The 56,849-nt window shown below is 50.4% G+C and carries 58 protein-coding genes and 1 riboswitch (2 of these 59 only partly in view); of the genes, 29 read left to right on the plus strand and 29 right to left on the minus strand.

From position 1 onward, the window contains the following. On the plus strand, nt 1-691 hold the 3' portion of the coding sequence (gene pabB, locus AC3QL0_RS12960; RefSeq protein ID WP_493008856.1) for an aminodeoxychorismate synthase component I. 422 nt of this gene lie to the left of the window's left edge; the window shows 691 of its 1,113 coding nt (coding positions 423-1,113); its start codon lies off the left edge, out of view; it ends in the stop codon at nt 689-691. Nucleotides 692-701: 10 nt separating this feature from the next. After that, nucleotides 702-1,328 (plus strand): aminotransferase class IV, encoded by a 627-nt coding sequence (locus AC3QL0_RS12965; protein ID WP_493008857.1) that lies wholly within the window; start codon nt 702-704, stop codon nt 1,326-1,328. Here the strand turns inward: AC3QL0_RS12965 and AC3QL0_RS12970 are convergent. Further along, nucleotides 1,325-2,116: a tRNA threonylcarbamoyladenosine dehydratase gene (locus AC3QL0_RS12970; protein ID WP_493008858.1), complete on the minus strand. Its 792-nt coding sequence runs from the start codon at nt 2,114-2,116 to the stop codon at nt 1,325-1,327. The two genes, AC3QL0_RS12965 and AC3QL0_RS12970, sit on opposite strands and share 4 nt — an antisense overlap. Nucleotides 2,117-2,334: 218 nt before the next feature. Between AC3QL0_RS12970 and AC3QL0_RS12975 the strand changes: the two genes are divergently transcribed. From AC3QL0_RS12975 to purU, 4 genes are read left to right on the plus strand one after another with little or no spacing between them, the layout of a single operon-like run. Further along, entirely contained in the window at nt 2,335-2,919 is a 585-nt protein-coding gene (locus tag AC3QL0_RS12975) for a gamma-glutamylcyclotransferase (protein WP_493010992.1), read from the plus strand. A gap of 5 nt (nt 2,920-2,924) precedes the next feature. Then, entirely contained in the window at nt 2,925-3,554 is a 630-nt protein-coding gene (pdxH, locus tag AC3QL0_RS12980; protein WP_493008859.1) for a pyridoxamine 5'-phosphate oxidase, read from the plus strand. A 19-nt stretch (nt 3,555-3,573) separates the two neighbouring features. Then, entirely contained in the window at nt 3,574-4,086 is a 513-nt protein-coding gene (locus AC3QL0_RS12985) for a flavin reductase family protein (RefSeq protein ID WP_493008860.1), read from the plus strand. Nucleotides 4,087-4,125: 39 nt separating this feature from the next. Next, a complete protein-coding gene (gene purU / locus AC3QL0_RS12990) occupies nt 4,126-4,977 on the plus strand; it encodes a formyltetrahydrofolate deformylase (protein WP_135861563.1) in 852 nt (283 codons plus the stop codon). Nucleotides 4,978-5,715: 738 nt separating this feature from the next. Here the strand turns inward: purU and AC3QL0_RS12995 are convergent. Beyond that, complete coding sequence (locus tag AC3QL0_RS12995; protein ID WP_493008861.1) at nt 5,716-6,609, minus strand: LysR family transcriptional regulator; 894 nt, start codon at nt 6,607-6,609, stop codon at nt 5,716-5,718. Nucleotides 6,610-6,758: 149 nt separating this feature from the next. Here AC3QL0_RS12995 and AC3QL0_RS13000 point away from each other — a divergent pair, with 149 nt between their 5' ends. The 3 genes from AC3QL0_RS13000 (at nt 6,759) to ribB (ending at nt 10,786) form a co-directional block, all read left to right on the plus strand. Continuing rightward, nucleotides 6,759-8,456 carry a thiamine pyrophosphate-binding protein gene (locus tag AC3QL0_RS13000; protein WP_493008862.1) on the plus strand — a complete coding sequence of 566 codons (1,698 nt, stop codon included), beginning with the start codon at nt 6,759-6,761 and terminating at the stop codon, nt 8,454-8,456. A 17-nt stretch (nt 8,457-8,473) separates the two neighbouring features. Then, the gene (locus AC3QL0_RS13005; RefSeq protein WP_135861560.1) at nt 8,474-9,667 is read left to right on the plus strand and encodes an acyl-CoA dehydrogenase; all 1,194 of its coding nucleotides are present in this window, start codon (nt 8,474-8,476) and stop codon (nt 9,665-9,667) included. A gap of 150 nt (nt 9,668-9,817) precedes the next feature. Further along, a riboswitch (FMN riboswitch) is annotated at nt 9,818-9,987 on the plus strand. A 112-nt stretch (nt 9,988-10,099) separates the two neighbouring features. Then, a complete protein-coding gene (ribB, locus tag AC3QL0_RS13010; protein ID WP_493008863.1) occupies nt 10,100-10,786 on the plus strand; it encodes a 3,4-dihydroxy-2-butanone-4-phosphate synthase in 687 nt (228 codons plus the stop codon). Here ribB and AC3QL0_RS13015 read toward each other — a convergent pair. Further along, nucleotides 10,783-11,442, minus strand: a complete 660-nt coding sequence (locus AC3QL0_RS13015; protein WP_493008864.1) for a TetR/AcrR family transcriptional regulator — start codon at nt 11,440-11,442, stop codon at nt 10,783-10,785. The genes ribB and AC3QL0_RS13015 overlap by 4 nt on opposite strands. Nucleotides 11,443-11,499: 57 nt before the next feature. Between AC3QL0_RS13015 and AC3QL0_RS13020 the strand changes: the two genes are divergently transcribed. Next, nucleotides 11,500-12,720: an arabinose transporter gene (locus tag AC3QL0_RS13020; protein WP_493008865.1), complete on the plus strand. Its 1,221-nt coding sequence runs from the start codon at nt 11,500-11,502 to the stop codon at nt 12,718-12,720. After that, the gene (locus tag AC3QL0_RS13025; protein ID WP_493008866.1) at nt 12,713-13,450 is read left to right on the plus strand and encodes a siderophore-interacting protein; all 738 of its coding nucleotides are present in this window, start codon (nt 12,713-12,715) and stop codon (nt 13,448-13,450) included. The genes AC3QL0_RS13020 and AC3QL0_RS13025 overlap by 8 nt, the downstream gene beginning before the upstream one ends. Before the next feature lie 25 nt (nt 13,451-13,475). Here the strand turns inward: AC3QL0_RS13025 and AC3QL0_RS13030 are convergent, their stop codons facing one another. Further along, nucleotides 13,476-14,390 carry a LysR family transcriptional regulator gene (locus tag AC3QL0_RS13030; RefSeq protein ID WP_430220677.1) on the minus strand — a complete coding sequence of 305 codons (915 nt, stop codon included), beginning with the start codon at nt 14,388-14,390 and terminating at the stop codon, nt 13,476-13,478. Nucleotides 14,391-14,594: 204 nt separating this feature from the next. On the opposite strand from AC3QL0_RS13030, the gene AC3QL0_RS13035 reads away from it, so the two are divergent. From AC3QL0_RS13035 to AC3QL0_RS13075, 9 genes are all read left to right on the plus strand, one after another. After that, a complete protein-coding gene (locus tag AC3QL0_RS13035; RefSeq protein WP_493008867.1) occupies nt 14,595-15,932 on the plus strand; it encodes an aminotransferase family protein in 1,338 nt (445 codons plus the stop codon). 79 nt (nt 15,933-16,011) lie between these two features. Next, complete coding sequence (locus tag AC3QL0_RS13040) at nt 16,012-16,779, plus strand: ABC transporter substrate-binding protein (RefSeq protein ID WP_493008868.1); 768 nt, start codon at nt 16,012-16,014, stop codon at nt 16,777-16,779. A gap of 12 nt (nt 16,780-16,791) precedes the next feature. Beyond that, complete coding sequence (locus AC3QL0_RS13045; protein ID WP_135861661.1) at nt 16,792-17,454, plus strand: amino acid ABC transporter permease; 663 nt, start codon at nt 16,792-16,794, stop codon at nt 17,452-17,454. Between the two features lie 3 nt (nt 17,455-17,457). Continuing rightward, complete coding sequence (locus AC3QL0_RS13050; RefSeq protein ID WP_493008869.1) at nt 17,458-18,216, plus strand: amino acid ABC transporter ATP-binding protein; 759 nt, start codon at nt 17,458-17,460, stop codon at nt 18,214-18,216. Between the two features lie 21 nt (nt 18,217-18,237). Then, the gene (locus tag AC3QL0_RS13055) at nt 18,238-18,933 is read left to right on the plus strand and encodes a CoA transferase subunit A (RefSeq protein WP_493008870.1); all 696 of its coding nucleotides are present in this window, start codon (nt 18,238-18,240) and stop codon (nt 18,931-18,933) included. After that, entirely contained in the window at nt 18,920-19,567 is a 648-nt protein-coding gene (locus tag AC3QL0_RS13060) for a 3-oxoacid CoA-transferase subunit B (RefSeq protein ID WP_493008871.1), read from the plus strand. The genes AC3QL0_RS13055 and AC3QL0_RS13060 overlap by 14 nt, the downstream gene beginning before the upstream one ends. A 16-nt stretch (nt 19,568-19,583) precedes the next feature. Beyond that, entirely contained in the window at nt 19,584-20,891 is a 1,308-nt protein-coding gene (locus AC3QL0_RS13065; protein ID WP_493008872.1) for an ArgE/DapE family deacylase, read from the plus strand. After that, entirely contained in the window at nt 20,888-22,081 is a 1,194-nt protein-coding gene (locus tag AC3QL0_RS13070) for an acetyl-CoA C-acyltransferase (protein WP_493008873.1), read from the plus strand. Before AC3QL0_RS13065 ends, AC3QL0_RS13070 begins: the two co-directional genes overlap by 4 nt. A gap of 91 nt (nt 22,082-22,172) precedes the next feature. Then, nucleotides 22,173-22,988 (plus strand): alpha/beta fold hydrolase, encoded by an 816-nt coding sequence (locus tag AC3QL0_RS13075; RefSeq protein ID WP_493008874.1) that lies wholly within the window; start codon nt 22,173-22,175, stop codon nt 22,986-22,988. Nucleotides 22,989-22,999: 11 nt separating this feature from the next. Here AC3QL0_RS13075 and AC3QL0_RS13080 read toward each other — a convergent pair whose 3' ends face one another. The 6 genes from AC3QL0_RS13080 to mog form a co-directional block, all read right to left on the minus strand. Further along, entirely contained in the window at nt 23,000-24,028 is a 1,029-nt protein-coding gene (locus AC3QL0_RS13080; protein ID WP_493008875.1) for an L-threonylcarbamoyladenylate synthase, read from the minus strand. After that, a complete protein-coding gene (locus AC3QL0_RS13085; RefSeq protein WP_493008876.1) occupies nt 24,021-25,193 on the minus strand; it encodes a 5-(carboxyamino)imidazole ribonucleotide synthase in 1,173 nt (390 codons plus the stop codon). The genes AC3QL0_RS13080 and AC3QL0_RS13085 overlap by 8 nt, the downstream gene beginning before the upstream one ends. Before the next feature lie 23 nt (nt 25,194-25,216). After that, nucleotides 25,217-25,726: a 5-(carboxyamino)imidazole ribonucleotide mutase gene (gene purE / locus AC3QL0_RS13090; protein WP_135861669.1), complete on the minus strand. Its 510-nt coding sequence runs from the start codon at nt 25,724-25,726 to the stop codon at nt 25,217-25,219. Between the two features lie 20 nt (nt 25,727-25,746). Then, nucleotides 25,747-26,628 (minus strand): phosphoribosylaminoimidazolesuccinocarboxamide synthase, encoded by an 882-nt coding sequence (locus AC3QL0_RS13095; RefSeq protein ID WP_493010993.1) that lies wholly within the window; start codon nt 26,626-26,628, stop codon nt 25,747-25,749. 104 nt (nt 26,629-26,732) lie between these two features. Further along, nucleotides 26,733-27,797 carry a class II fructose-bisphosphate aldolase gene (fba, locus tag AC3QL0_RS13100; RefSeq protein WP_493008877.1) on the minus strand — a complete coding sequence of 355 codons (1,065 nt, stop codon included), beginning with the start codon at nt 27,795-27,797 and terminating at the stop codon, nt 26,733-26,735. A gap of 83 nt (nt 27,798-27,880) precedes the next feature. Then, on the minus strand, nt 27,881-28,501 hold the full coding sequence (gene mog / locus AC3QL0_RS13105; RefSeq protein ID WP_493008878.1) for a molybdopterin adenylyltransferase: 621 nt from the start codon (nt 28,499-28,501) through the stop codon (nt 27,881-27,883). Between the two features lie 97 nt (nt 28,502-28,598). On the opposite strand from mog, the gene AC3QL0_RS13110 reads away from it, so the two are divergent. Beyond that, nucleotides 28,599-29,438 (plus strand): NAD-dependent epimerase/dehydratase family protein, encoded by an 840-nt coding sequence (locus AC3QL0_RS13110; RefSeq protein WP_493008879.1) that lies wholly within the window; start codon nt 28,599-28,601, stop codon nt 29,436-29,438. A gap of 18 nt (nt 29,439-29,456) precedes the next feature. Here the strand turns inward: AC3QL0_RS13110 and AC3QL0_RS13115 are convergent, their stop codons facing one another. From AC3QL0_RS13115 to tkt, 3 genes are read right to left on the minus strand one after another with little or no spacing between them, the layout of a single operon-like run. Then, the gene (locus tag AC3QL0_RS13115; RefSeq protein WP_493008880.1) at nt 29,457-30,653 is read right to left on the minus strand and encodes a phosphoglycerate kinase; all 1,197 of its coding nucleotides are present in this window, start codon (nt 30,651-30,653) and stop codon (nt 29,457-29,459) included. Between the two features lie 60 nt (nt 30,654-30,713). After that, entirely contained in the window at nt 30,714-31,730 is a 1,017-nt protein-coding gene (gene gap / locus AC3QL0_RS13120; RefSeq protein WP_493008881.1) for a type I glyceraldehyde-3-phosphate dehydrogenase, read from the minus strand. 16 nt (nt 31,731-31,746) lie between these two features. Beyond that, the gene (gene tkt, locus AC3QL0_RS13125) at nt 31,747-33,792 is read right to left on the minus strand and encodes a transketolase (RefSeq protein ID WP_493010994.1); all 2,046 of its coding nucleotides are present in this window, start codon (nt 33,790-33,792) and stop codon (nt 31,747-31,749) included. A 165-nt stretch (nt 33,793-33,957) separates the two neighbouring features. Here tkt and AC3QL0_RS13130 point away from each other — a divergent pair, with 165 nt between their 5' ends. Continuing rightward, nucleotides 33,958-34,707 carry a 16S rRNA (uracil(1498)-N(3))-methyltransferase gene (locus AC3QL0_RS13130; RefSeq protein ID WP_493008882.1) on the plus strand — a complete coding sequence of 250 codons (750 nt, stop codon included), beginning with the start codon at nt 33,958-33,960 and terminating at the stop codon, nt 34,705-34,707. A gap of 6 nt (nt 34,708-34,713) precedes the next feature. On the opposite strand, the gene AC3QL0_RS13135 is transcribed toward AC3QL0_RS13130, so the two are convergent. The 3 genes from AC3QL0_RS13135 to AC3QL0_RS13145 all read right to left on the minus strand — a co-directional run bounded on the left by AC3QL0_RS13135 (nt 34,714) and on the right by AC3QL0_RS13145 (nt 38,917). After that, nucleotides 34,714-35,196: a barstar family protein gene (locus AC3QL0_RS13135; protein ID WP_493008883.1), complete on the minus strand. Its 483-nt coding sequence runs from the start codon at nt 35,194-35,196 to the stop codon at nt 34,714-34,716. 383 nt (nt 35,197-35,579) lie between these two features. Then, nucleotides 35,580-37,871: an NADP-dependent malic enzyme gene (locus tag AC3QL0_RS13140; protein WP_493008884.1), complete on the minus strand. Its 2,292-nt coding sequence runs from the start codon at nt 37,869-37,871 to the stop codon at nt 35,580-35,582. A gap of 119 nt (nt 37,872-37,990) precedes the next feature. Continuing rightward, nucleotides 37,991-38,917 (minus strand): hypothetical protein, encoded by a 927-nt coding sequence (locus AC3QL0_RS13145; protein WP_493008885.1) that lies wholly within the window; start codon nt 38,915-38,917, stop codon nt 37,991-37,993. A 92-nt stretch (nt 38,918-39,009) separates the two neighbouring features. Between AC3QL0_RS13145 and AC3QL0_RS13150 the strand changes: the two genes are divergently transcribed. Next, the gene (locus AC3QL0_RS13150; RefSeq protein ID WP_493008886.1) at nt 39,010-40,170 is read left to right on the plus strand and encodes a pyridoxal phosphate-dependent aminotransferase; all 1,161 of its coding nucleotides are present in this window, start codon (nt 39,010-39,012) and stop codon (nt 40,168-40,170) included. A 61-nt stretch (nt 40,171-40,231) separates the two neighbouring features. Here the strand turns inward: AC3QL0_RS13150 and AC3QL0_RS13155 are convergent, their stop codons facing one another. Beyond that, nucleotides 40,232-41,065: a lytic transglycosylase domain-containing protein gene (locus tag AC3QL0_RS13155; RefSeq protein ID WP_493008887.1), complete on the minus strand. Its 834-nt coding sequence runs from the start codon at nt 41,063-41,065 to the stop codon at nt 40,232-40,234. Nucleotides 41,066-41,140: 75 nt separating this feature from the next. Here AC3QL0_RS13155 and ubiD point away from each other — a divergent pair, with 75 nt between their 5' ends. Then, entirely contained in the window at nt 41,141-42,685 is a 1,545-nt protein-coding gene (gene ubiD / locus AC3QL0_RS13160; RefSeq protein ID WP_493008888.1) for a 4-hydroxy-3-polyprenylbenzoate decarboxylase, read from the plus strand. A gap of 97 nt (nt 42,686-42,782) precedes the next feature. Here ubiD and AC3QL0_RS13165 read toward each other — a convergent pair whose 3' ends face one another. The 7 genes from AC3QL0_RS13165 to AC3QL0_RS13195 all read right to left on the minus strand — a co-directional run bounded on the left by AC3QL0_RS13165 (nt 42,783) and on the right by AC3QL0_RS13195 (nt 49,190). Further along, a complete protein-coding gene (locus AC3QL0_RS13165) occupies nt 42,783-43,721 on the minus strand; it encodes an NAD(P)-dependent oxidoreductase (RefSeq protein ID WP_493008889.1) in 939 nt (312 codons plus the stop codon). 26 nt (nt 43,722-43,747) lie between these two features. Further along, nucleotides 43,748-45,007, minus strand: coding sequence for a TRAP transporter large permease (locus AC3QL0_RS13170; RefSeq protein ID WP_493008890.1), 1,260 nt, complete (start codon nt 45,005-45,007; stop codon nt 43,748-43,750). Then, nucleotides 45,004-45,543: a TRAP transporter small permease gene (locus tag AC3QL0_RS13175; protein ID WP_493008891.1), complete on the minus strand. Its 540-nt coding sequence runs from the start codon at nt 45,541-45,543 to the stop codon at nt 45,004-45,006. The genes AC3QL0_RS13170 and AC3QL0_RS13175 overlap by 4 nt, the downstream gene beginning before the upstream one ends. After that, a complete protein-coding gene (locus tag AC3QL0_RS13180) occupies nt 45,540-46,511 on the minus strand; it encodes a TRAP transporter substrate-binding protein (RefSeq protein ID WP_493008892.1) in 972 nt (323 codons plus the stop codon). Before AC3QL0_RS13180 ends, AC3QL0_RS13175 begins: the two co-directional genes overlap by 4 nt. Nucleotides 46,512-46,581: 70 nt before the next feature. Beyond that, on the minus strand, nt 46,582-47,580 hold the full coding sequence (locus AC3QL0_RS13185) for a transketolase family protein (RefSeq protein WP_493008893.1): 999 nt from the start codon (nt 47,578-47,580) through the stop codon (nt 46,582-46,584). 1 nt (nt 47,581) lies between these two features. Next, entirely contained in the window at nt 47,582-48,424 is an 843-nt protein-coding gene (locus AC3QL0_RS13190; protein ID WP_493008894.1) for a transketolase, read from the minus strand. Between the two features lie 10 nt (nt 48,425-48,434). After that, a complete protein-coding gene (locus AC3QL0_RS13195) occupies nt 48,435-49,190 on the minus strand; it encodes an SDR family NAD(P)-dependent oxidoreductase (protein ID WP_493008895.1) in 756 nt (251 codons plus the stop codon). Nucleotides 49,191-49,320: 130 nt separating this feature from the next. On the opposite strand from AC3QL0_RS13195, the gene AC3QL0_RS13200 reads away from it, so the two are divergent. Further along, on the plus strand, nt 49,321-50,268 hold the full coding sequence (locus AC3QL0_RS13200; RefSeq protein ID WP_493008896.1) for a LysR substrate-binding domain-containing protein: 948 nt from the start codon (nt 49,321-49,323) through the stop codon (nt 50,266-50,268). Between the two features lie 72 nt (nt 50,269-50,340). On the opposite strand, the gene AC3QL0_RS13205 is transcribed toward AC3QL0_RS13200, so the two are convergent. From AC3QL0_RS13205 to dacB, 5 genes are all read right to left on the minus strand, one after another. Next, nucleotides 50,341-50,727, minus strand: a complete 387-nt coding sequence (locus tag AC3QL0_RS13205) for a hypothetical protein (protein WP_493008897.1) — start codon at nt 50,725-50,727, stop codon at nt 50,341-50,343. Further along, nucleotides 50,720-51,127 (minus strand): phage holin family protein, encoded by a 408-nt coding sequence (locus AC3QL0_RS13210; RefSeq protein ID WP_493008898.1) that lies wholly within the window; start codon nt 51,125-51,127, stop codon nt 50,720-50,722. Before AC3QL0_RS13210 ends, AC3QL0_RS13205 begins: the two co-directional genes overlap by 8 nt. Before the next feature lie 64 nt (nt 51,128-51,191). Then, a complete protein-coding gene (locus AC3QL0_RS13215; protein WP_135861684.1) occupies nt 51,192-51,509 on the minus strand; it encodes an ElaB/YgaM/YqjD family protein in 318 nt (105 codons plus the stop codon). Between the two features lie 157 nt (nt 51,510-51,666). After that, on the minus strand, nt 51,667-52,302 hold the full coding sequence (gene upp, locus AC3QL0_RS13220; RefSeq protein WP_493008899.1) for a uracil phosphoribosyltransferase: 636 nt from the start codon (nt 52,300-52,302) through the stop codon (nt 51,667-51,669). A gap of 88 nt (nt 52,303-52,390) precedes the next feature. Further along, nucleotides 52,391-53,827: a D-alanyl-D-alanine carboxypeptidase/D-alanyl-D-alanine endopeptidase gene (dacB, locus tag AC3QL0_RS13225; RefSeq protein ID WP_493008900.1), complete on the minus strand. Its 1,437-nt coding sequence runs from the start codon at nt 53,825-53,827 to the stop codon at nt 52,391-52,393. Nucleotides 53,828-53,961: 134 nt separating this feature from the next. On the opposite strand from dacB, the gene queA reads away from it, so the two are divergent. The 4 genes from queA to secD form a co-directional block, all read left to right on the plus strand. After that, the gene (gene queA / locus AC3QL0_RS13230; RefSeq protein WP_493008901.1) at nt 53,962-55,029 is read left to right on the plus strand and encodes a tRNA preQ1(34) S-adenosylmethionine ribosyltransferase-isomerase QueA; all 1,068 of its coding nucleotides are present in this window, start codon (nt 53,962-53,964) and stop codon (nt 55,027-55,029) included. Then, entirely contained in the window at nt 55,026-56,162 is a 1,137-nt protein-coding gene (tgt, locus tag AC3QL0_RS13235) for a tRNA guanosine(34) transglycosylase Tgt (protein ID WP_493008902.1), read from the plus strand. Before queA ends, tgt begins: the two co-directional genes overlap by 4 nt. 92 nt (nt 56,163-56,254) lie before the next feature. Further along, on the plus strand, nt 56,255-56,599 hold the full coding sequence (gene yajC / locus AC3QL0_RS13240) for a preprotein translocase subunit YajC (protein ID WP_493008903.1): 345 nt from the start codon (nt 56,255-56,257) through the stop codon (nt 56,597-56,599). A gap of 59 nt (nt 56,600-56,658) precedes the next feature. Beyond that, nucleotides 56,659-56,849: the 5' end (the start) of a protein translocase subunit SecD gene (gene secD, locus AC3QL0_RS13245; RefSeq protein WP_493008904.1), read on the plus strand. 1,684 nt of this gene lie beyond the right edge of the window; only the first 191 of its 1,875 coding nucleotides appear in the window; its start codon is at nt 56,659-56,661; its stop codon lies off the right edge, out of view.

A 56,849-nucleotide genomic window follows, 5' to 3' on the forward strand; every position in this document is an offset into this window, starting at 1 on the left:
CCCCAAACAGGTGTACAGAGCACTGGCGCAGCGTCACCCTACGGCTTATTCGGCATTCATCCAAGACGAAGACCGCCAGATTGCCTCATTTTCTCCGGAGCTATTTGTAGAACGCACAGGCGACTTACTACGCGTACGCCCCATGAAAGGCACTCGCCCACGCTTCTCTGATCCAATTGAAGATCAAGCCTCTGCCCACGCCTTACACCACAGCGAAAAAGACTGTGCGGAAAACGTCATGATTGTGGATTTGCTGCGTAATGACTTAGGAAGATTGGCACGCCCTGGTAGTGTTAAGGTGGAATCGTTACTGAGTGTGGAACAGTACCCCTCAGTGTGGACCATGACGTCCACCATCCAAGCGCTGTGTGATGAGCACGATATTGAGCAACTACTGCTAGCCTTGTTCCCTTGTGGCTCTATTACAGGCGCACCCAAACTGGCTGCAATGACTGCCCTACAAGCGCTAGAACAACGCCAGCGCGGCATTTACTGTGGCAGCATAGGTTGGCTAGCACCCCATGGTGATTTCCGCTTTAACGTGGCAATACGCACGCTGGAATTCCACACTAATCATGAGGCTATTTTTGGTGTAGGCGGAGGCATTGTGCACGATTCCGATCCCGAACTAGAATGGCAAGAACTGCTTTGGAAAGCACGTATTCTGGGCAGCCCTATTCTTACCCAATAAGGACGCAGTCATGAGCATACATCCCACGCTAATTGAAACCATGCGCGTAGAACATGCCCAGATCGCCCTGCTGCAACGGCATCTAGATCGTTTGCAACGCTCCGCTCAGCAACTGAATTACACTTTTTGCCGCGATAACATCACCACACATATAGCGCAGTACGTAGCATCGCTAGACGATGGCGTGTGGCGCTTGCGTCTTACCTTGGATAATGAAGGGCAGCCCATTTTGGAACACTCTGCCCTAGAGCCTGATGTAGAGCCTGTATCTATTATGCTGGCCGATACCCCCTTACCTGAAAGCCCATGGTTAGCCATCAAAAGCAGCCATAGGCCGTGGTACCAAGCCGCCACGCAGACACTACGTCATCAACCACAGCTGTTTGACGTAATCTTCTTCAATCAACAAGATGAGTTATGCGAAGGCAGTCGCAGCAATATTTATGTGCAACGCGATGATGAGTGGCTCACTCCGCCTTTACGCTGTGGGCTATTACCCGGTGTAATGCGTGAAGAATTGCTGCACAGTGGCCAAGCCAAAGAGGTGGTATTAACCCCCGCTGACTTGCAACATGCGCAAGCCATACGGGTATCCAATGCATTACGAGGCTGGCTGAACGCCAAACTGGTGGATTAACCAGCCTGTTTAGCCACAATCCTATTGATGGCTAATTGCGCAGCGGCCAGCCCCATGCTGGCCGTTAATGTCACTGCTGACCCATAACCCGCACACGACAACCCCTGTGGTGCTTCAGTGCTTTCCCCTTGCGTCCACAACTCTGGCATCACTGCGGTTTCTTCAACCCACAAACAGGTCACGCCCATTTTAGGAATGCGTGCCCCCTTTTCTGCTTTGGGTCTGGGAAAACCATGCTGGCGGCGTAATTGATTGCGCAATCTGGCCAACAAGGCATCGTGTGAGGTTTGCGATAAGTCACTGCTACGCAACGCCAACACATCACGCTTCCCACCAGCAGCGCCACACACAATCAAGGGCACCTTGCAACGCTTGGCTTCCACCACCATCGCTAATTTGGCGCTGATCTGATCGGTGCAATCAATCAGTACATCAGGCTGCAACTGCAACAGTTCAGCGATGTTGTCGGCACTGACAAAATCATCCACGATCTCTACCTGAGCCTGTGGGTTAATGTCCGCAATACGCTCGGCCATAGCCAGCGCTTTGGCCTTACCGATGGTGCTACCCAACGCGGGTAACTGACGATTAATGTTGGATTCGGCAATATGGTCCAAATCGATCAGCGTGATTTTCCCTACGCCATGACGCGCAACCGCTTCCGCACACCAACTACCCACCCCGCCAATACCGGCGATCATAATGTGTGCAGCGGCAAAGCCCGCTGTACTGCCTGCACCGTACAAACGGTCCAGAGCACCAAAACGTCGTTCAAAGCTCTCGCTCATTGCTACTATCCTTTGCATTCAAAACAGCGCGCTTGCGTGAATTACCCCACATTTTAACGCGTGGTTTCGCCAGTCGTGGCCGGTTGTTCTACAATACAAGACTATATTCTGTCAATGGAATCTTCTACTAAGCCATTACCGTGAACACCTATCCTGTTTCTGACGTACCCACTCCCGCATCCTTTAAGGTGCTTAGTGACGCTGAACGTAATCAATCCATGCAACATAGCTTGGCACACTGGACTCCCGGCACGGATGTCTGGGTCTATGGCTACGGTTCTTTGATCTGGCGCCCAGAATTTGATTTTCTGGAGCAACGTCATGCCAGATTGCATGGTTACCACCGCTCGTTGTGCCTGTGGTCGCACATCAACCGCGGCACTCCGGAACGCCCGGGGGTGGTGTTTGGTTTGGATAATGGTGGCTCGTGTCGAGGTATGGCCTTTAGGATTGCCGGTCACGAAGTACCCGAAGCCTTTGACGCCTTATGGCGCAGAGAAATGCCTAGCGGTGCCTACATTCCGCGCTGGTTGCCATGCCATACCGAACACGGCATGGTGAATGCGCTGGTGTTTGTGATGAACCGCAGCTATCAAGGCTACGTGCCTCGTATGCCATTAGAGCAGCTTATCCATGTGATTTATGGTGCTCATGGCATTAATGGCCCCTGCATTGAATACGTAATGGAAACAGCCGAGGCCCTAAAAAGGTCTAAAATTGAAGACAAACGACTGCAATCCTTAGTGCAAGCATTGCAAAAAAATTCGTCCCTACTCTCTTCCTCAGCTTTACAGACAGCCTGACGACCATGAAACTTTCTGATTACCGCAACGAATACACCCGATTCACGCTGGACGAAAGCGGGCTGGATCCTAACCCCCGTGTACAGTTTCACCACTGGCTAAAAGAAGCCATGGACGACAATGCTATTGAGCCTACTGCCATGACATTGTCCACGGTGAATGCTGAAGGCCAGCCTACCTCACGCATTGTTTTGCTGAAGAACTACGAAGAAGACGGTCTACGTTTCTTCACAAACTTCGACTCACGTAAAGGCCAAGACTTGGCCCATAACGATCGTGCTTGCTTGATGTTCTTCTGGCCTAGCCTGCACCGCCAAGTACGTTTTGAAGGCCGTGTGCACAAGCTGAGCGCAGAAATTGCTGACGAATACTTCCACAGTCGCCCAGTAGAATCCCGCATCAGCGCACTGGCTTCACCACAAAGCCAACCTGTACGACGCAGCGATCTAGAACAACGTGTGCAAGAACTGCAAAAACAGTATGGTGATCATCCACCACGCCCAGAAAACTGGGGCGGCTACGTGTTAGTGCCTGAGCACATTGAATTTTGGCAAGGTCGTGCCTGCCGTTTGCACGATAGATTTGTGTTTAATCTCACAGAATCTGAGTGGACTGTATCGCGTTTAGCGCCTTGATATGGTAGTGTATGCCGCCATGTCTGAACAGCTTTCTCCCCCTACATTTGATACACCTTTTTTCAAGTCTGCACTAAGCCGCTTTGCTACAGGTGTCACCGTAATTACTACCGAAGGGCTCGCGCCTGAGTGCGAGCCGTGGGGTCTTACGGCCAGTTCATTTAACACGTTATCGCTGGATCCTCCGCTTATCGTTTGGTCGTTGGATAAAAAAGCCCGATCATTGCCACACTTTCTGCATGCACCAAGCTACGTCATTCACGTGCTGGGCGCATCCCAAGAAAAAATGGCCAAACGCTTTGCAATGGGCCCTCAAGCCGAACGTTTTCACGGTCATCCATTAGGTCGTGCACCGGGTGGCACCTTAATGCTGGAAGATCAGGGCTTGTGCGCCTGGTTTGAGTGTCGCAATGTCAGCCAACATGAAACAGGCGATCACTACCTGTTTATTGGTCAAGTAGAACACTGCATGCACACTGATACCGCCCCCCTGATTTATCACGCCAGCAAGTTTGCGTTGACCCCGCGTTAAGCTTTACCAAACAATTTTAATTATCTTCTACACCTCACAATGTCTGACTACATCCTGACCCTTTCCTGTCCTGATCGCACAGGTATCGTCCACGCCGTTACTGGCTGGCTGCTGGAACAACACGGTAACGTGGTTCAAGCCCAGCAATTTGGCGATGCAGAAACCGAGCGTTTCTTTCTGCGCATTCACTTTTCTTTGTCAGGTAAAGAGACCAACGTCACAGAACTGAACGAGGCCTTTTCTCCACTGGCCACCGAGTTCAACATGGATGCTCACATCTATGATGCCAGTCGTAAAGCACGCATCTTGATTTTGGTTAGCCGTCAGGGCCACTGCTTGAACGACTTGTTGTTCCGCACACATAGTGGTCAGTTGCCAGTAGAAATTGCAGCGGTGTTGTCCAACCACCAAGACCACGCTACGTTGGCATCGTCTTACAACATCCCTTTCCACCACCTGCCTGTTACGGCTGAAACCAAGCAAGAACAAGAACAACAAATTCTGCGTTTCGTAGACACTCTGGGCATTGATCTGGTGGTGTTGGCTCGTTACATGCAAATCTTGTCACCCGAACTGTGCCGTGCGTTGTCTGGCCGCGCCATCAACATTCACCACAGCTTCTTGCCTAGCTTCAAAGGCGCACGCCCTTACCACCAAGCACATGCTCGCGGTGTGAAAATTATTGGTGCAACGGCTCACTACGTGACTGAAGATTTGGATGAAGGTCCAATCATTGAACAAGATATCGAACGCGTGAACCACTCCATGAGCGCTCACGAGCTGACCCAAGTGGGTAGTGATGTGGAATCGCTGGTGTTGTCCCGTGCGGTAGCAGCACACGTTCAGCATCGTATTTTGCTGAATGGCCAGCGTACGATTGTGTTCCGTTAAGGCGGTAAGCTGTTGTACAGGGGCAGAGTCTCTTCCCCTAGGTAGCTAGACTGAAGAACCTCTGGTGTTGTTGCGCCAGAGGTTTTTTGTTTTTTGCAGTGCTGGCTAATACAGCCAGTGGTGGGGACTTGATACCGCATTCATCGCATGCGCTGCCAGTGGTGAGTATGAGTAGTGCTGTATTCATCGCACATGTCGGGGAACTGCAGGAATACTTTTTGTGATTTGTACACCAAATCAAAAAAGTTTCCTCTCCGTCCCCCGGTTGATCTGAGTGTAGTGAGATTTACAGCCCTTTCTTTTGCGTTATTGGCGCAGCTTGATCCGATTGGGACACAAGTGTTTAGGTCGTCTGTAATGTCAGCTGCACCATCAGGAAATACAGCTTAGTTGTTTCGATGAACGCAGAAAGTACCTAAATGATCAGCCCACAGAATAAGCAAGCATCCTCAGAAACTGGTAAACATGCCCCTTCATCTGCCACAGAAGTACACATTAGCCTCAACAGCAACCTCATTAAAACCGTGGCAAGCGATGGAGGGAAAACGGAGGAAAGTATTTTTTTATTTGGTGTACAAATTAAAAAATACTTTTCGCAGTGCTAGCTACAGCAACCAGTGATGAGTATGTTGGTGCCACATTCATCGCACACGCTGGGAATTGCAGGAGTACTTTTTGTGATTTGAGACACCAAATCACAAAGATCTCCTCTCCGTCCCCCCGAAATCCTAAATATCGTTAGCCCTTCGCCGGCAATCCCAGTCTACGTTTCAACCAATCCCTGAATGCCACCAACGCTTCCATATTTTCGTTATCCACAGGGTAGCTGAAGAAATACGCCTCACGCCCTGCCAAGGTACCTTCGTGCGCCGTCACCAAACTACCGTTTTGCAATTCGGTCTCAACAAGAAATCTAGGGATTAATCCCACACCCATTCCCGCACGTACCGCCAACAAGGTTAAAGAAAACAGCTCATAACGTGGTCCAGCTTCAGCCAACGGTAAGTGCTCCAGCCCCTGTTCTCGATACCACATGCGCCATGCGTCTGGCCTAGAGATCATGTGCAGATGCGTCATCTTTTGTATCTGCCCTTGGGCATGATCCAAGGTAGCTGGTGTGCACACTGGTACTAGGTCACTTTCCTCAAACAGCTTGATGCCCTGCGTGCGTGGCCACAATTGCGCAGCATGGTAAATAGCCGCATCAAAGGGGTTGTCCGCAAACTGAAAGGGCAATGTGCGTATGGATAAGTTGATCGTGATGTCGGGACGCACTTTGGCAAACTCAGCCAAAATGGGCATCAACCATACTGTTGCCAGTGTGGGCAGTACGGCCAAGTGCAAACTACGCCCCATGGCCGAACGCGTCATCAAACTGAGTGTGTCTTTTTCCAATTGCTCTAAATGCAAGCGCACGCGTGCAGCATATTCTGCCCCCGCATCCGTCAAGGCAATGCGACGTCGTACACGCGTGAGCAATTGCACGCCTAGGCTTTCCTCTAGCCCGGATACCTGTCGGTACACCGCGCTATGCGTGAGCGATAGCTCTTCTGCCGCCCGCGAAAATGATCCCAGTCGTGCCGTGGCTTCAAACGCCTGTAACGCCCCTAAACTTGGTACTCCGTGTCTCATGGTTTACCCGTATCCCATTACAAATGTTGCGCTGCAACTATCTGCTGCACCAAACATTCTCTACTATATTTTTTGGTCGTGCATTTAACACACGATGTTGTGCAATTTTATCAATTGATTTGTGCCACAAACGCACATAACCTGCAACTATGACTACTACTACAAAAACACATATGCAACACTCCCGTTTAGGTGGCCATCTGCTGGTAGACCAGTTGGTCAAACAAGGTGTTGAGCACGTATTCTGCGTGCCAGGTGAAAGTTACCTGGCCGTATTAGACGGCCTGCACGACGCCAAGGTTGATATTACCGTATGCCGCCAAGAAGGAGGCGCAGCCATGATGGCTGACGCTTATGGCAAACTTACGGGCCAACCCGGGATTTGTATGGTCACACGTGGCCCCGGTGCATCCAATGCACTGGCTGGCATACACATTGCTAAACAAGACTCCACCCCACTGATTTTATTTGTAGGCCAAATCGAACGAGGCATGCGCGAGCGCGAAGCCTTCCAAGAAATGGATTACCGCGCTGTGTTTGGTACGCAGTGCAAATGGGCAACTGAAATCGATCAAGTTGATCGTATTCCTGAAATCATTGCTCGTGCGTTTCATATTGCCACCAGCGGACGTCCCGGCCCAGTAGTCATAGCGTTGCCGGAAGACATGTTGGTAGAAACCAGCACCGCCCCTGATGCTCGTATTCCTGAGCCTGTCAGTGGTGGCCTAAGTAGTAGTCAATTGCAGTCACTGGACAGCCTACTGTCTAACGCCAAAAAACCGTTGGCGATTCTGGGTGGTAGCGGATGGACAGCAGAAAGCCGCAACGCTTTCCAAGACTTTGCTGAAAAAAATCATTTGCCGGTTGCCGTACAGTTCAGACGACAAGCGCTGTTTTCAGCCGATCACCCCAACTACATTGGGGATGTGGGCTTGGGCGTGAATCCTAAACTGATTGCCGCCATCAAAGAAGCCGACACGATTTTGCTGTTGGGTGGACGCATGTCCGAGGTGCCTAGCCAAAGCTACACCTTGTTTGATATCCCTACCCCGCATCAAACCCTGATTCACGTGCACCCCGACATCAGTGAGCTAAACCGTACTTACCAAAACACGCTTGGTATTGCACTTAGCCCCAAAGATTTCGTGGCTGCCTTGCCAGAACAGTTAAGCAACAAAGCGGATGCTGAGCGCGTCAAAACGCTACATCAAAGCTATTTGGACTGGAGCAACCCAGACGCCATTCGTAGCCCTGGTAAGTTCCAGATGTCGGATGTAATGCGTCATTTGCGTACAGCTCTGCCCGCTGATGCCATTATGTGCAATGGTGCTGGCAACTATGCAACATGGCTACACCGCTTCCACCGCTTTAACGAATTTGGTACACAGCTAGCACCTACCTCCGGCTCTATGGGCTATGGTTTACCTGCTGCGGTAGCGGCCAAACGTATTAACCCTGAATCCACCGTAGTCTGCTTTGCGGGTGACGGCTGCTTCATGATGCACGGCCAAGAGTTTGCCACAGCCGTGCAATACGACCTGCCTATTATCGTTTTGCTGATTGATAACGGTATGTACGGCACCATCCGTATGCACCAAGAACGTGAGTACCCTGGCCGCGTTTCTGCCACGGTATTGAACAACCCCGACTTCGCCCGTTATGCTGAAGCCTTTGGTGGCTACGGCGAACGGGTAGAAAATAGTGCCGATTTCCCAGCTGCTTTTGAACGAGCACGGGCAAGCGGCAAACCCGCCATTTTGCATTGTTTGCAGGACCCCCAAGCCATTACGCCAAGTATGAGCCTGGACCAGATCCGCGAACATGCGCTTAACACTCAACATCGTTAGAACACTAGGAGAATCACATGTCCAGCAAGCCTTCTTTTCACTGGGAAGACCCTCTCTTGCTATCCACGCAGTTGACGGAAGAAGAGCGTATGGTGCGCGATGCGGCGCATGCGTATGCCCAGGAAAAACTGGCACCTCGCGTGCTGGAAGCTTTCCGCAATGAGCAAACAGATGTATCCATTTTCCGTGAAATGGGTGAGCTGGGCTTGCTGGGACCAACTATTCCTGAAGAATACGGTGGCTCTGGTTTGAACTACGTGTGCTACGGTTTGATCGCTAGGGAAGTGGAATACGTAGACTCCGGTTACCGTTCCATGATGAGCGTACAGTCCTCTTTGGTGATGGTGCCTATCAACGAATTCGGTAGCGAAGAGCAGAAAAAGAAATACCTGCCTAAACTGGCTTCCGGCGAATGGATTGGTTGTTTTGGTTTGACAGAGCCTAACCACGGTTCCGACCCAGGCGGCATGGAAACACGCGCAGTGAAAACTAGCGACGGCTACCTGCTGACCGGCGCCAAAATGTGGATCACTAACTCCCCTATCGCTGATGTATTCGTTGTATGGGCGAAGGTAGTTGGCGGTGAAGACGACGGCAAAATCCGTGGCTTCATCTTGGAAAAAGGCATGAAAGGTTTGTCCGCTCCTGCTATCCACGGCAAAGTTGGTCTGCGTGCTTCCATCACTGGTGAAATCGTCATGGACGAAGTACCAGTATCAGAAGCTCAAATGCTGCCTAAAGTGACTGGTCTACGTGGCCCATTCACTTGCTTGAACTCCGCTCGTTACGGTATTGCTTGGGGTGCTCTGGGTGCTGCAGAAAGCTGCTGGCACACTGCACGTCAGTACACACTAGATCGTAAACAGTTTGGTCGCCCATTGGCTGCTAACCAATTGATCCAGAAAAAACTGGCCGACATGCAAACTGAAATCACACTGGGCTTGCAAGGTTGCTTGCGCTTAGGTCGCATGAAAGACGAAGGTATTGCTGCAGTAGAAATCACCTCCATCATGAAACGTAACTCTTGCGGTAAGTCTTTGGATATCGCACGTTTGGCGCGTGACATGCTGGGTGGTAACGGTATCTCCGACGAGTTCGGCGTTGCCCGCCACTTGGTGAACTTGGAAGTTGTGAACACCTATGAAGGTACACACGACGTTCACGCCCTGATCTTGGGCCGTGCACAAACAGGTCTGCAAGCCTTCTATTAATCAAAAGCAGTGCTGGTCTTTTTTACGTGAAGATCCGCTTTTTTGAAGCACCCTTACCCAAGGGTGCTTTTTTTTGCTTATAACCAAACGCGAGTTGAACACGTTGGCTAGGCTCTATAAAATCGAGTGATTGGTACTTCTGCCAATACTAAGCGTCTTCAGGGCGGGGTGTAACTCCCCACCGGCGGTAGGTAAAGCAACAGCATCGTGCTGATTGGTCTTTACAAGCCCGCGAGCGCCCATGCAGCAATGCATGGGGTCAGCAGATCTGGCACACAAACCAGAGCCGACGGTCATAGTCCGGATGAAAGAAGATGTGTGGTATTACACGACCTCATCACGTAGGCACACGCCTATGCAGTGAGTATTGTGTGTGCTGCTGCATGCCCCGAAAACGTCTTCTCATTATTGTTGTCTACGAGGAGCGTTTATATGTCTCATACCACTTTAGCAGAGCGCGCAGCGCCTGCCCTTGCGAACTTCCCTTCCACAACTGAAGCTGTACACCAACGCGTGCATGCCGCCTTAGAGGCTGTGCGTGCCGGTATTCCTGTTGTCGTCATGGATGACTATGACCGCGAGAACGAAGCTGATCTAATCTTTGCTGCCGAATGCCTGTCCGAAAGCGGCATGGCGCAAATGATCCGCGATGGTAGTGGCATTGTCTGCCTATGTCTGACTGAAGACACTCTGGCTCGTTTAGGCTTACCGCAAATGGTGCCTAACAACGAAAGTCCATACGGTACAGCGTTTACCGTCACCATTGAAGCGCGTGAAGGCGTTACCACTGGCGTGAGTGCTCGCGACCGACTCACTACTATCCAAGCAGCTATCGCCCCAACGGCACAACCCCATGACTTGATCCGCCCGGGCCACGTATTCCCGTTACGAGCCCATCCGGGTGGCGTATTGGCTAGACAGGGCCATACCGAAGGCTCTGTATGTTTGGCTGCCTTAGCTGGCTTACGCCCTATGGGCGTGTTGTGCGAGTTGATGAACCCAGACGGCACCATGATGCGTGGCGATGATGTATTTGACTACGCTGAGCGTAATCAACTGCCCGTACTGGCCATCGCCGATCTAGTGACCTACTGCCAAGACACCGGCTCGGCGTATTAACAGGGGCTAGGCTGTCTGCTCACCAAGTAGCCAGCCAAGGTATCCACAATTGCCTGCTCTACATCGTCCATAGAATGCTGTGGCAATGGCGTAATCACTGCCGCATGAATCAACGCCTCCATCGTCTGTAATACCACCCAGGTGGCTAAATCCAGATTGGTGGGGGCGACTTCATTGCGGTGGTCTTCCAACAATTTCCGTATACGCAAAAAGATGCTTTGATCGGCAGGGCTTTGATCCCGTGGCGCATCAAAAAACGGAAACTCTTTTTCCAGTACCCGATGCAACTCTGGTGACACCTGATGGGCTGCTAACAACGCATGCACAATAGCCCGCAAATGTTCATATAGGCTGCGCGGCTGTGCGGTCGCTAATACGGTTTCAATGGCTGCCTGCATTTCTGCCGCATGCCGTTCATGCAACGCTGTGATCAGTGAATCCTTATTAGGAAAGTACTGATATACCGATCCCACACTGACTCCTGCACGTTCTGCCACCACATTGGTATTGGTGCCGGCATAGCCTCGTTCGGTTAAAACGCGAGCCGTCGCTTCCAAAATTGCTTCTACTAACGCCCTAGAACGGGCTTGACGCGGGACGCGCCGTGGTTGAGGTAAGGCTTCCATATACGCCATCCAAACATGAGTTTTCAACATGAGTAAACATTCATATTATATCAAATATCGAGTAAATGCTCATGTTTGGAGTTTTTCATGTCTGGTCGTTCGAAGGCTACCTCTGCCGCCACGGCGGCATCACCAGTAGCGAATGTTTTTGTGACGTTGCTGCCTATTACCTTGGCAGTGTTTATAGGTTTTCTCACCATCGGGCTACCTTTACCCGTTCTGCCGCTGCACGTGCATGACGGTTTAGAGATGAGCACGTTGGTGGTTGGGATAGTGATAGGCACACAATTTGCTGCCGCTCTACTTTCCCGTGCATGGGCCGGCAATTTAGCCGATACCCGTGGCGCTAAACGCGCTGTTGTCATGGGCTTTCTTCTGGCCTCAAGTTCAGGGATTGCTTACTTAGCCTCCTTAGCTTTCACCCAATCTCCCACCGCCTCAGTGTGGGTGCTGCTCCTAGGGCGTGTGCTACTAGGCTGCGGTGAAAGCTTGGTAGTCACCGGTGCGCTCAGCTGGGGTGTAGGTCTGGTAGGCCCACAAAATGCGGGCAAAGTCATGGCGTGGGTAGGTATTGCCATGTACGGTGCTTACGCTGTGGGTGCCCCTGTTGGCGTCGCCATTAATGATCTACAAGGCTTTGCTGGTATCTCTGTCGTAGCGGCGGTACTGCCCATTATTTCTCTGGCTGTGATTGCCAACCTGCGTGCATTGCCACCTACTGCGAATCGCCGTACCCCTTTCTACAAAGTGCTGGGCGTTGTGTGGGGTGCAGGGATGGGCTTAGCGCTGTCCAGCGTAGGCTTTGGGGTGATTACTGCCTTTATCGCGTTGCTCTTTGCTGCGCATGACTGGGGTAATGCCTCGCTCGCATTCACAGCCTTTGGTTTGGCCTTCATCGCTGCGCGTATTTTCTTTGGCCACTTACCCGACAAACTCGGTGGCGCTCGCGTCGCACTGGTTTGCGTACTCATCGAAGCGTTGGGCCAACTACTGATCTGGGGTGCGGATACCGCCGTCATTGCCTACGTTGGTGCCGCCCTTACCGGCTTTGGTTACTCGCTTGCTTTTCCTGGTTTTGGCGTAGAAGCCGTGCGCCGTGCGCCACCACAAAACCGTGGTGTAGCCATGGGGGCTTATGTGGCTTTCTTAGATATTTCGTTAGGAATTACCGGCCCTGCATTGGGTGCTGTAGCCGGTACATGGGGCGTCGATGCCGTGTATTTGGTAGGTGCTATTGCAGTAGCGTCCTCCTTACTGGTCGCGGTACGCCTGTTAATTTCTGCACCCAAAGGAACACAACATGTCTGAAGTAATACAAAAACCTCGTACCGCCCGCGCCGTAGGCGTGGTGCGTGATGTACATGCTGTCACCCCACTGATGCAACGCATTACCGTTGGCGGCGACGAGATTGCTGAATTTTTAACCGTAGAAGGCGTGACTGAGCCTGCTGCATGGGTGAAAGTTTTCCTACCTTCTGGTGAAGGTAGGGCCTACACCATCCGCCATATAGACCACAAAGCCGGTACTGTGGATCTGGACTTCGTACTGCATGGCACAGAGGCTGACTCTGGTCCTGCATCATTCTGGGCATCCCAAGCCACAGCAGGTGAACATGTGGGTATTGCTGGCCCGCGTAGTGGGGGCTTCTCCCTGCCCTGCGATGCTGAATGGGTACTACTTGCCGGTGATACTACTGCCTTGCCCGGCATACAAAGTATTGCGGCTCAACTTCCACCGGAAATTGATGCCCGCGTCTTTATTGAAGTGCCAGATAAAATGGAACAACAATCCATACCCAGCCCTGCCATCTTGCGTACACAGTGGCTTATCACATCGTCTGAGCCTTGCCAAAATCTGTGTAAAACACTGCTGTCGCAATCGCTACCCGTAGGCCCTGGCTATATCTGGATAGCGGGTGAGTCCACTGCTATACGCACACTGCGACTACATTATCTGCAAGATGTGGAGTTACCTAAGCATCGCGTGAGTGCCAAAGGCTATTGGAAAGCTGGCGAAGGCGACCACAAAGATTCATAACGCCTACGCCCTTTACCATGCAAACTTAGTGCCCCATCTGCGTATATTTAGTTAAGTCAGGCAGATTGTTTTTCAGTAACTCAATCAGCCTGTTTTCAGACCAGTTCTGTTTATATACCAAGCCAAAACGGTATTTAAACGCTGGTCTGAATGGCTTAATAGACAAGCCACCATTGGTATTCATGTCATGCGCCGTCAAGGGGTTAATCAATCCCACCCCCACTCCATTGGCGACCAAACTACAAATACTGGCGATATTGGATTCGGTTTTCCCTGCAATATTCACCCCATGTTGAGCAATCAACAACAGCAACTGATCTGCCGCCAAGTTGGGCTGATTAGGAATCACCAAATGCTGATCTTGTAAGTCTTCCAGCCCTATTTGCTCACGCGATGCCAAAGGGTGATCGGAAGGAATCAAACACACCGCCTCAACATCAAACAGTTCCTCTACCACCAGCGACTGCGTAGACACCGGCAGCGTGACAAAACCGGCATCAAATAAGCCTGACTCAACGCCACGTACAATTTCTGGGCTAGATAAAATGTCAAAGGAAAAGCTGTAGTGCGGATTAATGCGCAGTACGCTGGCGATCAGTTGCGGCACATAGCCAAAGCCCAACGCCGGTGCAGACACCAGACGTAAACGCGACACCCCAAACTCTCGCAACGCCACAATACTGTGCTTCATTTCTTCTAAATTACCAATCAAACGCAGTATCTCGTTATACAGCTCATCGGCCTCAGGTAACGCCACCAAGCGTTTTTTATGCCGCATGAACAACTGTATGCCTATGTTCTCTTCTAACTGTGCTAACGAACGACTCACCCCCGATTGCGTAATGCCCAAATCTTTGGCGGTGCGTGTAGCAGTTCCCGTTTCGTATAACACTTTGAAAATAATCAGAGATTTCAATGAATTTAGATTGATATCAGACATAAAACCTAGTCTCCGAATAGCCGTCATCACCCGCCTATCTCTGCAGCGTTACGGCTCTTTTTATTTGTTAATCTGGCTCCAAAGTTGATGATAAAAAATCATCAAATAATGAAAAAACATTATAATTTACAATAAAAAAACACACACCTATAATCTGCTCAAATACCTCAAATCTTGAACCTTTTCTTTAGTTCAGAGATAACAATGACCACAAATACCGAGACAGACAACAGCCCCCTCTTTTATCAAGCCAATACCCAGTTGCCGCTGGTCAGCCATGCTGACGGCGTGTATCTGTGGGATCAATCCGGCAAACGCTATTTAGATGGTTGCTCGGGCGCAATCACCTGCAACTTGGGGCATAACCACCCCAAAATCAAAGCAGCCATGAAAGCTCAACTGGACAAAGTGGCCTTTAGCTACCGCACCCAGTTTGAAAGCTCCGAAGCCATTGAGTTGGCTTCCATGCTGGCCGACATGACTGATCGCTACCTGAACAAAGTATTCTTTGTAGGTAGCGGTTCCGAAGCCGTAGAAAGTGCCATCAAATTAGCCAGACAATACTTCTTTGCGACCAACCAACCGCAACGTACACGTTTTGTCTCGCTCACGCCTTCCTACCACGGCAGCACATTAGGTGCATTGGGGCTAACCAGCTACTTTCCATTGGAAGAACCGTTCGAACCCATCACCAATACAGCAGTGAAAGTCCCTACTCCGGATTTGTACCGCTATACCGAAGCAACGCTGGAAGAGCACATTGCTGCCGTCTTAGCTGAAACCGAAAAACGCATTGAGGCCGTAGGTGGAGACACTATTGCCGCCATCGTTATCGAAGCAGTAGGCGGTGCCAGCACTGGTGCTCGCATGCTGACTCAGCAATACTTCGACGGCATTCGTGCCCTGTGTGATCGTTATGGTTGCCTGCTGATTTTTGATGAAGTGTTGACAGGTATGGGCCGTACCGGTCAATGGCTGGCCTACCAAAACTGGGATATCAAACCCGACATCGTGTCACTGGCTAAAGGCTTGGGCGCAGGGTACTACCCCATCGCCGCTATTTTGTCTCGCGGTGAGATCGTGAATGCAGTCATGGCATCGGGTGGTTTCCAACACGGTCACACTTATGCGGGTAATCCGATGGCATGTGCTACAGGTGTAGCCATCATGCGCACCATGCTGGAAGACGACATTATTACCAAGTCCAGAGAAACCGGCGCTTACCTAGGTCAGCAGTTGCACCAACTGGCTGAAAAACACTCCATCGTTGGTCATGTACGCGGCATAGGCATGCTGTATGGCATGGAGTTGGTACAAGACCGCAATACTAAAGAACCTTGGCCTGCCGAACTGAATCTCTTTAACAAAGTGACGCAGATCGCTAAACGCAAAGGCTTGTTGATTTACCCACGCCGTACGCTAAACGGCCTTAACGGCGACCACTTCTTGGTCTGCCCACCCCTGACGATTACACCAGCAGAAATAGACACATTAATCCAATTGCTGGACGAGACACTGACAGAGCTGCGTAGCTCTCTCTAAGACCAGGCTTTGCCTTTTGTTATGCCCCCACTCACCGGGGGGCATAACGCCTGGTGTACACAAAAAAAGGAGGACAACCATGATAAAAATTGCCATTGCCACGGCATCCCTAACGCTGGGCCTGCTTGGTCCGGCACATGTTCACGCTGATACGCCTGATCATGGTCTTAAAAACCAAACACTTTCTTTTGCAATGACGGGGGCTTACCCACCCTTCAGTTTTGTGAATGAGCGCGGTGAGCTTACTGGCTTCGACATAGAAATAGGCAATGAAGTTGCCAAAAGACTAGACGCCAAAGCACAACCCCTTACCACCGCGTGGGACGGCATTATTGCCGGACTGATGGCAGATCGTTACGACACTATCATAGGCTCCATGGCCATTACCCCTCAGCGCCTGGAAGCTATCGACTTCTCCGAGCCCTACTACCGTGACGGTGCTCAACTCTTCGTCAAACAAGGTTCAGGCTTACAAAGCATTGAAGACCTTAAAGGCAAAACCATCGGCGTTACCCTAGGCACTACCTTTGAAGACTGGTTGCGTCAGAACGTACCAGAAGTAGAAGTGCGTACCTACAAAGGCGATCCACAAATCATCATGGATGTGATGACTGGACGTTTGTCTGGCTTCGTCACCACACGCCTCACCGGCCTGATGGCCATTAAAGAACGCAACGCCCCCATGGAAATGGCGGGTGACCTTCTGTACCAAGAAGAAGTCGGTATTGCGATCAGAAAAGGCAGACCTGAGCTGCAACAAGCCATCAACACCGCTTTGCAAGACATGCGCGACGACGGCACTTACACCCAAATCAGTGAAAAGTACTTCGGTACAGACATACGCTAAAAAGAGATTCTCATGTTTGACTGGAGCATCATTGCACAGTACCTGCCCGTACTTTCCGAGGCAGCTCTGTTGACCCTCTATTTGTCTATCGTTTCGCTTGTACTAGGCCTGATCTTCGGCCTAGGAGCAGCGTTAGCCAAACTGTCCCACAACCCTATTTTGAATGTGATCGCCAGCTTTTATGTCTGGTTGATTCGTTCTACTCCGCTGTTAATTCAGCTGTTCCTTATTTATTACGGCTTGCCTCAGTTGGGCTTTGACCTATCGCCCTTTACCTCTGGTGTATTAGGCTTGGCATTAAACGTAGGTGCTTATAACGCAGAGACCATTCGTGCAGGGATTCAATCCGTAAACTTCGGCCAAACCGAAGCTGCACTGTCTATTGGTATGTCGCGAGCTAAAGCAATGCGCCGCATTATTTTGCCGCAAGCCATTCGCAACATCATTCCACCACTGGGTAATAACTTCATCATTCTGGTGAAAGATACCTCGCTGGTTTCTACCATTACGTTGGTGGAACTCACCATGAAAACCCAACAGTTGGTGGGCACCACCTACAAGCCTTTCGAACTGTATTTGGGCGCCACCCTGCTGTACGCCATCATGACCACGGCTATCGCCTTGTTGCTGCGCTTGGTTGAGAAACGTCTACACCTGAAAACAAGCCGGAGATAAGCCATGACACAACCTATTATCCGTATTAAAGGTCTGAAGAAAAGCTATGGTGATCTAGAGGTACTGCGCTCTGTAGACTTAGAGATCATGCCCGGTGAAGTGATTGTGGTGATTGGCCCCAGTGGTTCAGGAAAAAGTACCTTATTGCGTACGGTGAACCATCTGGAAGTCCCCACCGGTGGCACGATTTTCCTCAAAGAGACGCTGATCAATGACACCAGCCTTAAAGGCCGTGCCTTTGAACGCCACCTGTGCCATATACGTACCAACTTGGGCATGGTGTTCCAGCACTTCCATCTGTTCCCGCACTTGAGCATCCTGCAAAACATTATTGAAGGCCCCACTCAAGTACTGAAGCGCGATAAACAACAATCTATAGAACAAGCTGTAGAACTGTTGAACAGCGTAGGTTTGGCAGACAAAAAAGACGTCTACCCTGACTTGCTCTCTGGTGGTCAAAAGCAGCGTGTTGCCATTGTGCGCGCACTGGCGATGAACCCCGATGTGATGCTGTTTGATGAACCCACCTCAGCGCTGGACCCTGAGTTGGTAGGCGAGGTGCTAAGCGTGATGGAGTCCTTAGCCACTAAGGGCATGACCATGATGGTGGTCACACACGAAATGGACTTTGCTCGCAAGGTCGCTGATCGCGTCATTTTCATGGATGGCGGCTACATCATCGAGCAAGGTACGCCTGAGCAGATTTTCAATAACCCCCAGCATGAGCGCACCCAGAAATTCCTGGCCAGCATTCACCTCTAGTTTTATCGGTTAGTGAACAGCATGAATAAATGTATTTCTTTGGAATCGGCGATTGCGCAGATTCCTTCCGGCGCCAGCATTATGGTTGGTGGTTTTGGCAGCCCCGGCACCCCGTTTGCGTTGATTAATGAGCTGCTGCGCCAAGGTCAAACCAACCTGACCTTGATCAAAAATGATGCCAATGAAATGGGCTTAGGCATCAGCAAGCTCATTGAGGCAGGCCGCGTACGCAAACTGATCGCGACACACATTGGCTTAAACCGTAATGTGATCGAACAGATGAATGCCGGCACTTTAGAGGTAGAGTTTTATCCACAAGGTATTTTGGCAGAGAAAATCCGTACCGCAGGTGCTGGCAGTTACGGCTTTTTATCAGATATTGGCCTGAACTCCGAAATCACCGCAGCTGATGATGTGTTGTCATGGAAAGGCGATCGCTACAAAATAGAAATGGCTCTGCAAGCCGACTTTGCCTTGATACACGCCGCACGTGCCGACCATGTGGGTAACTTGTCTTACCACGGTTCTGCCATCAACTTTAATCCCTTGATGGCCATGGCTGCAGAGCATGTGATTGCGGAAACCGCAAACTGCTGCCCGCCCGGCGAACTTCCCCCTGCTGCCGTCCAAACCCCCTGCGCTTTCATCAAGAATGTGGTGGTACTAGACGGCTTGTCTACTGAATACGGAGTGATGGCTCATCATGTCAAACACTGATCGCATCATCGCGCGCGCTGCCCGCGAAATTACTCCCGGCAGCATTGTGAACCTAGGCATTGGCTTGCCTGCTCAAGTGGTGAACTACTTACCCGATAATTTAGAAGTGTTGATTCACGCTGAAAACGGCATTCTAGGCGTAGGTCCACAACCGGCTGTGAATGACATCGACCCACAGATGATTGACTCAGCCGGTAACTACGTCACCACCGTGGCTGGCGGTAGTCACTTCGATAGCGCTGTGTCCTTTGCCATGATCAGACGTGGGAAATTAGACCTCACCATGATTGGCGCGTTTGAAGTAGACCAACACGGTAACCTGGCTAACTGGAAAATTCCTGGTAAGTTCTCGCCCGGCATTGGTGGGGCCATGGAGTTGGCTCAAAAAACCCCTCGCATCGTCGTACTCAGCACGCACTGCGATAAATACGGTAATTCCAAAATCCTTAAAGAATGCCGTTTGCCACTGACCGCAGAACGTTGCGTGTCACGCATCATCACCGATAAAGCCGTCATGGATGTCACGCCTGAGGGTTTACTGCTGGTTGAAAAAGCGTCCGACGTCACCCTAGATGAGCTTATTGCCATGACTGAAGCACCGCTCATTCTGCCTGAACACATCGCGGAATTCTAAGCACAAAGGAATCAATGTGAGTCACAACACTACTTTTCCCGCCGTACGCGACATTACGGCGGCGGAGCAGCGCATCCTAAACAGTTGCGATAGCGTCTTTGAAGAGGTACTTGAGTTCACCGAAAACATGGTGAGTCAGTACGGCGTACTGAACCACGAGCAAGGCGTTTTAGATGTAGTTGAGGACAGGCTGACACGCCTAAACCTCGCACCACAACGCGTGCACATGAAGCACCACGCCTTGTGCAGCCACCCATTGTACGCCCCTGTGGATTGGGATCACGACCATAAATACAACTTGGTCTCCCAACTCAACCCCGGTGCAGCAGGTAAATCGTTGGTGCTAAATGGTCACTTAGATGTGGTCAGCGCTGAGCCCTCTGATATGTGGTCACGCCCCCCACACCAACCTTGGCGTCATGAGGGCTGGCTTTATGGTCGTGGCGCAGGTGACATGCAATCAGGCGTAGCTGCCATGATCTATGCGGTGCATGCCATACGACACGCAGGCTTTACGATCACATCGCCGTTAACCATACAGGCAGTGGTAGAAGAAGAATGTTCTGGCAACGGTACCTTAGCCTGCTTAAACCAAGGTTTTGGTGGTGACTTCGCACTGATCCCTGAACCTTTTGGCGCACAGATTTACACAGGCCAAGTGGGTGTACTGTGGTTCAAACTTACCGTCAAAGGTAAACCGGCACACGTGCTGGACACCTCTGCTGGGATCAACGCCATTGAAAAGCTGCAACGCTTGATTCCGTGGCTAAAAGGCTTAGAGACAGAGCTGAACGAGCATCATAGACAAGCCCCTTACGACACGATGGCACAGCCTTTCAACTTGAACATAGGCAAGATGGAAGGTGGCAACTGGGCCTCCAGCGTGCCTTCACATGCACAACTAGAAGCCCGTATAGGCTTCCCGCCCGGGATGTCTGCCAATGAGATCATGCAAAAGGTCAGTGATTGCATTGAAGAGGCCGTCGCTAAAGACCCTGCTTTCGCAGACCAACGCCCTATCCTGCGTTTCCATGGTTTCCGTTCTGAAGGCCACTTGGTAGACATGAAACACGATGGCATACGTGAGCTTTCTGCCGCACACCAAAGCCTGACACATGCTGAGCCAGGCCATTATTTGTCTACGTGTACGACTGACCTGCGCGCCTTCCATTTCTACAGTCGCACCGCTGGTACCTGTTATGGCCCTGTCGCACAAAACATTCATGGTGTGGATGAGTGCGTCAACATCGAATCCATACGTCAAACCCTTAAAACCTATGCACTGTTCATCAGCCGCTGGGGGCAGTTGGAGTCTCGTTCATGAAACCCGTATACCTGAGTTACTACAAACGCTCGGCCTTTAGTCGTGCCAATTCACGTAAACCGGAAGTAGACAGCTTTGCCGAACAACGTGCCGATGTTTTGTTGGCTCACTTGATTGATCATTGTTTGGATGACAATGGCCTCAACAGCGATAGCGTGGACGACCTGAGTATTGGTTGCGCCTTGGGCGTTAAAGAACAATGGAGCTTCGGTGGACGTTACCCCTTGTTGTTAAGCCAGTTGGGTGACCAGTGTGCCAGTCGTAGCATTGACCAACAATGTGGTTCCGGTATTGCGGCGCTACGCGCTAGCGCGCTGAACATTGCATCTGGTGCAGCGGACTTGGCAATTGCTGGCGGCTACGAACACATGACACGTATCCCTATGGGGCCCAGCCTGTTCCAAGAAGGCACACTGACTGTCCCACAGCTCTCTGCTACGATACAAAACAGCAAAGCCTATGACATGACACACGCCATGAACATGGGGCTTACAGCCGAAAATTTGGCCACCTTTGCGGGAATTAGTCGTGAACAAATGGACCGCTTTGCTGTGCGTTCCCATGAGCGTGCCGCACAAGCACAAGCGACTAACTATCTGGCTGGAGAAATCATAGCGCTGCCCGCTATGGAAAACGGTGAAGCCACTGTGTACCTCGACAGTTGCATACGTGCAGGCACCACAGTAGAAGCACTGTCTGAGCTGAAAACCGTGTTCAAAGAAGATGGTGTGATTAGTGCGGGTAACAGTTCACCACTAACTACCGGTGCAGCTTTAGGCTTGTTGGCCTCAGAAACCGCCGTACAGCAATACAACCTCACACCTATGGCCCGTATCGTGGCGTGCGTAGACCGTGGTGTGCGCCCAGAAATGATGGGCCAAAGCGTAGTCCCTGCCGTGCAGCGTTTGCTGCAACAAACAGGTTTCAGCGTGTCAGATATTGATTTCTGGGAAATCAACGAGGCCTTTAGCGTGGTACCGCTGTATGCCATTCAATCGTTAGGCATTGATACCGAACGCGTTAACGTGCATGGTGGTGCCTTGGCTCTGGGGCACCCGCTGGGCGCAACAGGTATACGCTTAGTCGGCACACTGGCGCGCACGTTGCATCAACGGCAAGGTCGCTATGGCATTGCTGCTGCCTGCATAGGTGGCGGACAAGGTATTGCTATGCTAATTGAACGCGTCTGATAAGCCCGCACAGCCTAACGGGGGTACTGAGAGCCATACGTAGTTTTCACGTATACTCAGAAAGTTTTCCTTCGTTAGGCTAGGCTTTACCATGCGTCAACCTGCTGCACATCAAACGCTGCAAATCACCGAAGACGGCAACTTGCTGGACATTGAGTATCAATGGGTAGGAAGCCAAGACCCTCAAGCACCATTGCTGGTGTTTTTACATGAAGGGTTAGGCAGTATTAATCACTGGTCTTTTTGGCCTGAAGAGCTGGCCTCTTTCTTGGGCTGCCGTGGCTTACTGTACTCGCGCCCCGGCTATGGTCAAAGCACACCACGCAATCCTAACGAAGACTTACCCATCAACTACCTGCATCGTGAAGCACAACAGCGCTTGCCTGCGGTGCTGGCTGCTTTAGGCTTAGCACACGAGCGCCCTATTTTTTTTGGTCACAGCGATGGCGGCTCTATCGCCCTACTGAATGCAGCCATGGACAACAGTGCTGCTCGCGCCATCATTTGTGTTGCGCCCCACATCAATGTCGAGCCCTTTATGCACCACGGGTTAGAGCATTGCATTAACTGGTACGACAGTGGCGATCTGCGCCAACGATTGGCTCGTTATCACCAAGATGTAGATGGCACGTTCAAACCATGGAGCCGTGCATGGAGCAGCCCTTACTTCCAGAAAAACTGGAACATAGAACGCGATGTAACGAGTATCCAATGCCCTACACTGCTGATACAAGGCGACGAAGATGAATACTCATCCTTGCATCAAGTGTATGGAGTGCAATGTTTAGTGCCTCATACCGAAGCACTGGTGATGGCGGGCGTCCGGCATAGCCCACATTTTGAACAGCCGGAACGCCTTAAGAAACGCTGCTTGCGCTTCTTACAAGACCACAACTTGCTGGATTAAATCGTAGCGGTTTATTCGAACGCAGCAGCAGCTCTGTTGAGTCTGTCTGCCACAGCCAGCCATTCTGGCGTAGTAGGCAGTTGCTCAATATAGAAAGCATCAAAACCTTGCTCATCCAGCTCACGTAGCAACGCATATAACGCGTGTGCAAAGTGTGCTGGCTGACTAGGTAGCTCTACCCACTGCAACCCAGCCGCTAACGCTGCAGGTGCCTTCCCAAAGCCCAACAACCCTATTTTCTTAGGTACTGTAGCTTCGGTTGCTTTGGCCTGCAACGCAGCACGCGACAAGCTAAACAGTGGCGTGGTTGGTGCATAGTGAGCCTTTAAGCTGCCTGACACGCGTGGAGCATGGTGCTTAGCCCCTATTTGTACCGAACGCCCTAGTGCTGCCTCTATTTGTGCGACGCTAATCCCACCAGGACGCAAGACGGCTACTTCACCCGTCGTTGCAACGCGTGATACATCCACAATGGTGGACTCTATTCCAACCTCGGCAGGGCCACCTTCCAAGATCATCTTAGGCTGCAATACGCAACCTTTGAATTCTTGTTGTACATGGTAAGCCTGCGTAGGCGAAATACGTCCAAAACGGTTTGCGGATGGCGCCGCCACACCACCCTGCCCACCTTTGCACTTGGCAAAGGCAGTCAACAAGGCTTGCGCTACCGGGTGCGATGGACACCGTACCCCTACGCTATCTTGCCCACCAGTAATTTGCAGCGGTACATGATCCGCTTTAGGCAGAATCAAGGTTAATGGACCTGGCCAGAAGCACTCCACCAAGCGCCAACCTTCATCGGGAATTTGTTTGGCCCAGTAGTACAAATCAGCGCCGGGGGCAACGTGCACAATCACCGGATGATTGCTAGGACGCCCCTTGGCTTCGTAGATACTGCCCAGCGCTGCTAGGTTTTCTGCATCTGCCCCTAAACCGTAAACAGTCTCGGTAGGAAATGCGACTAGCTCACCCGCATACAGCAATTCAGCAGCCTGCTGCACAGACTGCGCATCAGACGGGCTGATTACAGTCTCATGCATGGTACACAAAATCCAAAGGCAATGCGGCTTGTGCTGCACGTTGTTGTGCTTCTTCCAGCGTGCTACCTACCACGTTGATATGGCCCATCTTGCGGCCTTTACGGGCTTCTGCTTTGCCATACAAATGCAAACATGCACCCGGCACAGCCAACACACCCGCCCAATCAGGCTCACGGTATGCGCCTTGCTCGTCAAACCACAAGTCACCCAACAAGTTCAACATCACGGAATAACTGTGTGAGGTTGCAGAACCCAGAGGCAAACCAGCCATCACACGTGCTTGTTGTGCAAACTGACTCGTCACACACGCATCCATCGTGAAGTGACCACTGTTATGTGGACGTGGTGCAATCTCGTTAGCAATCAGCGAGCCGTCTTGCAGAATGAAAAACTCCACACAGAACACACCGTAGTAACCCAAGGTTTGTGCAATTTTCGTCGCGGCAGCAATAGCCTCTTGGTACACCGGCAAGTTAGTGGATGCCGCTGTGGAAACCGCCAAGATACCGTCGCGGTGTTCGTTGTGCGAAGGCACAAATGCCGCCACATCACCGTTTAGCGATCGTGCCATCACCACAGAAATTTCATCTTTCAATGGCTGCAAAGCTTCTAGCACACAGGGTACTTCGCCAAATTGAGCAAACGCATTCAGTGCCTCTTCACGGCTGCTCACGCGCGCTTGGCCTTTACCGTCGTAGCCCAAACGAGCTGCTTTCAAAATGCCAGGGAACAATGCTGCATCGGCATTTTGTAAATCTGTTTTGCTTTGTATAGGCGCATAAGGCGCTACAGGCACGCCTGCAGACACGATAAACGCTTTTTCAGTAATACGATCTTGTACAACCGCCACGGCAGACGAAGAAGGTGTCACACGACTGCCTTGCTCCAAGAACTGCAGACTGGCAGCTGGTACGTTTTCAAATTCAGTCGTAATGGCTTTGCACTGTGCCGACAACGCACGCAAACCCTCTTCATCATCGTAAGCGGCACGAATATGTTTGTCCGCTACAGCGCCCGCAGGGCTGTTAAGATCAGGATCCAACACAGCTACTTTGTAGCCCAAGCTTTGGGCCGCATGACAAAACATACGTCCCAATTGACCGCCACCAATCATACCTAGCCAGTCGCCAGGTTGGATCACGGCCTCGTTTGTAACCTTGTTCATATACTGCTCATTTCGCTTAAAAATCAGGCTTGCTCAGGTGGAGGCACCTGCATGTTACGTGCCACTTCAGTTTGGCGCGCACGGAATGCGTTTAACTTCACACGCAACGCATCATCATACATAGCCAAGTTAGCCACCACATGCAATGCGGCATTGGCTGCACCGGCTTCACCAATAGCAAAGGTTGCTACAGGCACGCCTTTAGGCATTTGTACTATAGACAATAGCGAGTCTTCACCACGCAAGTAGCGTGATGGTACCGGCACACCATAGACCGGCACTTCAGTCAGGGCTGCCAACATACCTGGCAAATGTGCAGCACCACCCGCGCCAGCAATAATGGCTTTCATGCCAGTCTCACTGGCTTTACGACCATATTCCACCATATCCAACGGCATACGGTGAGCCGATACCACTAGGGTTTCAAAGGCAATACCAAACTCTTCCAGAATGGCGGCTGCATTTTGCATTACCGGCCAGTCGCTGGAAGACCCCATGACTACCCCTACTGTTACGGGTGCTACTGTGCTCATGTCCTTACTTACTCCGCGTATTACTTAGTCAATTTGTCCAAGGCTTCTTGGTACTTGGCTGCAGTGCGAGCAATCACATCAGCAGGCAAGCGTGGCGCTGGCGGTGTTTTGTCCCAATCTTGGGTTTCCAGCCAATCACGTACAAACTGTTTATCAAAGGAGGCTGGGCTAGTACCAGGTTGGTAGCTGCTCGCATCCCAGAAACGGGAAGAGTCTGGTGTCAGCACTTCATCCATCAAGTGCAACACACCGTCTTCATCCAGACCAAACTCAAATTTTGTGTCGGCAATGATAATGCCGCGCGTTGCTGCGTAGGCAGCAGCTTCTTTGTACAAACGCAATGTGATGTCACGAATTTGCTCAGCCAACGACTGACCTACTTCTGCCACAACGTGTAAGAAGCTGACGTTCTCATCGTGAGAGCCCATTTCTGCTTTAGCAGCAGGTGTAAAAATAGGCTCAGGCAACTGGCTAGCTTGTTGCAAACCGGCTGGCAAAGCGATGCCGCAGATTGCGCCTGTTTTTTGATATTCTTTCCAGCCCGAACCAATGATATAGCCGCGTGCTACGGCCTCTACCATGATAGGTTTTAAACGCTTTACTACTACCGCACGGTCTTTAACCTGAGCTTGCTCATCTGCAGCCACCACGTCAATAGCACGTACAGTTGTAGAGTGATTAGGTACGATGTGCGCCAGCTTCTTCAGCCAAAACTCCGTCATGTTCGTCAGCACAGCCCCTTTACCAGGGATGGGATCATCCATGATCACATCAAAAGCTGACAATCTATCGGAAGCAACCACTAGAAGTTTATCGTCGCCCACCTCGTACATATCACGCACTTTACCGCGTGCTAACAAAGGTAGGGATTTCAGAGTGGATTCGAAAAGCGCCTGTTGCACCATGTTTTCCTTAAAAAAGCGCCTTGCTGCGGGCGAGCAGCAAGTCAGAGGGACCTAACCCCGCAAACAAATCAGGCCATCCGTGGGATGGCCTGTATTAAGCCTTACTGTACCTTTTGGGCCAGTTCGCCCGAGGCATAACGGCGGGCAATTTCATCCAAAGCTATAGGTTTGATTTTGGATGCATTACCTGCAGTACCAAACTGCTCGTAACGAGCTACACAAATTGCTTTAGCAGCTGCACGCGCTGGTTTCAGGTATTCACGTGGATCAAACTTGTCTGGATATGTAAACAAGAAACGGCGGATCGCTGCAGTCATTGCCAAACGGATGTCCGTGTCGATGTTTACTTTACGTACACCGTATTTGATGGCTTCTTGAATTTCCGCTACGGGCACGCCGTAGGTTTCTTTCATGTCGCCGCCGAATTCACGAATTTCAGCCAACAACTCTTGTGGCACGCTGGAACTACCGTGCATGACTAAGTGAGTGTTAGGCAAACGAGCGTGGATTTCTTTCACGCGCTGGATGGACAAGATATCGCCTGTAGGTTCGCGAGTGAACTTGTACGCACCGTGGCTAGTACCAATAGCAATCGCCAATGCATCCAACTGAGTGCGACGAACGAAGTCTGCTGCTTGCTCTGGGCTAGTCAGCAATTCGTCTAGTGTCAACACGCCATCAAAGCCGTGACCGTCTTCTTTGTCGCCTTGCATGGTTTCCAATGAACCCAAGCAACCCAACTCGCCTTCTACCGTAACGCCCAACTTGTGAGCCATTTCTACGACGCGACGAGTCACGTCTACGTTGTATTCGTAGTCAGCAACCGTTTTACCGTCTTCTTCCAAAGAACCGTCCATCATCACGCTGCTGAAGCCCATCTCGATGGCGCCTTTACATACAGCGGGTGACTGGCCGTGATCTTGGTGCATCACCACAGGGATATGCGGGTAACTTTCAACGGCGGAACGAATCAAACCTTGCAGGAATTTTTCGCCTGCATATTTGCGGGCGCCTGCCGAAGCTTGCATGATAACGGGGCTATCAGTCTCAGCTGCCGCTTCCATGATTGCCTGGACCTGCTCCAGATTGTTCACGTTAAATGCGGGAATGCCGTAGCCATTTTCAGCCGCATGATCCAACAGCTGACGCATGGAAACCAAGGCCATGAAGATCTCCTGAGTACTTGAATAAAATAACTAAATCACCCGTAATTTTACGGGTGAAAATGAATTCTTGCTTGTTTTGCGTATTATTGTTTGGGCCTACGTGCCGATTTTGGGCGAAATGCCGACACTATATGCTCATGTGTTTCCACATACGGGCCACCGATAAGATCAATGCAGTAAGGTACGGCCGCAAAAATACCGGGCACCACGACTTTACCTTGATCGTCTCTCAAACCTTCTAGCGTTTCTTTGATAGCTTTAGGCTGACCAGGCAAGTTCAAAATCAATGCCGCATGATCTACCGTTTCGCGCAGCACACCCACTTGGCGTGACAAAATCGCCGTAGGTACAAACTTCAAACTAATCTGGCGCATTTGCTCACCAAACCCCGGCATTTCGCGTGTCGCCACTGCCAAGGTGGCTTCAGGTGTGACATCTCGACGCGCTGGCCCCGTACCCCCCGTGGTCAACACGAGGTCACAACCCAACTCATCGACCAATTCTTTCAATGTGGCCGAGATCGTGTCTGTATCGTCAGGCACTAAACGCGACACGCACTGTGCAGGCTGCACCAACACTGCCTCTAACCATGACTCCAAGGCAGGGATACCTTCGTCTTGGTATTGGCCGCCGGAAGCCCTATCCGAAACCGACACCAGCCCCACCAACAATTCATCTGGATGCGTACGCTGTAATTTTTTCACAAGTCCCTCACAGTACAATGGAACAAACCATTCACTATGCCCAAAAAGCAGCCGTAGTGCAAACGCATAACCCACCGTCAACCCAGGAGTTTTTGCCATGTCAGCCCAGCCACTTACCGGGATTTTATACGCAGGCGCAGGCGACATTGCCAAACGCTGTTATCAACAGCTTAAACACCTCTCCGTTCCGCAGTGGGCCTTACGCCGTAACCCCAATCCAACAGAAACCGGCATACCTGCCATTAAAGCCGACCTCACCCAAGCGAACAGCCTGCAACAGCTACCTGCATGCAGCCATGTGCTGTACACCGCAACACCTAGCGAACGCTCCGAAGCAGGCTATGCCGCCATTTACGAAACCGGCCTAAACAACCTGTTAAACGCGCTAGATCTGGATGCCTTACAACGCTTTGTGTTTGTATCGTCCACCGCCGTCTACGGTGCGAGTGAGTCTTGGATAGATGAACGCAGCCCCACCCATCCTGAACAGTTCAATGGCGTAGCCTTGGTAAAAGCCGAGCAGTTATTGCGCGAACGTTTGGGAGACAAACTGGTAGTCATTCGCTTTAGCGGTATTTACGGCCCAGAACGTCTGCAATGGCTGCAACGATTACGTAAACCGGGTTGGGTAGTCCCCTCTTCGCCAGGTAATTGGGCAAACCGTATACATATTGATGATGTGGTGCAGGCGTGCAGCCTACTGCTACAACACCCACACCCCGAAGCGCTGTATGTGGGCACCGACGACACGCCATTGGAACAGATAGACCTCTACACTCCATTGGCCGAATACCTAGGTATCACGCCGCCACAGCGTGATGATCAGGCTCCCGCTCGAGGCAAGCGTTTTAGTAACCAGCGTTTAAAACAGCTAGGCTGGACACCAAAATGGCCTGACACCCTAGCAGGTTATCAGGCCATTTTGAGCGCGTTATAACACCCAACTACCGTTGGCTTACTCCGCTGCGCGTTCCTGCAATACCGCTACAGCAGGCAAACTTTTACCTTCCAGGAATTCCAGGAAAGCGCCACCACCAGTAGAGATATAGCCAATCTTATCGGCCACATCAAAAGCAGCAATCGCTGCCAAGGTGTCACCACCGCCAGCGATAGAGAAAGCATCTGAGTCAGCAATAGCTTGTGCTAACACTCGTGTGCCGCCAGCAAAATTCGGGAACTCAAACACACCCACAGGGCCGTTCCACACAATAGTGCCTGCTTTACGCAAAACACCTGCTAACTGTTGAGCTGTTTCAGGACCGATGTCCAGAATCAGATCATCGTCTTCTACATCAGTAGCCGCTTTCACAGTAGGTTCAGCGTCGGTAGCAAAGCTTTTGGCACACACCACATCCACAGGAATAGGCACTTCAGCACCACGCTCTTTCATCACAGCAATGACTTGACGCGCTTCGTCTAGTTGGCTTTCTTCTACCAGAGACTTACCTACTTTCAGGCCCTTAGCCAGCATGAATGTGTTGGCAATACCACCACCCACGATCAACTGGTCTACTTTGTTCGCCAAGGCCAACAAAATGGACAGCTTAGTAGAAACTTTGGCACCGCCCACAATCGCCACCAAAGGACGAGCTGGGTCAGTCAACGTACGGCTCAATGCATTCAACTCGGCTTCCAACAACGGACCCGCACATGCGATAGGAGCGTAACGCGCTACACCTTCGGTAGAAGCTTGAGCACGGTGAGCCGCACCAAATGCATCATTCACGTAGATATCGCACAATGCTGCCATTTTACGTGCCAGCGTTTCGTCGTTAGCTTTCTCGCCTACATTGCAGCGGCAGTTTTCCAGCAGCACGATTTGACCCGGAGCAATATCTACCCCTTCGATCCAGTCGCGTTGCAGAGGTACTGAAACGCCCAACAGCTCGCTCAAACGTTCAGCGATAGGAGTCAGTGTGTCGCGAGGCATTATTTCGCCTTCTTTGGGACGGCCCAAATGGCTCATCACCATCACAGCTGCGCCTGCACCCAATGCCATGCGAATGGCTTCCAGCGACGCACGAATGCGTGTGTCTTCAGTAATAGCACCGCCAGCCATCGGTACGTTCATATCGGAACGTATTAGCACGCGTTTGCCTGCCACTTGGCCTTCGGCCACCAGTTGGCTTAATGTTTTAATCGTAGTAATCATGATTGCTTTATCCTAGGCACGACAAAGGCGGGGAGCCCCCGCCTTTTTGAGCCGCTGAATTTATTTGGCGGTCATCATCGCATGAGCCGTATCCAGCATACGCACGGAGAAAGCCCATTCGTTGTCGTACCATGCAGCAACTTTCACCAAGTTACCACCCGATACTTTGGTCAGCATAGAATCCACTGTGCTAGACGCTGTGCTGTGGTTGTAGTCTGTGGACACCAGCGGTTCATCGCTGTAGTCCAGCACACCTTTCAATGCACCTTGGGAGGCTTTTTTCAGGATGCTGTTTACTTCTTCTACGCTAGTAGGACGAGCCGACACAAATGTCAGGTCAACCATAGACACGTTGATGGTTGGAACGCGTACAGCGTAGCCATCCAACTTGCCATTCAACTCTGGCAATACCAAACCTACTGCTGCAGCTGCACCAGTTTTAGTTGGGATCATGCTCATTGTGGCTGCACGTGCACGACGCAAATCTTTGTGCGCAACATCGATCAGCACTTGGTCATTTGTGAAAGCGTGAATAGTAGTCATCAAACCGTTCACGATCCCCAACTCTTGGTTCAAAGGCTGAGCCAATGGTGCCAAGCAGTTAGTGGTGCAAGAAGCGTTAGACACTACAGTGTCAGTGGCTTTCAGCACGTTGTGGTTCACACCGTACACGATCGTCGCGTCTACATCTTTGCCACCAGGAGCAGAGATCAACACTTTCTTAGCACCAGCTTGCAAATGCGCGCTTGCTGCTTCTTTGGTTGTGAAGCGGCCTGTGCAATCCATGACCACGTCTACGTTCAGTTCGCCCCAAGGCAATTTTGTAGGATCACGCTCGGACAACAAACGAATACGATCACCGTTGATGACCAAGTACTCTTTGCCTTCCAGCTCTACCTCGGCGTTGAAACGGCCATGTACCGTATCAAAACGTGTGAGGTGTCTAGCCACTTCATCTTGGCCAGGAGCGTTAATCGCTACGATTTCAATACCGTGTTTCTTACCGTACTCGTAGTGAGCACGCAGTGTCATACGGCCAATACGACCATAGCCATTGATAGCGACGCGAATCGTCATCTTGGATCTCCTAAATTTACAGAATCTTTTCTACAGCTTCGACCAACTTCTCAGTGGTCAGACCAAAGTGCTTGAACAGTACATCAGCCGGCGCAGACGCACCGTAGCTGTCTATACCCAGAACTGCACCATCTAGGCCTACATATTTGTGCCACAAGCCTGTGGAACCCGCTTCAATCGCCACACGAGGCAAACCAGCAGGCAACACGGCATCACGCCACGCTTTATCTTGTGCATCAAAGATATTGGTGCAAGGCATAGAAACCACGCGCACTGGAATACCTTTTTCTGCCAATTCAGTTTGCGCCTTCAACGCCAGCTCTACTTCAGAACCTGTAGCCATGATGATGGCTCGTGCATTAGCCGCATCGCGCAATACATAACCACCGCGCGCAATCGCCGCAACAGTTTGGCTATCACGCTCAATGAAAGGCAGATTTTGACGGGACAACAGCAGCGCACTTGGGCCACCGTCTTTCACATTCAAGCCTACGCTTGCTGGACGGCGAACGGATTCAATCCATGCCACAGCCGTTTCGGTGGTGTCACAAGGACGCCATACGTGCAGGTTAGGGATCAAACGCAAGCTGGAAGCGTGCTCGATAGACTGGTGAGTAGGACCGTCTTCGCCCAAACCGATGGAGTCGTGAGTGAACACATGCACCACGCGCTGTTTCATCAACGCAGCCATACGAATGGCATTACGTGAGTAATCAGAGAATGTCAGGAAGGTACCGCCAAATGGCAAATAACCGCCGTGCAGTGCCATACCGTTCATCACGGCAGCCATACCGAACTCACGCACACCGTAATTGATGTGACGACCGAACTGTATGCCGTCGTCTGTTGCACGCACAGGAGCAACACCAGGCCAGTTAGTCAGGTTAGAACCGGTCAAGTCAGCCGAACCACCCAGCATTTCAGGCAAGCCATCAACCAGACCTTCAATGGCCAACTGGGAGGCTTTACGTGTGGCAACGGTTTGTGCTGCCACTTGAGTTTTGTTCAGTAGCTCTTGAGCCAACTCGTCGAAGTTAGCAGGCAATTCGCTGCGTAGACGACGGGCCAGTTCTTTAGCCAACTCTGGGTGTGCCGCTTGGTATGCAGCAAAACGTTGTTCCCACTCGGATTGAGCGGCAGCACCTTTGCTGCGGCCATCCCAGTATTCGTATACATCTGCTGGGATTTCAAAGGCAGCATGAGGCCAGCCAATGGCTGCACGTGTGGCAGCAATTTCTTCGTCACCAAATGGAGCGCCGTGCGATTTTTCGGAGCCAGCCAGTTTAGGTGAACCTTTACCAATCACTGTCTTACAGCAAATGATGGTTGGGCCGTTGCCTTCTTTAACGTAGGCTTTAGCTGTTTGTACTGCTTTTTCCAGTGCCTCTACGCTGTGACCATCAACGTTTTCTACAACGTTCCAGCCGTAACTGCGGAAGCGCTCTGGTGTGTTATCGCCAAACCAAGATTCCACTTTACCGTCAATGGAAATACCATTGTCGTCGTAGAAAACAATCAGTTTGGACAGTTTCAATGTACCTGCCAACGAGCATGCTTCATGGGAAATACCTTCCATCAAGCAGCCATCGCCCACAAACGCATACGTGTGGTGATCCACAACGTTATGGCCTGGACGGTTGAATTCTTTAGCCAGCAAGGCTTCAGCCAATGCCATACCAACGGCGTTGGAAATACCTTGTCCCAATGGGCCTGTAGTAGTTTCTACACCAGCAGTTTCGCCCACTTCAGGGTGACCTGCAGTACGCGAATGCAACTGACGGAAATTACGCAGCTCTTCCATGGGCAGATCGTAGCCTGTCAGATGCAACAGGGCATAAATCAGCATGGATCCGTGGCCGTTAGACAATACGAAGCGGTCACGATCAAACCAAGCAGGATCAGCTGGGTTATGTTTGAGGTGGCGTGTCCACAGCACTTCGGCAATTTCTGCCATCCCCATAGGCGCACCAGGGTGACCCGATTTAGCTTGTTGCACGGCATCCATCGCCAGTGCACGAATGGCATTCGCCATGGGCGATACGGAGGAAGAGGATAAGTCCATTGGAAACTCTTGAAGGGCAAATGACGCTGTGGCCTGCCCCATCATCAACAGGTAGTTATTAAAGCCATTCATTTTACCACTGCAATGCCCGCTGCACCGCCACCCAAGCACTCCAGAGCTCGGTTATGCTGTAACAAGCATGACTCTTCAAACTCAGCCAAGCATATGAATCTGCCACGTTTTTTTTGTGAAATAGACCTGCAAACAGGCACTACCGTTGAACTTAGCACCGAGCTGGCCCACTATATGCTCCGTGTTTTACGCCTCAAAGACCAATCTAAGGTCTGGCTTTTTAATGGCCAAGGCGGACAATTTTTGGCATCTTTACAACATCAAGGTAAAGGTGTTCTGGCGCACTTGCTGGAATTTCAAGATCTTGAACGCGAGCTTCCGCAACGCATTACTGTTGCCCAAGGCTTGGCCTCTGGCGACAAAATGGATTGGATTGCAGAAAAATGCACTGAGGTGGGCGTCACAGCTCTCGCCCCCATTGCAGCGCGCTACAGCGTTCTACAACTACAAGGCGACAGACTGCAAAAGCGTGTACAGCATTGGCAAAAAGTCGCCCGCTCCGCTAGTGAGCAATGTGGACGTAACCGCGTCATGCACGTATCACCGCCACAACAACTGGCCGCCTTTCTACAGTCTCTCCCTAGCTCTGCTCACACGCGCATTATTTTTTGCGACCCAGATGCTGAGCACGACTTAGACAGCGCCTTGGCTGAAGTCGCCGACTGGCCTGAGGCGCATATAGTATTTTTGATTGGCCCAGAAGGTGGGTGGTCAGAAGAAGAAAAGGCCCAAGCAATCGCTGCTGGGGCCTTGTCTATGCGTTTCGGTGCTCGTATTTTGCGTACCGAAACCGCTGCAATCGCATTGGTGTCAGCAGCCAGCGCCAGAATGGGCTGGCTGTAGTCACTTTCAATCTTCGTAGGTTGGGTCCACGTCACTACCAGAGTATGGCGTGGGCGCTACACCAGGCTCAGCATCGGGGTGCTTGCCCGCGTGAATAACAGTGTAGGCAAACATCTTGTCTTTAGTGCTGACAAAGTCGGCTACATCATTACACACACTCAAAATAGCCTGTGCATGGGTTTCCAGCGCTGGGTCACCTGTGTGCAATTTATCAAACCACAGGTACAGCCCTGTTTTTTGATCCAAAACGGTATCGCACAAACAATCATAGAGCGCATCCAGATCACTACCGAAAAAGTCGGGGTAATCCACTGCCTTCACAATAGCGCGCAGTACTGCTGAACAACTACGAGCGCGATCACAATCTACTTCACCTACTGTGATCTCGGCCGCTTGTGCCATGGTGAAAATTTTACTTTTTTGTGCATCGGTTGCATTAATCAGGCCACCCTGCTGCAACAGCTCTTGCAAATTGAGGCTTTGACTCATTGCGATGCCCTTCTAAAAACGTTGACTTCCTGTCGATCCATAATACCTGCTCAATCTGAACCGATCAGCCTTTTACCTCTGGCTAATCCGAACAATAAATTAGAAACTTGTCTATCGCCAGTACATTCGTCATGACTGAGAAATTTCCGTTGACGGTAAGAGACGTGCAGCGCGCACAGAAACAACCCGTAACGTTTTTATCTTAGGCGATATTTAGACGTAGCGAATGGGTTTTTAATCCATTTAGCAGTCTCTGTGCAAGCGGTCGAAGAATCCGTTTCTTTCCCTCAACACTTCAATTCAGGTATTGCAAAATACCTACAATAGCATACGCACTAAAAAACTGGCCTGCACTCCGTTAGGAGGCAGGCCAGTAGCGAAACTTAGTCGCGTGCCGTGTTGGCATCCACCACCGTCAGCGCCGTCATATTGATAATACGACGCACCGAGGAGCTGGAGGTCATAATGCTGATAGGAGCGTTAGCACCTAGCAAGAATGGGCCTACAGCAACGTTACCACCCGCCTCTGTTTTTAACAGATTGTAAGCAATATTACCTGCATCCACGTTAGGACAAATCAGCAGATTTGCTGCGCCATTCAACGTAGTGTGAGGAAGAATACGCTTACGCAGGCTTTCATCCAACGCGCAATCACCATGCATTTCACCATCAACTTCAAGCTCAGGCGCTTGTTGACGGATCAAATTCAGTGCTTCGCGCATTTTGCTGCCTGATGACGAGCTGCCAGTGCCAAAATTCGAACGGGACAACAATGCTGCTTTAGGTTCGATGTTCAGCTCACGCATACGACGAGCTGCCGCAATAGTTATTTCAGCGATCTGTTCTGCATCTGGGTTGTCATTAACATGTGTATCAGCCAATGCCACGGTACGCTCACGCAACAGCAAGATGTTCATCGCACTGTACGTTTTCGCACCAGGACGTTTACCAATCACTTCATCAATGAACCGCAGGTGGTTAGCATAACTACCCACGGTACCGCAGATCATGCCGTCTGCTTCACCCAGATGCAGCATCATGGCACCAATCAGGGTAAAGCGACGACGCATTTCTACACGTGCCATTTCTTTGGTCACGCCATCACGGCAACGCATTTCCCAATAGGCGGTCCAGTACCGGTTGAATCGATCATCTTGCTCTGGGTTGGTGACATCTACGTCAACACCCAAGCGAATGCGTAGGCCGTAACGCTCAATACGTTGTTGCAACACTGCTGGGCGACCAATCAGAATAGGCGTAGCCAATTTCTCGTCTACGATCACCTGTACAGCACGCAACACACCTTCGTCTTCGCCTTCAGCGAACACAATACGTGATTTGCCACCGTTTTTAACAATCTCTTTAGCTGCACCATACACAGGCTTCATAAAAGCGCCGGAACGGTATACAAACTGCTGCAACTGATAGACGTATGCGTCCAGATCTTCGATAGGACGTGTAGCAACGCCTTCTTCCATACCAGCTTTAGCAACAGCAGGCGCAATACGTGCGATCAAACGAGAGTCAAACGGTTTTGGAATCAAGTACTCAGGACCAAACTCCAGATTCTCGATGTTGTAGGCCGCCGCAACAAGTTCATCTTGCTCTTCACGCGCCAATTGGCAAATAGCGTGTACAGCAGCGATTTCCATGCCACGCGTAATGGTGGTTGCGCCAATATCCAACGCGCCACGGAAAATGTATGGGAAGCACAGAACGTTGTTTACCTGGTTAGGATAGTCAGAACGACCTGTAGCAATCACCACGTCATCACGTACAGCGTGTGCGTCTTCGGGCAGAATTTCTGGGCTAGGGTTAGCCAATGCCAAAATCAATGGGCGCGCAGCCATGCGTGCCACCATTTCTGGTTTCAACACGCCACCCGCGGACAAGCCCAAGAATACATCGGCGTTATCAACCACATCGGCCAATTTACGTGCATCAGTATCTTGTACAAAACGCTCTTTAGTTTCGTCCATCAAAACGGTACGGCCTTTGTAGACCACGCCTTCGATGTCTGTCAGCCAGATGTTTTTCATTGGCAGACCTAGGTCTACCAACAAATCTAAACACGCCAATGCAGCCGCGCCCGCGCCGGACACTACCACTTTCACTTCTTCTAGCTTTTTGTCTACCACTGCCAAACCGTTCAGGAATGCAGCAGCCACACAGATAGCCGTACCGTGCTGATCGTCGTGGAAGACAGGAATCTTCATGCGTTCACGCAGTTTTTTCTCTACGATGAAACACTCTGGCGCTTTGATATCTTCAAGGTTGATACCACCGAAAGTGGGCTCTAAACCAGCAATGATATCTACCAGTTTTTCTGGATCGGTTTCATTGATCTCGATATCAAATACATCAATACCAGCAAAATTCTTGAACAGAACAGCTTTACCTTCCATCACAGGCTTAGATGCCAACGCACCAATATTGCCCAGACCCAGCACAGCAGTACCGTTGGTGATAACACCAACCAAGTTGCCACGACCGGTGTAGCGGAACGCATTTTGTGGGTCAGTGACGATTTCCTCACAAGCGGCTGCAACGCCTGGTGAATACGCCAGCGCCAGATCACGCTGGTTGGATAACTGCTTGGTAGGTGTCACTGACAGTTTGCCAGGGCGACCTTGCTCGTGATATTCGAGCGCTGCCTTGCGAAGATTTTCATCCATAACGTTTAACCACTTATTCTAGAAATTCAAATACTAAATACAGGGCTAACCCTAAAGAGACCCATTCTATCCTCTAGGTCACACGGAACACATGCTGCAGGGCAGCAAAAACAGTAGAACTATAATTTTAGCCCATCCCACTCTTGAGCAGGATGCGTAAAATACCCTTTTGGATCAAAGCATTGCTTCACTTCCATATCTATATCTGCGGCAGCAATCTGTAGGCTTTTTTCACGCAATGAACCGGCTTGCGCATGCTCCCACACCGCCTCTGTGGATAAACAACGTGCATCCAACACCACCCACTCCAACCAACCTAGATCGCCCCCACTGCCTAATAGTAGATGAGCCAAGTTCAAATCTTGATCTGCTTGTACAGGCTGCAAAGCATCTAATCTATAGCGTGCTTCCCACTGCGGTAACGCCAAACACGCTTGCCCGGCTTCACTATTTTGCAGTTGAAACAGCTGAGGCACCATGTGACGCAAACGGGGCGTATTCAACGGTTTGGTGTTGTTCTGCCCAAAAGCCCCCAAACTCGATACCGTGCCATCGTCCATGACTAATGATGCATGAACCACTCCCGACAAGTAAGTATGGCCTGTGCGCCAGCTTTGGCTATGCCTATCTAACAACCACGCTGCAATCGTCCACTCTGCTGGCCACGCCGCTAAACCGCGTAAGCCCGCTTCGCTTAACTCACCCAACAAACAGCCCGGCTGCACAAACCACTGTCCGTTTTCCGGCTGCAGAATTTGAAATTTATTTAAGCGCTTGGGATCTAGCCACAAGGTAGGTAACGTGTCGTCGCTATGCCTGTGTGGCACACCTTCCATTCCCATCATGACCTGATGCACAGCGCAAACATTACGAGCATGGTGCACATCAGCTGGTGTTTCAGGCGTAAAGCACAATTGCCCTTCAGCCAACAATCGCTTCTCACCTTGTGCTTTTTGGCCTAGTTGTAAACAGAACTGATCCCACGCACTGACCTGCTCCACATACCTACGACCTGACAGAAAAGCCCGACGCGATTCAGAATGCATTGTATTTTCCTGCCATATGCTTATGATTAATGGGTTAATCCTGACTCAGCCACCGCGACAATGCGGCCTTTTATACCGAGATTCCCTGCTTTATGTTTCGCCCAGCGCATCGAACCGCACACATTACTCCCTTTCATGCGGTAGAACTGTTCAAAGAAGCCAATGCCTTGATCTCTCAAGGCAAAGATATTATCAGCCTGGGCATAGGTGAACCAGACTTCACCGCCCCTGCCGCTGTAGTACAGGCACTACATGCAGCAAGCGAAGCCGGGCGCAGTCAGTACACACCACCGCTGGGTGAGCCCGCACTGCGGGCCGCCATCAGCCGTTATTACCAAAGCTTTTTTGGCGCTACTCAAGTCACCCCAGATCGTATTGTAGTCACCGCTGGCGCATCTGGCGCACTAACCTTAGCAGCCTTGGCTTTGATCAATCCTGGTGATGAAGTATTAATGCCAGACCCTTCCTACCCAGCCAACCAGAATTTTGTGACGGCTGCAGGTGGTAAAACGATTTTAGTCCCTACAACGGCTGAGCAGCGTTTCCAACTCAATGCAGAACACATACGCCAACACTGGAACGAACGTACCCGTGGTGTGCTCATTGCTTCCCCTAGCAACCCTACCGGTGCAACCATCAGCCGTACAGCGCTGCAAGAACTGATTACCGAAGTACGCGCTCGTAACGGTTTCATCATCATGGATGAAATCTACCTCGGTATTTACTACGAAGAGCAGCCTCTGAGCGCACTAACACTAGACGATGACATCATTATCATCAACAGTTTCTCTAAGTACTTCCATATGACTGGCTGGCGACTGGGTTGGATGATTGTTCCCCCTGCGCTTATCCCTACCATTGATCGTATGGCCGCTAGCTTGGCTATTTGTGCACCCTCTCTAGCTCAACATGCTGCATTAGCGTGCTTCACAGAAGACAGCATGGCGATTTACGAAGAACGCCGTTTGGCCTTCAAAGCGCGTCGCGATTTCCTACTGTCTGCCTTTGAGCAAATTGGTTTAGATGTGCCCGTCAAACCCGACGGAGCCTTCTACATCTATGCCGATATTAAAGCGCACAGTAATGACAGTGAAGACTTCTCCAAGCGCTTGTTACACGAAGCTGGTGTAGCTGCCGTCCCCGGTCGCGACTTTGGCCCCAGCATGGCCCACCACACACTGCGTTTTTCGTACTCTACATCCTTAGAACGTCTGCACGAAGCAGTAGAACGTATGCGCCGTTTCTTAGCCTAAGACGCTAATCAGCATGCCAACAAAAAACGCCACGACATAATCGTGGCGTTTTTGATGAAGCTTAATCACGTATAGGAATGCCAGAGGCTAATGCCATGCGTCGGCGTTCTGCCAACACGCGCGCACCATAACCGCCATCGCTAGGACCTGTAGCCCCCACATAGCACGCCAAGGCTCCTGTTAACGAACCTCTGCGCTTTCTACAGTCGTACAAAATCTGTGTACCCGCGCGAATATTGGCTTCAGGGCTAAAGACTGCCAGCTCTCGCTCCACGTAGTTTTCTAACTTATCACGGTGCACACGAGTCATCACCTGCATCAAACCCTGCGCTCCGGCATGACTCTCTGCAAAGGGGTTGTAGCTAGACTCAATCGCAATCACCGCCAAAATCAGTTGCGGATCCATGCGCTTCTCGGCCCCTACAGTGAAAGCGGTCTGCACCAATGCGCCCGATACGCTGTGCGCTATTTTATATTTGCGGGCAATGTAGCTACGTAAGGCTTGGAACTGAGTTTTTGAGACACCGTTCACATTGGCACCAGCGACCGTACGCTGCAAAGTATCCACAAAACCTTGGTACGCAGAATACTCCACCACCTCATCTTCAATAGGTGGCGGTGGCTCCTCACCCTCTTCGGTGACTTGCTCATTATTGGTGTCCGGCATCATCCACGCGAATTGTGCGAAATTGTCGTTATTCAACACTTCAGGGCGTAGAGCATCTACCATCACCGAGTACAACTGACGGGCTTGATCGCGAATCGACGGCACAACCAGCCCCGCCGCGATAGTCACCAGCACAGCAATACCCAAGTAAATTGCACACATATGTACGAACTCGCTAATGCGATAACGTACTAGGCGTAAGCCTTGATGTGCCCAGTCTGGATTCATACCCGGACTCCTTCATAATCCTGTAGGTATAATCTTAACAACCTTTACCCCAGAAAACCGGAGTATCTCTTCACAGTGAAATACCGCGACTTACGAGATTTCATCGCCCAGCTTGAGCAGCACGGCGAGCTAAAACGCATACAAACACCAGTGTCCACACACTTGGAAATGACAGAAATCGGGGATAGAGTCCTGAACGCAGAAGGCCCCGCACTGCTGTTTGAAAATGCCATGCATCAGGGCAAAAAAGCCACAATGCCGGTGCTCACTAACCTATTTGGTACCCCAAAACGGGTTGCTTGGGGAATGGGAGCTCAAGAGGTTTCCGCCCTACGTGAGGTAGGCGAACTACTGGCCACACTGCGTGAACCCGAAGCCCCCCGCGGCTTACGTGATGCTTTCTCTAAAGTATCCATGCTGAAGTCGGCACTGTGGGACATGGCTCCTAAAATGATACGTAACCCCGCCTGCCAAGAGGTTGTATTGGAAGGCGACGACGTAGACCTGAATACTATTCCCCTGCAGCATTGTTGGCCTGACGATGCAGCGCCACTACTGACCTGGGGCTTGGTAATCACCAAAGGCCCACACGCCAAACGCCAAAACCTAGGCATTTATCGCCAGCAGCTTATTGGCCGTAATAAGCTCATCATGCGTTGGTTGTCACACCGTGGTGGCGCACTAGATTTTCGTGACCATGCCTTAGCCAACCCTGGCAAGCCCTTCCCTATTGCCGTAGCACTTGGGTGTGACCCCGCTACTATTCTGGGTGCAGTAACTCCAGTACCAGATAGCTTGTCTGAGTACCAGTTTGCTGGCCTATTGCGTGGCTCACGTACTGAACTGGCTAAAGCCATCGGTAGCGACCTGTCTGTACCGGCGTATGCTGAGATTGTTCTGGAAGGCCACATTCTGCCTGCCGATCACCCCGATGCACTGCCCGCTGTTGTACCTGAAGGCGCACCTGCACCGCACAACAGCGCCTACGAACAAGCATTAGAAGGCCCTTACGGCGACCACACGGGTTACTACAACGAGCAAGACTGGTTCCCAGTCTTTACCGTAGACCGCATCACCATGCGCCGCAACCCTATTTACCACAGCACTTACACAGGTAAACCACCTGATGAACCTGCGGTGTTGGGCGTCGCGTTAAATGAAGTGTTTGTACCGCTACTTAAACGCCAGTTGCCTGAAATCGTAGACTTCTACCTTCCACCTGAAGGTTGTAGCTACCGTTTAGCGGTCGTATCCATTCGCAAACAATACGCAGGCCATGCCAAACGTGTCATGTTTGGGGTGTGGAGTATTTTGCGTCAGTTCATGTACACCAAGTTCATCGTGGTAGTCGATGAAGACATCAACACCCGTGATTGGAAAGAAGTGATCTGGGCCATGACTACACGTATGGACCCTGTGCGTGACACCGTTCTGGTAGAAAACACCCCCATTGATTACCTAGACTTCGCCTCACCGGTATCCGGGCTAGGCGGCAAAATGGGTATGGACGCCACCAACAAATGGCCAGGCGAAACCAACCGCGAGTGGGGTCGCTCCATCAACATGACGGATGATGTAAAAAAACGTGTGGATGATTTGTGGGCTGATCTGAAGCTGTAATAGCCCACGCCAACTAAAAAAGGGAGTAGTAATCACTACTCCCTTTTTTATTTCTCTAGATTACGGCTCATGCCTGCTTAAACAAACATTCTCAACCTCAATGAGTACTTGTTGCTGTGTTCAGCACTTGGTAGCTACGTATCACCTGACTATCATCAGCACTGGCCAAACCTCTGCCTGAGGTTGCTAAAAACATTTGCTGAGCCGCCGCCGCAATAGGCAACGCTGCGCGTACATCCGTACCCGTTTTCAAGACAATGCCCAGATCCTTTACAAAAATATCCACGGCACTAGTTACCTCGGGATTTTCCTGCAACATTCTGGATCCTCGATCATTAAGCATCCAACTGGCCGCCGATGATCCCTGCATAATTTCCAGCAGCAAGGCTAAATCCACCCCTACCTTATCAGCCAATGCAAAAGCCTCAGCCATCACCGCAATATGCACACCGCATAGCAACTGATTAACTGTTTTAACCATAGCACCCTGCCCTGGTTTATCACCCACATAAAACACGCGCTTTCCCAATACATCAAACACTGGTTTTATGTGATCAAACGCCGCCTTTTCACCTGCAGCCATAATCGTCAAACTTGCGGATTTTGCTCCCGCTACACCACCTGAGACAGGCGCATCGACAAAGCGTCTACCTTGACTGCAGACCCACGCACTAAGCTGCTCCACCTCTTGTGTTGGGCACGTAGCCATTAACACAACCACTGCTTCTCGCTTCAATTGATGCAAGGCATCTTTCTGCTCCAACACCTGCCTAGCCTGTGCCGCGTTCACAACCATTAGCACCAAGGCATCTGCTCCCATACAAGCATCCGACACTGAGGATGCTGCATAACCACCGGCCTGCTCTAGCTCAGCTAAGGCGTCGCAATTCAAGTCTACCCCACGCACTGCCATGTGATGATTCAACAAGTTTTTAGCCATCGGCATCCCCATTGCCCCTAGGCCTACAAATGCAACTACTGTCATCGTGATATTGCTCCAGACGCAAGTCTCCCTGCCCTTGTGTACGTTGTACAAAAAGACATGAGACTTGCTTCAATAATTTAATAAATGGTTAACGCAGGAACGTAAGAGAAAAGAATCAGAACAAATAAAGCCACCGCATAAAACGGCAAGAGCTCTTTAACAATTCGCCCCACACTTTCCTTGGAGATCGCAGCCGAAATAAAGAGCGTCGTTCCTACCGGAGGGGTAAACAAACCTATGCTTAGGTTAATGGTCATCATGATGCCAAGTTGGATTAGATCCATATCAATGCTATTTGCCATGGCAACAAACGTAGGTGCCAACAACAAGATAGCAGCCGGCAGATCCAGAAACATTCCTACGACCAGCATGATGATGTTCATCATCAAGATAACCAGTATTGGCGATTGCAGTACATCTGCCACCCACTGAGCTACCGTCACGGGGATGTTCTCCATTACCAATACAAAGCCCACTAAATTGGATGCCACAATCACCAGCATAACCACACCCGTGGTCACTACAGTGCCTAATAACGCGCTATAGACACGCTTTACGCTTAGATCTCTGTAGATAAAAGCGCTGACTAAAAAGCCATATGCGACCGCCACAACACTTACTTCTGTTGGTGTGGCAATCCCAGCGCGCAGTAAGACCAAGATCAACAGCGGCATAACCAAAGCAGGCAATGCAGCAAACGTAATTTTGGCTACTTTCTTGATACTCAAATCTTGAGTTAAGCGTGGAAAATTGCGTAGGCGACCACTGAAGTAGCACACCAACATAAAACCCACACACAAGAACAAACCGGGTAATAGCCCCGCCACAAATAGTGCGGCAATAGACTCATTTGAAACCGTAGCAAAGATGATTAATGCAATAGAAGGGGGAATCAAACCCGCAATCGTAGATGAAGACGCTATGGCTGCAGCACCAAAAGCTGCTGGATAACCTTCTTTCTTTTGCCAAGGAATCAACATAGTTCCCAAGGCAGAGGCCTCGGCCACAGCAGACCCTGACACCCCTCCAAAAATAGTAGACCCCACTACGCTGACTTGGCCCAAACCACCGTGAAAGCGTCCTACTAAAGCAGTAGCAAACTCGATGAGTTTTTTGCCTAACGTCCCGCCCATCATGATGTTGCCAGACAGGATAAAAAACGGGATAGCCAATAACGGGAAACTTTGAGTAGGCTGAAACAGCTTCACAATAGCGGCTGCGCTCGGCATCCCACCAACGCTAACCACTGCAACCCCAGAGCTAATAATCAGCGCATACCCCACCGGCAACGCTAACACCAGTAACACGGCAAACACTACAAGCATAACTAGCGTCATACGTCATCCTCCAGAACATGAGCACGAACTTCTAGCGGGTCATCCACGACGAAGAGCCAAACCAATGTAGTCAGCGACGTTAGTGCTATGCCTACAAAACCCGCAATCAATGCCAAATACGCCCACTTTGCAGACAAGCCGGTATAAGGATAGTGTTCTGAGCCGGTCACCTCAATCACCTCCAATCCCATATAAGACAAATAGCAGAAGGTCACGACTAAGAGCAGTTGCAGGAAAATAAACAAAACTCTTGTTGCCGATTTCGATAACACCGACAAGATCGCAGTCACCGCAATGTGCTGGCCACGTTGAGCCGCTAAAACAATCCCTCCCATAATTAACCAAGGAAACAGTAGATTCGGTAGCTCTGTTGTCCACCCTAAGCCGCTATTGGTGACATAACGAACAATCACCTCTAGACCGAGCGCGAGGAACAACACCAGTAGCGAACCTAACGCTACCAGTGTTGCCACACCCACAATAACTCGATCTATAAACGTAGCGACTGACGTGAACGTGCTGTCGCTGTAATTCATAGACGTTCGGCCTCGCTGCGTACTAACTCAACCAGTTCAGGATACTGACCCGACCATTTGTCATACACTGGCTGCATTTTGGCTACAAACGCATCTCGGTTGATGTCATTGATTTCTACCCCTGCCGCAAGGAAAGTAGCGCGTAGGTTTTCATCTGCTTCTCTGGATTTTTGCCTATTGAATGCCCCAGCCTCTATCGCTGCTTCTTTAATGAGTTTTTTGTCTTCATCAGAGAAACGGTCAAAAACAATCTTGCTGGCTAAAACAGGCGTGGTTTCATACTTATGGCCAGTCAATGAGATATATTTCTGTACCTCATGCAGCTTGGAGGAGTAAATATTCATGAAAGGGTTTTCCTGACCGTCTACTACACCTTGCTGTAAGGCTATATACAGTTCAGAAAACGCCAAACTCATAGGGTTTGCTCCCAACGCCGAGAAAATATCCATCGTCATAGGGTCTGGTGGTGTGCGTAACTTAATACCAGCCAAGTCTGTGGGCTCTACTATAGGTCGTTTGTTATTGCTCACATGGCGAATACCGTTATCCCAAAACGCTAGAACTTCTAAGCCTTTTTCTCTGGCTAGCTCAGACAGCTTATCTCCTGCAGGGCCATCCACTACAGCATAAGCATGATCTAAATCACGGAACATAAAGGGCAGCCCAATCACCGCAAACTGCGGTACTACCGTAGAAGTCGTGCCTTGTGAGTTAGCACTAAAAGCTAGCGTCCCCAAACGCATATTGGTCAGCGACTCTAGGTCATCACCATACTGGGCAGAACCGCCTACTTCTACTTTGATGCGCCCATCTGTTTTTTCTTCTACCAACTTAGCAAACAGCAATGACGCATCAGCCTTTGGGTTACCCGCTGCTGCATTATGGGACAAGCGCAATACCTGCTGAGCAGATACTGGCAACGCTACTAATGATGCCGCAGTTAATGTGGCTAGTATTATTTTTTTCATTTAAGTCTCCTACCTTGTCGTAAAGAAATCGTGATCATTTTTCCCTCCTCCTTGGCATTTACAGCTCACGTTACAGCCAAGCTTTAATGCGTTGGCACATCACCTCCATAGATATGCCATAACGATCGTGTAATGTAGGCAAAGCACCTGCATCCAAAAAAGCATCCGGCAAGCCTATTAAACGGAACTCGGGGAAAACACGTTCACGCATTAATAAGCTCGCAATTGCTTCACCCAAGCCCCCTACTTCCGAATGGTTTTCAGCCACCACCACCAAACGCCCTGAGCGCTTAGCCTCTTTCAGAATGGTTTCCTCATCCAGCGGCTTAATAGTAGGAACGTGTAACACGGACACACTAACACCATCATTCGCCAATGCCTTGGCAGTTTCCAGTGCTCTCATTGTCAAAATTCCACTGGAAATAATGAGTACATCACTACCGTCTCGTAAGGTCTTGGCCTTACCTAGCTCAAAGCTATAGTCATACTCATCCAACACCAAAGGTACATTGCCGCGCAATAAACGCATGTACACAGGACCTTGGTGCTCAGCAATAGCAGGAACGGCTTGCTTAATATCCAACGCGTCACAAGGATCAACAATAGTCATGCCTGGAATAGCACGCATCAATGCCAAGTCGTCCGTGGCTTGATGGCTAGGCCCATAGCCTGTTGTTAGGCCTGGCAAAGCGCAGCAGATTTTTACATTCAGATTTTCTTCTGCAATGATCTGATGAATAAAGTCATAAGCACGCCTTGTTCCAAACACGGCATAGGTCGTGGCAAACGGTAACAAGCCCTCTTTTGCCATGCCGCCAGCAGCACCCATCAATAGTTGCTCTGCCATCCCCATCTGAAAAAACCGCTGTGGATACGCTTGAGCAAAAATATGCAGGTCTGTGTATTTGGCCAAATCCGCTGTTAATCCAACCAAATCAGGTCGGTTTTTTGCCAGTTCCACTAATGCATGACCAAACGGTGCTGACTCTACTGCTTGGCCTTCACCCGCAATAGAAGCGATCATCGCCGACGTTTTTAAACGCGGTTTATTTGCTACTGATGTGTTCATACTAGGCCCCTACTGGCTGTGATTGATCAAGAATAGCGATGGCTTTTTCCCACTCTTCGGCATCCACACGAATGAAGTGATTCTTTTCTCGCTCCTCAAGAAAAGGCACACCTTTGCCCATTAACGTGTCAAAAATAATGACTCTAGGTTGTTCAGCCTGTAACGCTCGTGCGTTATCAAATGCATCTACTACCGCCGCCAAGTCATTACCGTTCACTCGCTGCACATGCCATCCAAAAGATTCCCACTTTTGGACTAGCGGTTCAAACCCCAGCACGCCATGAGAATTGCCATCTGCTTGCTGATTATTCACATCAATCAAACAAATTAAATTGGATAGACCATGATGTGCTGCTGATAGTGCCGCTTCCCATGTCGCCCCTTCATCTAGCTCACCATCAGACATAGAGTTATATACAAACTGCTCGCCCCCCTTATGGCGTAACGCCAGTGCCATTCCTACTGCAATCGCTAACCCTTGCCCCAACGATCCCCCTGAAATCTCCATCCCAGGTGTATAGGTAGCCATACCTGACATAGGTAAACGGCTATCATCTGACCCGTAAGTTTCCAACATGCTCTCGGGAATTACACCCGCTTCAATCAAGGCTGCATATAAAGCGATGGCATAGTGACCATGCGACAGTAAAAACCTATCGCGACTTTCACACTCAGGGTCTGCTACGTTTATCGTCATTGAGTGGCAATATGCTGTAGCCAAAACGTCCGACCACCCTAATGCCTGCCCTATATATCCCTGCCCTTGCACTTCTCCCATCTGCAAGGCGTAGCGCCGAATTCTATAGGCGCGTTCAGCCAATTGCTTCAAAAGCTCTGTTTTCATAATGTCTCCATCAGTGGATAAGCATGCCGCCGTTAACGTCTAGCGTTACGCCGGTCAAGTAAGACGACAGGTCGCTCGCTAAGAAAGCGCAAGCGTTTGCCACATCAATGGCATTTCCCAAACGCTGCAGAGGAATACCTTTCAATATCTCGGCTCGCATCGCATCGGTGAGCTTTCCTGCCGTAATATCTGTTTGAATTAAACCTGGTGTGATGCTATTAACACGTATGCCATCAGGGCCCAGTTCTCTGGCCATCGCTTTGGCTAATCCCAATACGCCTGCTTTGGCTGCCGAATAATGAGGCCCTCCAAAAATCCCACCACCGCGCTGAGCTGATACAGAAGACATGCAAATAATCGAACCAGCTCCCTGCTCTTTCATAGCAGGCACAGCCGCCTGACTCATATACAACGTGCCACGCAACGACACATCCGTAATACGCTCATAATCGCTGCCCGTTATGTCTAATAATTTGACGGGCTGAGTAATGCCAGCGTTATTCACCAACACATCCAAACGCCCATAACGAGCAAGAGTCTGTGCAACTGCATTCTGGCAATCCTCTACTGTCGTCACATTCGCTGCAACGCCCAAATGCTCTTTTCCTAGTGCCGCTGCTGCTTCAATTGAGGCTGCTTCATCTAAATCAGCAATCACTACCATTGCTCCTTGACTGGCAAATAGCTGAGCTGTTTTACGGCCTATACCGTTCAGTGATGCAGCGCCTGTAATCAGGGCGACCTTACCGCTAAGTAAGCCTTCCATGCTTGTCTCCAGAATTTGTTTTTCATACACCGTAGAGGTGTTCGTTATGTTTGATTATTTATTCTAGAAACACGCTATAGTTAGCTCAAGCGAATAAAACAGCCTTTTAGATGAATCTAATTCACGTGATATGCGCCAAATCCCTCCTCTAAAATCCATTCAAGCGTTTGAATCGGCATCACGCCTAGGTTCATTTGCTGAAGCTGCTATAGAACTGCACCTCACCCCTTCTGCTGTGAGTCACCAAATCCGTCTATTGGAAGAGCGATTACAAATCGCGCTCTTTCATCGCGTGCACCGTGGTGTTGTCCTCACCGATGCCGGACGACGATACGCAGAAACCATTTCTCAAGCATTAGGATCCATAGAAGCGGCCACCCGTCATGTCGAGCGGGGTGGTAAGTCTGATATTTTGACGATTCACTGTGTACCTAGCTTGGCATCACAGTGGTTAATGCCGCGTCTGTCACGATTTAGCGCGCAGTATCCTGACATAGACACCAGAGTGAACGCGTCCACTACTACCGTTAATCTACTGGCGGAAGAGGCGGATTTCGCTATCCGCTATGGAACCGTGTTTCCACAGTCCGGTGTGGTTGTCACCCCATTTCCCAAAGAGCCCTTGGCCGTGTTGTGCGCCCCCTCTATACAAGACAGCCCACAGAGGATTCAATGTGCGGACGATCTCAGACAGCACACACTCATACACTCAGAGGTCAATCTCATCCACTGGCGTAACTGGCAAGATGCTCACCCACACGTGTCAATAGATTTGAAACGTGGCCCTAGGTTTGATCGTTCCTTTATGTCCATCAGTGCTGCGGTAGATGGATTAGGAATAGCCTTGGAAAGTCGATTATTGGTAGAACGTGAAGTGGATAGTGGCAAATTACTACTGCCCCTAGGGACTTACAAAGCCAGCACTGTATTTCATCGTTTATTGTATTTAGAAGCCAAAGCTAACTTGCCCAAAATGGTAGCCTTCAGAAAATGGCTTTCAGACCAACTTGCCTCATCTTTCCAGCAGTTGGATAAAGCAAAAGGAGGAAATGGTATTGAACTGACCCAATACCTATAACTGATTACTGCTGTGGTAACGCCTGCAGTTATTACCAAAACAGATGCAGAAAAAAACCCTGAGCAATACTGCTCAGGGTCCTATAACACGATCGCTACGCTCATCATCGTTCTTACGCTTCTTAGCCGAACGTGAGGTAAACACACGGAACAAACGCCAACCTATCAGCGCAACTGCCCCTGTTTTCAGCTTTTTACCCCCAACGCCCCCCACCAGCGAAGATAACAACGACAACAGCAAGGGATAACGCGTGGATGCTGAGAACAACAAGCTCGCCCAACCACCCAACAAACTATTGCGACCAGCTCCTAGTGCAGAGCTAAGCAGATTTGCGGGTTGAATCTTCCCGCTAAAAGTTTCTACTTGCTTGCGTAAGTCATCACGTTCTATAGCGGCACGAGCACGCAGCAACTCAATGCGAATTTCAGCGTCTAGTTCTTTATTGCGTCGACTACTCATGATCGCCCTCCCTTGCCTCATCACGTGATGATTGGCGTAAGTTCTCAATCACTTGTATGTCTTTTTTGATTTCTTCCACGGTCGCCTCAAACGGGTACGACCCCGAGTTTAAACGACGCATTACCATCAAACCAAAGCTCAGCCCTAAGACGGCATACACCACAAACAAGCTGGCTATAGCCCAATAACGGTATTCCGTAGGCCAAAACAAAAGTGCAATAAACAGCGTAAATACCAGCAATGCCAAGGTGCTAAATAGCAAAGCCCCAAATAGCATCACTACGACGCGTGCCAATCTTGCTTTTTGCTGACCGGCTTCTACCGCCGCCAATTCCAAACGGGTGCGGAAGATCGCCAGAACGGTGCAACCTATGTCACCCACAGATTGTCGTAATGTCATGTGACCTCTTTGCAATAAAACGGCCGCCTGAGTTCAGGCAGCCGTAGTGAACAACCGGAGGTAATTAGCGACGGCTTACCAACATACCAAATAGCAAACCTACTACTGCAGCCACACCAATGGCTTGCCAAGGATTGTCATGCACGTAGTGATCCGTTGCCTTCACTGCTTGACGACCACGCTCCACAACGGCTTCCTGCGTATCATGCAAGACTTCACGTGTGTTACGCAGCGCACGCAATGCGCTTTCACGCAATTCCGTTGCTTTATCACCGGAGGCAGAAGCGGCTTCACGCAGCAATTTCTCTGCTTCGTCCAAGCTGCTTTTCACATCGTCGATGAAGTTTTCTTCCACTGCTTGTACACGTTTTCTAGTCACCATAGTTCGCTCCTTGAAAAGCAAAAAGTTGAACAGTTTGCAGGCCCTACTTCCATAGCGCCTGCTGCACTACGTCTACATCAAGCTTACCTGATTTTTACAACTAGCCCGAAGGCCCTCGTTACAAGATTTGTAAAAATTAGATTCAGCTCAAACTTTCTTAAATTTTCTGGCGGGTACCAAAAATTCTATCACCAGCGTCGCCTAGGCCTGGCACGATGTAACCATGCTCATCCAAGCGCTGATCAATAGAAGCAGTATATACATGCACGTCAGGGTGGGCGTCTTCGACAGCCTTAACCCCCTCAGGGGCCGCTACCAACACCAACGCACGAATGTTCTTGCAACCGGCTTTTTTCAGCATATCGATGGTTGCGACCATCGAACCACCTGTAGCCAGCATAGGGTCAATAATCAGCGCCAAACGCTGATCTAACTCACCCACCAAACGTTCAAGGTAGGTTTGTGCTTGCAAGGTTTCTTCATTACGCGCAATACCAATTACGGATACTTTAGCGCCAGGGATCAGGCTTAACACGCCATCTAGCATCCCTATGCCCGCACGCAAAATAGGTACAACCGTCACCTTCTTGCCTGCCAGCTTTTCCACATCAACCTGGCCACACCAGCCTTCGATTGCTGTAGTTTCCAGCGGTAAATCTTTACACGCCTCGTAAGTCAGCAACGCCGCAATTTCCTGAGACATCTCACGGAAGTTTTTAGTGCTGAGATCCGCACGGCGCATCAAGCCCAGTTTGTGGCGAATCAAAGGGTGGCGTATTTCATGTATGGGCATGGAAACTATATTCCTTATCGTTAGAATCCTGACACGGTGCCAGTCTGACACCGCACCAGCTCTCTATTTTAAACCAAACTGCGAGAGACTAACGACCTGCCAGCCATTTCACTAGCGCATCATCAAAAGGACGCACTACATCAGAGCGTGGATCGTTCACCAAACTCACCATCACGTAGCGCTTACCTTGGCTATCCACCACATAACCAGCCAACGCTCGTGCATCACGCAACGTACCCGTTTTCAGGTGAGCACGCCCCGCTGCATCACTGTCTCTGAAACGACGCCCTACCGTACCATCCACCCCTGCAATCGCTAGGGAAGAAATAAACTCAGGCATGTAATTAGAGCGCCATGCTTGTTGCAGCATTTGCGCCAAACCTTGAGCCGTCAATCGAGCCTCACGAGACAAACCTGAACCGTTATCAATGCGCCAACCTTGTGTGTTCACCCCTTGGCGATTCAGTACTTGCTCTACCGCACGCTCAGCGGAAGCTGTGGTCGCCCCACGACCTTGCAAATTTTCACCAGCGGACAGCAACAGCATGGTGGCCATCAGGTTATTACTTTGCTTGTTGATCATCCGAATTTGTTCTAGCAGCGGGCGGGAGTCATGCCATACCACTACCTTGGCGTTGCCAGGAATGCTGCCGGCTTTCACATCACGCGACAACGTACCACCCAGCTCTTTCCACAGCATGCGGAACACTGCCTCAAAAAACTCTGGCTGAGAGTGAGACAGTCTGTAAACACTAAACTCGCCACACGAGCCGGCTGCTCTACCACTCAGGGAAATCACAACATTACCAGCGGTTTGCCCTACTCGGGTATTAATCGCTGGTGAGCCTGGGCAGCTACCATTGGCCCATTCCACATTGCCTTCCACACGTACGCCAGGTAGAGGAGGGTCAACAAATGCCAGCCACTGTTTGGTATCAGCATCGGGTTGCAACACAATGCGAGAAGCCCCCAAACCCACTACCATCGCATCAGGGCTAGCGTTATAGGGCCTGTCGCCTGCGCCATCAAAAGCATAAGGATCAGTAGAGATAGTGCCAAAGATGGATCTATCTATCACCACATCGCTAAGGTTTTTAACACCACGCATGCGTAATTCGCGCAGCAAATTCCAAAGCTCAGGAATAGTCAGAAAAGGATCGCCTCCAGCTTTAATATACAGCGGCCCTTGCAAGGAACCTTGGGCATCTATCACACCACCTTGCTGCGCCATCAAGCTGGTACGCCATGTATGCTCTGGTCCCAAGGTAGACAGCGCCGCCCAAGTACTGACCATTTTCATGACAGAAGCTGGGTTACGTGGCACAGTTGGGTTATGGCTAATAAGTACATTGCCGTCCACATCCTGCACCACTAGCGACAAAGCGCTCTCGGGCAACCCTGTGCTTTTCCAGATACGTTCCAGATCGTCTGGCAATCCCTCTATACGCGCTTGTACAGCGGTCAGAGGCAGGAATAATGCTACGCAACATAACAGGCTTTGACACAGACGATATAGGGATTTCATAACATGCTCTGGCGGCAGAAAATCAAAGCATCAGCATAACGAAATTTCTCTTGTAAGAGTGCAAAACCAAACGTTTTTTCTGCAACAGCGTTAAAATGGCGGGTTTTCCACCTTGCACGGCCAAAGTTTCTGTTATGCCCGTTGATCCCTCTTTGGAACTCTCCCAGTTTGACTACGATCTGCCACCTGAGCTGATTGCCCAAACTCCAGCTGCCACGCGTACAGGCAGCCGTTTGCTGCATCTGAACGCAGCTGGCCAGCTCACCGATATGCAATTCAGCCAGATCAGCCAACTTTTGCGTCCAGGCGATCTACTGGTGTTCAACAACACCAAAGTCATCAAAGCCAGATTACTGGGCGAGAAGCAAAGCGGCGGTAAGGTAGAAGTGCTGGTAGAACGTATTACCTCTGCACACCAAGCGCTTGCACACATACGTGCTAGCAAATCGCCCAAACCAGGCACCCGCTTGGTACTGGCTGACGGCCAACTGGAAGTCACTGTCACAGGCCGTCAAGATGCGTTGTTTGAACTATCGTTTGAACAACCTGTCTTGGATGCACTGGAACAATTCGGTGCTACGCCTCTGCCTCCTTATATTCAGCAAGTACCTACCGCCGAAGACGATCAACGCTATCAAACTGTTTACGCTGAAGCCCCAGGCGCAGTAGCCGCTCCTACGGCTGGTTTGCACTTTGATGAGAATCTGCTGAACAGTTTGCGAGAACTGGGTGTAGATCAGGCCTTTGTTACCCTGCATGTAGGTGCTGGTACCTTCCAACCTGTGCGCAGCGAACAACTTAGCGAACACCAAATGCACGCCGAGCGCTTCTTCGTACCAGCCGAAACCTTAGAAAAACTACAGCACACCCGTGAACAAGGTGGACGCATTATTGCCGTGGGCACCACCAGCGTGCGTGCTCTGGAGTCAGCCGTGCGTTACCAAGAATGTAATGGCCACCAAAATGCCGATGGCAGCATTGAAGGCGATACCCGTTTATTTATTACGCCGGGCTACACTTTCACGTGGGTAGATGGATTGGTCACTAACTTCCACTTGCCACAGTCTACTTTGCTCATGCTGGTTTCGGCGCTGTCCAAACTCCCCTTTATTCAGCAGGCATATAGCCATGCTATAAAGCAACATTACCGTTTCTTCAGTTATGGCGATGCCATGTTTATTGAGGCCGCCCAACAATCATGAGTGGATTAGATTTCAAGCTACTTAAGCGTGATGGCAAAGCCCGTCGAGGCCAAATCACGTTGAACCACGGCGTGGTTCAAACTCCTATTTTTATGCCTGTGGGCACGTATGGCAGCGTCAAAGGTATGCTGCCACATGAGCTGACCGAAATTAAATCGCAGATTATTCTGGGCAATACTTTCCACTTGTGGCTGCGCCCTGGCACTGAAGTCATTAAACAGCACGGTGGCTTGCACGGCTTTATGCAATGGAACGGCCCTATCCTTACCGATTCGGGCGGTTTTCAGGTATTTAGCCTTAAAGGTATGCGCAAGATCACCGAAGAAGGCGTGAAATTTGCATCGCCTATTAATGGCGACCAAATGTTTTTAACACCTGAAGAATCCATGCGCATTCAACATGCGTTGAATTCCGATATTGTCATGGTGTTTGATGAGTGCACGCCTTATCTTATAGATGAACGCCCAGCCACTCACGAAGAGGCCGCGAAATCCATGCGTATGTCACTACGCTGGGCTAAGCGTTCTCGTGATGAGTTCAACGCGTTAGAAAACCCCAATGCTTTATTCGGTATTGTTCAGGGTGGCATGTACGAAGACCTTCGCGAAGAATCCTTAGCTGGCCTGACTGACATTGGCTTTGAGGGCTACGCTATAGGCGGTTTGTCGGTAGGTGAGCCCAAAGAAGACATGTTCCGAATTCTGCAGCACACCACACCCCGCTTGCCTGAGCAAGCCCCCCGCTACCTAATGGGCGTAGGCACACCAGAAGACTTGGTAGAAGGCGTGAGCCAAGGTGTGGATATGTTTGACTGCGTTATGCCTACCCGTAATGCACGTAATGGTTGGTTGTTCACACGCTTTGGTGACGTAAAAATCCGTAATGCGCGTTACCGCGATGACACTAGACCGCTAGATCCTAGCTGCCATTGCCATACCTGCCAAAACTTCTCTCGCGCGTATTTGCACCACTTGCAGCGTTCTAACGAAATTGCGGGTGCTCGGTTGAACACTTACCATAACTTGCATTTTTATTTGCAAATCATGCAGGAAATGCGCGATGCTATCGAAGCTGAGCGTTTTGAAGAGTGGAAAGCGGCTTTCGCACGCGACCGTTCTCGCGGTATAGAATAAGTCTTACAGACGAAGAAGATGTCGCTACAATAACGCTTTGCTTACATAAAGCTTAATTTTTTAAGAACAATTCCGATCACACAGGAGCCTCTATGTCTATTGCTGACATTCTGACAGTTATCCCCGCCCAAGCCGCAGCCGGTGGCGAAAACGCTTTGGTAGGCATGCTGCCTATCATTTTGATGTTCGTCATCTTGTACTTCTTGATGATCCGTCCTCAAATGAAACGTCAGAAAGAGCACCGTAATCTGGTAGCCAACCTGAGCAAAGGCGACGAAGTGATTACTACTGGTGGTTTGCTGGGCAAAATCACAAAAGTGCAAGACAACTACGTTACTGTTGAAGTTGCTTCCTTGGCCGAAAAGCCTGTGGAAATCCTACTGCAACGTCAAGCTGTTGGTTCTGTTCTGCCTAAAGGCACTATCAAAAGCTTGTAACTCCCTCTCCAGCCCGAACATCCGTTCGGGCTTTGTGTACCGTTTCTGCCGAAGTACCCATGAACCGTTATCCTATCTGGAAGTATCTCACTGTACTGGTCGCACTGATCATAGGCGTGATCTACACACTGCCTAACTTCTATGGCGAATCGCCAGCAGTGCAGGTAGCCTCCGCCAAGTCCACGGTCAAAGTGGATTTAAATACCTTGTCGCGCGTTGAAAGTATTTTGCAACGCCACAACCTTGTATC

The sequence above is a fragment of the Paenalcaligenes sp. GW821-LYS-B07-1 genome (genome assembly GCF_058803365.1).

Bases quoted from the DNA above. Each gene is read 5' to 3' on its own strand.
- AC3QL0_RS12965 (WP_493008857.1), top strand. From the start codon at position 702: ATGAGCATACATCCCACGCTAATTGAAACCATGCGCGTAGAACATGCC.
- AC3QL0_RS12970 (WP_493008858.1), bottom strand. From the start codon at position 2,116: ATGAGCGAGAGCTTTGAACGACGTTTTGGTGCTCTGGACCGTTTGTAC.
- AC3QL0_RS12975 (WP_493010992.1), top strand. From the start codon at position 2,335: ATGCAACATAGCTTGGCACACTGGACTCCCGGCACGGATGTCTGGGTC.
- pdxH (WP_493008859.1), top strand. From the start codon at position 2,925: ATGAAACTTTCTGATTACCGCAACGAATACACCCGATTCACGCTGGAC.
- AC3QL0_RS12985 (WP_493008860.1), top strand. From the start codon at position 3,574: ATGTCTGAACAGCTTTCTCCCCCTACATTTGATACACCTTTTTTCAAG.
- purU (WP_135861563.1), top strand. From the start codon at position 4,126: ATGTCTGACTACATCCTGACCCTTTCCTGTCCTGATCGCACAGGTATC.
- AC3QL0_RS12995 (WP_493008861.1), bottom strand. From the start codon at position 6,609: ATGAGACACGGAGTACCAAGTTTAGGGGCGTTACAGGCGTTTGAAGCC.
- AC3QL0_RS13000 (WP_493008862.1), top strand. From the start codon at position 6,759: ATGACTACTACTACAAAAACACATATGCAACACTCCCGTTTAGGTGGC.
- AC3QL0_RS13005 (WP_135861560.1), top strand. From the start codon at position 8,474: ATGTCCAGCAAGCCTTCTTTTCACTGGGAAGACCCTCTCTTGCTATCC.
- ribB (WP_493008863.1), top strand. From the start codon at position 10,100: ATGTCTCATACCACTTTAGCAGAGCGCGCAGCGCCTGCCCTTGCGAAC.
- AC3QL0_RS13015 (WP_493008864.1), bottom strand. From the start codon at position 11,442: ATGTTGAAAACTCATGTTTGGATGGCGTATATGGAAGCCTTACCTCAA.
- AC3QL0_RS13020 (WP_493008865.1), top strand. From the start codon at position 11,500: ATGTCTGGTCGTTCGAAGGCTACCTCTGCCGCCACGGCGGCATCACCA.
- AC3QL0_RS13025 (WP_493008866.1), top strand. From the start codon at position 12,713: ATGTCTGAAGTAATACAAAAACCTCGTACCGCCCGCGCCGTAGGCGTG.
- AC3QL0_RS13030 (WP_430220677.1), bottom strand. From the start codon at position 14,390: ATGTCTGATATCAATCTAAATTCATTGAAATCTCTGATTATTTTCAAA.
- AC3QL0_RS13035 (WP_493008867.1), top strand. From the start codon at position 14,595: ATGACCACAAATACCGAGACAGACAACAGCCCCCTCTTTTATCAAGCC.
- AC3QL0_RS13040 (WP_493008868.1), top strand. From the start codon at position 16,012: ATGATAAAAATTGCCATTGCCACGGCATCCCTAACGCTGGGCCTGCTT.
- AC3QL0_RS13045 (WP_135861661.1), top strand. From the start codon at position 16,792: ATGTTTGACTGGAGCATCATTGCACAGTACCTGCCCGTACTTTCCGAG.
- AC3QL0_RS13050 (WP_493008869.1), top strand. From the start codon at position 17,458: ATGACACAACCTATTATCCGTATTAAAGGTCTGAAGAAAAGCTATGGT.
- AC3QL0_RS13055 (WP_493008870.1), top strand. From the start codon at position 18,238: ATGAATAAATGTATTTCTTTGGAATCGGCGATTGCGCAGATTCCTTCC.
- AC3QL0_RS13060 (WP_493008871.1), top strand. From the start codon at position 18,920: ATGTCAAACACTGATCGCATCATCGCGCGCGCTGCCCGCGAAATTACT.
- AC3QL0_RS13070 (WP_493008873.1), top strand. From the start codon at position 20,888: ATGAAACCCGTATACCTGAGTTACTACAAACGCTCGGCCTTTAGTCGT.
- AC3QL0_RS13075 (WP_493008874.1), top strand. From the start codon at position 22,173: ATGCGTCAACCTGCTGCACATCAAACGCTGCAAATCACCGAAGACGGC.
- AC3QL0_RS13080 (WP_493008875.1), bottom strand. From the start codon at position 24,028: ATGCATGAGACTGTAATCAGCCCGTCTGATGCGCAGTCTGTGCAGCAG.
- AC3QL0_RS13085 (WP_493008876.1), bottom strand. From the start codon at position 25,193: ATGAACAAGGTTACAAACGAGGCCGTGATCCAACCTGGCGACTGGCTA.
- purE (WP_135861669.1), bottom strand. From the start codon at position 25,726: ATGAGCACAGTAGCACCCGTAACAGTAGGGGTAGTCATGGGGTCTTCC.
- fba (WP_493008877.1), bottom strand. From the start codon at position 27,797: ATGGCCTTGGTTTCCATGCGTCAGCTGTTGGATCATGCGGCTGAAAAT.
- AC3QL0_RS13110 (WP_493008879.1), top strand. From the start codon at position 28,599: ATGTCAGCCCAGCCACTTACCGGGATTTTATACGCAGGCGCAGGCGAC.
- AC3QL0_RS13115 (WP_493008880.1), bottom strand. From the start codon at position 30,653: ATGATTACTACGATTAAAACATTAAGCCAACTGGTGGCCGAAGGCCAA.
- gap (WP_493008881.1), bottom strand. From the start codon at position 31,730: ATGACGATTCGCGTCGCTATCAATGGCTATGGTCGTATTGGCCGTATG.
- tkt (WP_493010994.1), bottom strand. From the start codon at position 33,792: ATGGACTTATCCTCTTCCTCCGTATCGCCCATGGCGAATGCCATTCGT.
- AC3QL0_RS13130 (WP_493008882.1), top strand. From the start codon at position 33,958: ATGAATCTGCCACGTTTTTTTTGTGAAATAGACCTGCAAACAGGCACT.
- AC3QL0_RS13135 (WP_493008883.1), bottom strand. From the start codon at position 35,196: ATGAGTCAAAGCCTCAATTTGCAAGAGCTGTTGCAGCAGGGTGGCCTG.
- AC3QL0_RS13140 (WP_493008884.1), bottom strand. From the start codon at position 37,871: ATGGATGAAAATCTTCGCAAGGCAGCGCTCGAATATCACGAGCAAGGT.
- AC3QL0_RS13145 (WP_493008885.1), bottom strand. From the start codon at position 38,917: ATGCATTCTGAATCGCGTCGGGCTTTTCTGTCAGGTCGTAGGTATGTG.
- AC3QL0_RS13150 (WP_493008886.1), top strand. From the start codon at position 39,010: ATGTTTCGCCCAGCGCATCGAACCGCACACATTACTCCCTTTCATGCG.
- AC3QL0_RS13155 (WP_493008887.1), bottom strand. From the start codon at position 41,065: ATGAATCCAGACTGGGCACATCAAGGCTTACGCCTAGTACGTTATCGC.
- AC3QL0_RS13170 (WP_493008890.1), bottom strand. From the start codon at position 45,007: ATGACGCTAGTTATGCTTGTAGTGTTTGCCGTGTTACTGGTGTTAGCG.
- AC3QL0_RS13175 (WP_493008891.1), bottom strand. From the start codon at position 45,543: ATGAATTACAGCGACAGCACGTTCACGTCAGTCGCTACGTTTATAGAT.
- AC3QL0_RS13180 (WP_493008892.1), bottom strand. From the start codon at position 46,511: ATGAAAAAAATAATACTAGCCACATTAACTGCGGCATCATTAGTAGCG.
- AC3QL0_RS13185 (WP_493008893.1), bottom strand. From the start codon at position 47,580: ATGAACACATCAGTAGCAAATAAACCGCGTTTAAAAACGTCGGCGATG.
- AC3QL0_RS13190 (WP_493008894.1), bottom strand. From the start codon at position 48,424: ATGAAAACAGAGCTTTTGAAGCAATTGGCTGAACGCGCCTATAGAATT.
- AC3QL0_RS13195 (WP_493008895.1), bottom strand. From the start codon at position 49,190: ATGGAAGGCTTACTTAGCGGTAAGGTCGCCCTGATTACAGGCGCTGCA.
- AC3QL0_RS13200 (WP_493008896.1), top strand. From the start codon at position 49,321: ATGCGCCAAATCCCTCCTCTAAAATCCATTCAAGCGTTTGAATCGGCA.
- AC3QL0_RS13205 (WP_493008897.1), bottom strand. From the start codon at position 50,727: ATGAGTAGTCGACGCAATAAAGAACTAGACGCTGAAATTCGCATTGAG.
- AC3QL0_RS13210 (WP_493008898.1), bottom strand. From the start codon at position 51,127: ATGACATTACGACAATCTGTGGGTGACATAGGTTGCACCGTTCTGGCG.
- AC3QL0_RS13215 (WP_135861684.1), bottom strand. From the start codon at position 51,509: ATGGTGACTAGAAAACGTGTACAAGCAGTGGAAGAAAACTTCATCGAC.
- upp (WP_493008899.1), bottom strand. From the start codon at position 52,302: ATGCCCATACATGAAATACGCCACCCTTTGATTCGCCACAAACTGGGC.
- dacB (WP_493008900.1), bottom strand. From the start codon at position 53,827: ATGAAATCCCTATATCGTCTGTGTCAAAGCCTGTTATGTTGCGTAGCA.
- queA (WP_493008901.1), top strand. From the start codon at position 53,962: ATGCCCGTTGATCCCTCTTTGGAACTCTCCCAGTTTGACTACGATCTG.
- tgt (WP_493008902.1), top strand. From the start codon at position 55,026: ATGAGTGGATTAGATTTCAAGCTACTTAAGCGTGATGGCAAAGCCCGT.
- yajC (WP_493008903.1), top strand. From the start codon at position 56,255: ATGTCTATTGCTGACATTCTGACAGTTATCCCCGCCCAAGCCGCAGCC.